This window comes from Geobacter grbiciae (genome assembly GCF_018531165.1).
Taxonomy (GTDB): domain Bacteria; phylum Desulfobacterota; class Desulfuromonadia; order Geobacterales; family Geobacteraceae; genus Geobacter; species Geobacter metallireducens.
On sequence record NZ_JAHDIW010000011.1, the window covers coordinates 1 to 57,671 of the forward strand.

At 60.2% G+C, this 57,671-nt stretch carries 52 protein-coding genes and 1 pseudogene (1 of these 53 running past the window's edge); 18 read left to right on the plus strand and 35 right to left on the minus strand.

The window, feature by feature from the left end; all coding sequences use genetic code 11:
* A partial coding sequence (locus KJB29_RS13080; RefSeq protein ID WP_246561385.1) for an Ig-like domain-containing protein occupies positions 1–583 on the plus strand: 583 nt, incomplete at its 5' end.
* Between the two features lie 140 nt (positions 584–723).
* Here KJB29_RS13080 and KJB29_RS13085 read toward each other — a convergent pair.
* The 6 genes from KJB29_RS13085 to KJB29_RS13110 all read right to left on the minus strand — a co-directional run bounded on the left by KJB29_RS13085 (position 724) and on the right by KJB29_RS13110 (position 5,546).
* The gene (locus KJB29_RS13085) at positions 724–1,509 is read right to left on the minus strand and encodes a choice-of-anchor N protein (protein WP_215734931.1); all 786 of its coding nucleotides are present in this window, start codon (positions 1,507–1,509) and stop codon (positions 724–726) included.
* Positions 1,510–1,835: 326 nt separating this feature from the next.
* The gene (locus KJB29_RS13090) at positions 1,836–2,561 is read right to left on the minus strand and encodes a DnaA/Hda family protein (RefSeq protein WP_215734932.1); all 726 of its coding nucleotides are present in this window, start codon (positions 2,559–2,561) and stop codon (positions 1,836–1,838) included.
* 10 nt (positions 2,562–2,571) lie between these two features.
* Complete coding sequence (ruvB, locus tag KJB29_RS13095; protein WP_215734933.1) at positions 2,572–3,588, minus strand: Holliday junction branch migration DNA helicase RuvB; 1,017 nt, start codon at positions 3,586–3,588, stop codon at positions 2,572–2,574.
* A gap of 45 nt (positions 3,589–3,633) precedes the next feature.
* A complete protein-coding gene (ruvA, locus tag KJB29_RS13100; protein ID WP_215734934.1) occupies positions 3,634–4,233 on the minus strand; it encodes a Holliday junction branch migration protein RuvA in 600 nt (199 codons plus the stop codon).
* Positions 4,230–4,724 (minus strand): crossover junction endodeoxyribonuclease RuvC, encoded by a 495-nt coding sequence (gene ruvC, locus KJB29_RS13105; protein ID WP_215734935.1) that lies wholly within the window; start codon positions 4,722–4,724, stop codon positions 4,230–4,232. The genes ruvA and ruvC overlap by 4 nt, the downstream gene beginning before the upstream one ends.
* Positions 4,725–4,802: 78 nt before the next feature.
* Positions 4,803–5,546 carry a YebC/PmpR family DNA-binding transcriptional regulator gene (locus KJB29_RS13110; RefSeq protein WP_215734936.1) on the minus strand — a complete coding sequence of 248 codons (744 nt, stop codon included), beginning with the start codon at positions 5,544–5,546 and terminating at the stop codon, positions 4,803–4,805.
* 151 nt (positions 5,547–5,697) lie between these two features.
* On the opposite strand from KJB29_RS13110, the gene KJB29_RS13115 reads away from it, so the two are divergent.
* The 7 genes from KJB29_RS13115 to KJB29_RS13145 all read left to right on the plus strand — a co-directional run bounded on the left by KJB29_RS13115 (position 5,698) and on the right by KJB29_RS13145 (position 13,770).
* Positions 5,698–6,096: a hypothetical protein gene (locus tag KJB29_RS13115; RefSeq protein WP_215734937.1), complete on the plus strand. Its 399-nt coding sequence runs from the start codon at positions 5,698–5,700 to the stop codon at positions 6,094–6,096.
* A gap of 361 nt (positions 6,097–6,457) precedes the next feature.
* Positions 6,458–7,225 (plus strand): IclR family transcriptional regulator, encoded by a 768-nt coding sequence (locus tag KJB29_RS13120; protein WP_215734938.1) that lies wholly within the window; start codon positions 6,458–6,460, stop codon positions 7,223–7,225.
* A 133-nt stretch (positions 7,226–7,358) separates the two neighbouring features.
* Complete coding sequence (locus KJB29_RS13125; RefSeq protein ID WP_214184962.1) at positions 7,359–7,667, plus strand: DUF485 domain-containing protein; 309 nt, start codon at positions 7,359–7,361, stop codon at positions 7,665–7,667.
* A 15-nt stretch (positions 7,668–7,682) separates the two neighbouring features.
* Positions 7,683–9,662, plus strand: coding sequence for a solute symporter family protein (locus KJB29_RS13130; protein WP_215734939.1), 1,980 nt, complete (start codon positions 7,683–7,685; stop codon positions 9,660–9,662).
* Positions 9,663–10,185: 523 nt separating this feature from the next.
* Entirely contained in the window at positions 10,186–10,494 is a 309-nt protein-coding gene (locus KJB29_RS13135) for a DUF485 domain-containing protein (protein ID WP_119332152.1), read from the plus strand.
* A gap of 15 nt (positions 10,495–10,509) precedes the next feature.
* Positions 10,510–12,474: a solute symporter family protein gene (locus KJB29_RS13140; RefSeq protein ID WP_215734940.1), complete on the plus strand. Its 1,965-nt coding sequence runs from the start codon at positions 10,510–10,512 to the stop codon at positions 12,472–12,474.
* An 84-nt stretch (positions 12,475–12,558) separates the two neighbouring features.
* Positions 12,559–13,770, plus strand: a complete 1,212-nt coding sequence (locus tag KJB29_RS13145) for a putative nucleotidyltransferase substrate binding domain-containing protein (RefSeq protein ID WP_215734941.1) — start codon at positions 12,559–12,561, stop codon at positions 13,768–13,770.
* Between the two features lie 23 nt (positions 13,771–13,793).
* Here KJB29_RS13145 and KJB29_RS13150 read toward each other — a convergent pair whose 3' ends face one another.
* From KJB29_RS13150 to KJB29_RS13170, 5 genes are read right to left on the minus strand one after another with little or no spacing between them, the layout of a single operon-like run.
* Positions 13,794–16,769: a pilus assembly protein gene (locus KJB29_RS13150; protein ID WP_215734942.1), complete on the minus strand. Its 2,976-nt coding sequence runs from the start codon at positions 16,767–16,769 to the stop codon at positions 13,794–13,796.
* Positions 16,770–16,774: 5 nt separating this feature from the next.
* The gene (locus tag KJB29_RS13155; RefSeq protein WP_215734943.1) at positions 16,775–17,266 is read right to left on the minus strand and encodes a pilus assembly PilX family protein; all 492 of its coding nucleotides are present in this window, start codon (positions 17,264–17,266) and stop codon (positions 16,775–16,777) included.
* A gap of 4 nt (positions 17,267–17,270) precedes the next feature.
* On the minus strand, positions 17,271–18,302 hold the full coding sequence (locus KJB29_RS13160) for a prepilin-type N-terminal cleavage/methylation domain-containing protein (RefSeq protein WP_215734944.1): 1,032 nt from the start codon (positions 18,300–18,302) through the stop codon (positions 17,271–17,273).
* A gap of 3 nt (positions 18,303–18,305) precedes the next feature.
* The gene (locus tag KJB29_RS13165) at positions 18,306–18,704 is read right to left on the minus strand and encodes a type IV pilus modification PilV family protein (protein WP_004514451.1); all 399 of its coding nucleotides are present in this window, start codon (positions 18,702–18,704) and stop codon (positions 18,306–18,308) included.
* A gap of 27 nt (positions 18,705–18,731) precedes the next feature.
* A complete protein-coding gene (locus tag KJB29_RS13170) occupies positions 18,732–19,442 on the minus strand; it encodes a cytochrome C (protein ID WP_215734945.1) in 711 nt (236 codons plus the stop codon).
* Positions 19,443–19,693: 251 nt separating this feature from the next.
* Here KJB29_RS13170 and KJB29_RS13175 point away from each other — a divergent pair, with 251 nt between their 5' ends.
* Positions 19,694–20,887, plus strand: coding sequence for a pyridoxal phosphate-dependent aminotransferase (locus KJB29_RS13175; RefSeq protein ID WP_215734946.1), 1,194 nt, complete (start codon positions 19,694–19,696; stop codon positions 20,885–20,887).
* A 77-nt stretch (positions 20,888–20,964) separates the two neighbouring features.
* Here KJB29_RS13175 and KJB29_RS13180 read toward each other — a convergent pair whose 3' ends face one another.
* From KJB29_RS13180 to sucC, 3 genes are all read right to left on the minus strand, one after another.
* Positions 20,965–22,575 (minus strand): PAS domain S-box protein, encoded by a 1,611-nt coding sequence (locus KJB29_RS13180; RefSeq protein ID WP_215734947.1) that lies wholly within the window; start codon positions 22,573–22,575, stop codon positions 20,965–20,967.
* Positions 22,576–22,716: 141 nt separating this feature from the next.
* Positions 22,717–23,592 (minus strand): succinate--CoA ligase subunit alpha, encoded by an 876-nt coding sequence (sucD, locus tag KJB29_RS13185; RefSeq protein ID WP_215734948.1) that lies wholly within the window; start codon positions 23,590–23,592, stop codon positions 22,717–22,719.
* A 35-nt stretch (positions 23,593–23,627) separates the two neighbouring features.
* Entirely contained in the window at positions 23,628–24,785 is a 1,158-nt protein-coding gene (gene sucC, locus KJB29_RS13190; RefSeq protein WP_215734949.1) for an ADP-forming succinate--CoA ligase subunit beta, read from the minus strand.
* Between the two features lie 180 nt (positions 24,786–24,965).
* Here sucC and KJB29_RS19575 point away from each other — a divergent pair, with 180 nt between their 5' ends.
* The 3 genes from KJB29_RS19575 to KJB29_RS13205 are packed head-to-tail and all read left to right on the plus strand — an operon-like array spanning position 24,966 to position 26,735.
* Positions 24,966–25,409 carry a tetratricopeptide repeat protein gene (locus KJB29_RS19575; protein WP_215734950.1) on the plus strand — a complete coding sequence of 148 codons (444 nt, stop codon included), beginning with the start codon at positions 24,966–24,968 and terminating at the stop codon, positions 25,407–25,409.
* 26 nt (positions 25,410–25,435) lie between these two features.
* Positions 25,436–25,834 (plus strand): secondary thiamine-phosphate synthase enzyme YjbQ, encoded by a 399-nt coding sequence (locus tag KJB29_RS13200; RefSeq protein ID WP_215735034.1) that lies wholly within the window; start codon positions 25,436–25,438, stop codon positions 25,832–25,834.
* A 7-nt stretch (positions 25,835–25,841) separates the two neighbouring features.
* On the plus strand, positions 25,842–26,735 hold the full coding sequence (locus tag KJB29_RS13205) for an alpha/beta fold hydrolase (RefSeq protein ID WP_215734951.1): 894 nt from the start codon (positions 25,842–25,844) through the stop codon (positions 26,733–26,735).
* On the opposite strand, the gene KJB29_RS13210 is transcribed toward KJB29_RS13205, so the two are convergent.
* Positions 26,662–27,048 (minus strand): PilZ domain-containing protein, encoded by a 387-nt coding sequence (locus KJB29_RS13210; RefSeq protein WP_004514442.1) that lies wholly within the window; start codon positions 27,046–27,048, stop codon positions 26,662–26,664. The two genes, KJB29_RS13205 and KJB29_RS13210, sit on opposite strands and share 74 nt — an antisense overlap.
* Positions 27,049–27,183: 135 nt before the next feature.
* On the opposite strand from KJB29_RS13210, the gene KJB29_RS13215 reads away from it, so the two are divergent.
* Positions 27,184–28,218: a ribonuclease Z gene (locus tag KJB29_RS13215; protein ID WP_215734952.1), complete on the plus strand. Its 1,035-nt coding sequence runs from the start codon at positions 27,184–27,186 to the stop codon at positions 28,216–28,218.
* 142 nt (positions 28,219–28,360) lie between these two features.
* Here KJB29_RS13215 and KJB29_RS13220 read toward each other — a convergent pair whose 3' ends face one another.
* The 9 genes and pseudogenes from KJB29_RS13220 to nudC all read right to left on the minus strand — a co-directional run.
* Positions 28,361–28,846 (minus strand): YchJ family protein, encoded by a 486-nt coding sequence (locus KJB29_RS13220; RefSeq protein WP_215734953.1) that lies wholly within the window; start codon positions 28,844–28,846, stop codon positions 28,361–28,363.
* Positions 28,847–28,979: 133 nt separating this feature from the next.
* Positions 28,980–30,062, minus strand: coding sequence for a class I SAM-dependent methyltransferase (locus tag KJB29_RS13225; RefSeq protein ID WP_215734954.1), 1,083 nt, complete (start codon positions 30,060–30,062; stop codon positions 28,980–28,982).
* A 5-nt stretch (positions 30,063–30,067) separates the two neighbouring features.
* Positions 30,068–30,949, minus strand: coding sequence for a DUF2156 domain-containing protein (locus KJB29_RS13230; RefSeq protein WP_246561388.1), 882 nt, complete (start codon positions 30,947–30,949; stop codon positions 30,068–30,070).
* 157 nt (positions 30,950–31,106) lie between these two features.
* Positions 31,107–32,918 (minus strand): hypothetical protein, encoded by a 1,812-nt coding sequence (locus KJB29_RS13235; RefSeq protein ID WP_215734955.1) that lies wholly within the window; start codon positions 32,916–32,918, stop codon positions 31,107–31,109.
* Between the two features lie 760 nt (positions 32,919–33,678).
* A complete protein-coding gene (locus KJB29_RS13240) occupies positions 33,679–34,194 on the minus strand; it encodes a hypothetical protein (protein ID WP_246561391.1) in 516 nt (171 codons plus the stop codon).
* 256 nt (positions 34,195–34,450) lie between these two features.
* Positions 34,451–36,277, minus strand: coding sequence for a hypothetical protein (locus KJB29_RS13245; RefSeq protein WP_215734956.1), 1,827 nt, complete (start codon positions 36,275–36,277; stop codon positions 34,451–34,453).
* A gap of 22 nt (positions 36,278–36,299) precedes the next feature.
* Entirely contained in the window at positions 36,300–36,452 is a 153-nt protein-coding gene (locus tag KJB29_RS13250; RefSeq protein ID WP_215734957.1) for a hypothetical protein, read from the minus strand.
* Between the two features lie 279 nt (positions 36,453–36,731).
* Entirely contained in the window at positions 36,732–37,172 is a 441-nt protein-coding gene (locus KJB29_RS13255; RefSeq protein WP_215735036.1) for a DUF4149 domain-containing protein, read from the minus strand.
* Positions 37,173–37,262: 90 nt separating this feature from the next.
* Positions 37,263–38,219: pseudogene (gene nudC, locus KJB29_RS13260) on the minus strand (NAD(+) diphosphatase); the annotation flags it as partial.
* A gap of 82 nt (positions 38,220–38,301) precedes the next feature.
* Here nudC and KJB29_RS13265 point away from each other — a divergent pair.
* Positions 38,302–40,221, plus strand: coding sequence for an MASE3 domain-containing protein (locus KJB29_RS13265; RefSeq protein ID WP_215734958.1), 1,920 nt, complete (start codon positions 38,302–38,304; stop codon positions 40,219–40,221).
* Between the two features lie 124 nt (positions 40,222–40,345).
* Here KJB29_RS13265 and KJB29_RS13270 read toward each other — a convergent pair whose 3' ends face one another.
* The gene (locus tag KJB29_RS13270) at positions 40,346–41,998 is read right to left on the minus strand and encodes a methyl-accepting chemotaxis protein (protein WP_215734959.1); all 1,653 of its coding nucleotides are present in this window, start codon (positions 41,996–41,998) and stop codon (positions 40,346–40,348) included.
* Positions 41,999–42,269: 271 nt separating this feature from the next.
* Here KJB29_RS13270 and KJB29_RS13275 point away from each other — a divergent pair, with 271 nt between their 5' ends.
* From KJB29_RS13275 to KJB29_RS13285, 3 genes are read left to right on the plus strand one after another with little or no spacing between them, the layout of a single operon-like run.
* Positions 42,270–43,295: an agmatine deiminase family protein gene (locus KJB29_RS13275; protein WP_215734960.1), complete on the plus strand. Its 1,026-nt coding sequence runs from the start codon at positions 42,270–42,272 to the stop codon at positions 43,293–43,295.
* A complete protein-coding gene (locus tag KJB29_RS13280) occupies positions 43,292–44,176 on the plus strand; it encodes a carbon-nitrogen hydrolase (protein ID WP_281412951.1) in 885 nt (294 codons plus the stop codon). Before KJB29_RS13275 ends, KJB29_RS13280 begins: the two co-directional genes overlap by 4 nt.
* Positions 44,177–44,181: 5 nt before the next feature.
* A complete protein-coding gene (locus tag KJB29_RS13285) occupies positions 44,182–44,709 on the plus strand; it encodes a DUF2721 domain-containing protein (RefSeq protein WP_215734961.1) in 528 nt (175 codons plus the stop codon).
* A 77-nt stretch (positions 44,710–44,786) separates the two neighbouring features.
* Here KJB29_RS13285 and glgA read toward each other — a convergent pair whose 3' ends face one another.
* Positions 44,787–46,295 (minus strand): glycogen synthase GlgA, encoded by a 1,509-nt coding sequence (gene glgA / locus KJB29_RS13290; protein WP_215734962.1) that lies wholly within the window; start codon positions 46,293–46,295, stop codon positions 44,787–44,789.
* 167 nt (positions 46,296–46,462) lie between these two features.
* Between glgA and KJB29_RS13295 the strand changes: the two genes are divergently transcribed.
* A complete protein-coding gene (locus KJB29_RS13295; protein WP_215734963.1) occupies positions 46,463–47,119 on the plus strand; it encodes a hypothetical protein in 657 nt (218 codons plus the stop codon).
* Positions 47,120–47,223: 104 nt separating this feature from the next.
* Here KJB29_RS13295 and KJB29_RS13300 read toward each other — a convergent pair whose 3' ends face one another.
* The 9 genes from KJB29_RS13300 to KJB29_RS13335 all read right to left on the minus strand — a co-directional run.
* The gene (locus tag KJB29_RS13300) at positions 47,224–48,273 is read right to left on the minus strand and encodes a hypothetical protein (protein WP_215734964.1); all 1,050 of its coding nucleotides are present in this window, start codon (positions 48,271–48,273) and stop codon (positions 47,224–47,226) included.
* A gap of 10 nt (positions 48,274–48,283) precedes the next feature.
* Positions 48,284–48,535, minus strand: coding sequence for a hypothetical protein (locus KJB29_RS13305; RefSeq protein WP_004514096.1), 252 nt, complete (start codon positions 48,533–48,535; stop codon positions 48,284–48,286).
* Entirely contained in the window at positions 48,516–48,638 is a 123-nt protein-coding gene (locus KJB29_RS19580) for a hypothetical protein (protein WP_004514095.1), read from the minus strand. The genes KJB29_RS13305 and KJB29_RS19580 overlap by 20 nt, the downstream gene beginning before the upstream one ends.
* A 19-nt stretch (positions 48,639–48,657) precedes the next feature.
* Entirely contained in the window at positions 48,658–48,849 is a 192-nt protein-coding gene (locus KJB29_RS13310; protein WP_004514094.1) for a hypothetical protein, read from the minus strand.
* 433 nt (positions 48,850–49,282) lie between these two features.
* The gene (locus KJB29_RS13315) at positions 49,283–50,665 is read right to left on the minus strand and encodes a sigma-54-dependent transcriptional regulator (RefSeq protein ID WP_215734965.1); all 1,383 of its coding nucleotides are present in this window, start codon (positions 50,663–50,665) and stop codon (positions 49,283–49,285) included.
* A 38-nt stretch (positions 50,666–50,703) separates the two neighbouring features.
* Positions 50,704–52,671: a cache domain-containing protein gene (locus tag KJB29_RS13320; RefSeq protein ID WP_215734966.1), complete on the minus strand. Its 1,968-nt coding sequence runs from the start codon at positions 52,669–52,671 to the stop codon at positions 50,704–50,706.
* Positions 52,672–52,823: 152 nt separating this feature from the next.
* A complete protein-coding gene (locus tag KJB29_RS13325; RefSeq protein ID WP_215734967.1) occupies positions 52,824–55,286 on the minus strand; it encodes a putative bifunctional diguanylate cyclase/phosphodiesterase in 2,463 nt (820 codons plus the stop codon).
* 223 nt (positions 55,287–55,509) lie between these two features.
* On the minus strand, positions 55,510–56,646 hold the full coding sequence (locus tag KJB29_RS13330; RefSeq protein WP_215734968.1) for a trans-sulfuration enzyme family protein: 1,137 nt from the start codon (positions 56,644–56,646) through the stop codon (positions 55,510–55,512).
* Between the two features lie 34 nt (positions 56,647–56,680).
* A protein-coding gene (locus KJB29_RS13335) for a trans-sulfuration enzyme family protein (RefSeq protein ID WP_215734969.1) crosses the window boundary here: on the minus strand, positions 56,681–57,671 show its 3' portion. The gene runs 176 nt beyond the window's last position; 991 of the gene's 1,167 nt are visible here — the last part of the coding sequence; its start codon lies beyond the right edge, outside the window; it ends in the stop codon at positions 56,681–56,683.

The following is a 57,671-nucleotide window of genomic DNA, read 5'->3' on the forward strand; positions in this document are numbered from 1 at the left end:
CCAGAGTGCGGTGCCGGTAAGCGACGCCACCGCCCCGACCGCATCGATCACCTCCCCCACGAATTCCAGCACCGTCAGAGGGAACGCGTCGGTGGCGGTGGCGGCTTCCGATAACGTCGGCGTGGCCAAGGTGGAACTCCGCATCAACGGCGCCCCCTTCGCCACGGCAACCACCGCCCCCTACGCCTTCTCGTGGGACACCACCACCACGGCGGACGGCTCCTACTCCCTCGAGGCCGTGGCCTATGACGCCGCGGGGAATATGGGGAAATCGAGCGCTGTTTCGGTCAAGGTTTCAAACACTCTCGACACCATCGCCCCGACCGTCGCCATCACCTCCCCGGCCAACGGCGCAACGGTTGGCACCAGTGCGACCATTACCATCGCCGCCAGTGACAATGTGGGAGTAAGCCGCATTGAGCTCTACATCGATGGCAAGCTGGCAACCAGCAAAACCGGCATCACCAGCCTGACCTACAGCTGGAATACGCGAAAAATTACTACCGGTGCCCACACCATACTGTCCAAGGCCTTCGATGCCACCGGCAACACCGCAACCACCTCCATTACTATCTACAAGTAGCACCGTTTCTTCCTCGATCCCGCATAAAGGGGACGGCAACTGGCCGTCCCCTTTCTCATTTGCCTCCCAGACGCACGAAGGGGAAACGGCGCCTGCCGTCTCCCCTTCGTTTCATCCATTGCTGACTGTATGCAGTGGCGTTACTTCACCCGTCTCCGACCATAGAGTGCCAGGCCGATCAAGCCAGTGCCGAGAAGCATGATCGTACCGGGCTCGGGAACGACCTCCTGTTGGCCGCCTCCGCCGTCATCCTCAGGCTTCCACGTCACGTCATGGGAGCCGGGATTGTTTTCCCAGTTGGTTACGATACTTGCATTCTGACCACCGCCCTGCTCCACTGTCTCAAGGGCCATGACATCGAAATGCACCCAGTCATAACCGGTAACAGTGATGCCGGTAAACGTCTTGATCTGGCCAGCAGCAGCACCCGTTTCAAGAGCGAAATCAGGAACGGCACCGGCAATTTTGGAGAAGTTGCCGATGTCATAGAAAAGGAAATCGGCGACACTGGCCTGGACGGGAGCATGATTATTCGGGAAGAAACTGTCTGTTAGAGAAGATGTGATAAACGTAGCGCCGGGTATCGTGAGTGTGCCGGTGTCACCATCGGGCACGGAAACAACCAGGATGGCGCCCTTCCCATTGAAAATCAAGGGCAGGCTGTCAAACGACGACCAATCAAGCCCACTGTTGAATTTCCCGCCGAGGTTCAAAACGTTGTTGTTCTGATAAACACCCGCCACAAAGAGTGTCCCGCCTGTGGTGATTGCTGTATCGGTTTCAGTGGGGTTAGTCGTGCTGGCCTGATAGTCCGCATAGGTGCCTTCACCTGGACCACCCGGCGCTCCCAGTTGTAGGACCGGTACAGCCTGCGCATATGCCGCCATACCAAGAACGAGTAGTGATGCCATAAGTAACTTTTTCATATAAACCTCCCTATACAGAAGAAGTTGGCTTCAAATAGTATTCAAGAGGAATGCAAGCAATCACCATACCACTTGCAACTTATTGTAATTATTGAAAATTACCTAAACAGGCCATCGCATGCGTAAAGAATACCGACAGGTCAACCCAGAGTAAAGACACGCTAGCCAATAATTTCGGAATGTTACAGGGATTATCCATGCGTATGGAAAACCGACATAATCCTAGCAATTGGAAATTATTCCAACAAGTTCCTTCACCATGCGTCCGTTATTAACCAGAATTTCAGAAATTTGTTACGGGAGGGACTGCATAGACAACGCCGAGTCTAAAGTATCAGCGCCTCCCGGGCCAGCCGTACGGAAACCTTCCGCTTGGCGGCCAGGGCATACCGGCTGATGGCATCCAGTGCCTCGATGAGGGAGGGAACATCACGGCGGACGTGGAGGAGGAGGTAGTCGATGACGTCGGCGGGGAGGACAATCTGGCGGTCATCGGCGAGTTTTTTCATGATGAGACGGCGGGAGTCGTCGTCGGAGATGTCGACCCGGGCCACGAGCCCCCAGAGGAGGCGGGAGATGAGGTGGTCGTCAATGGAGGGAAGTTCTTTTGGGGGGTAGAGCCCGGTGATGGCGATGGGGCGGCCGGCCTGGTAGAAGTCGTTGAAGAGTTGCCAGAGCTCGACCCGTACCGCCTGCTGGTCGGGGATGAGGTGGAGGTCGTCCACGAGGAGGGCCGGAGCGTTGCGAAACCGCTCGGCCAGCTTCGACACCGCCTCGACCGGGTATTCTCCGCCATATACCTCGTCCACGTCCTTGAAGGAGATGCAGGGAACCGATGAGAGTCCCGCCCGTGCGCTGAAGTGTGCTCCAATCGCCATGAGAAGGTGGGTCTTTCCGGACCCGGAGGGGCCGTGGAGGTAGAGGAGGTTCTCCGCCCCCTCTTCGTCCGTGAGCCGCCGGACAAAGCGGTAGGCGGTTTCGTTGCCGGAGCAGATGACAAAATTGTCGAGGGAATACTTCGGATTTACGGGGAAGTCGAAGACAAGTTGCATGGGTCGGACGCTAGAAAAGATTTCCCTGGGACGATGACGGCGGTGCGATGCGGCCGAAGTGCTCGTAGGCCGCCCTGGTCGCCACCCGTCCACGGGGGGTGCGGTTGATGAAGCCGTGCTGGATGAGGAACGGTTCGTAGACGTCCTCGATGGTGTCCCGCTCCTCGCCGATGGCGGCGGCGATGGTGTCGAGCCCCACGGGACCGCCGCCGAACTTGTCGATAATGGTGAGCATAATGGTCCGGTCCATATGGTCAAACCCCTTCTCGTCGATCTCCAGCAGCTTCAAGGATTCGTCCACCACGGTTGCGGTGATGACACCGTCGGCCCTGACCTGGGCGAAGTCCCGCACCCGGCGCAGGAGGCGGTTGGCGATGCGGGGGGTGCCGCGACTCCGGCGGGCCAGTTCCCGGGCACCCTCCGGCTCGATGCCGATGTTCAGGATGCGGGCGGAGCGAGTGACGATGGTGGTGAGCTCATCATCGGTGTAGAACTCCAGCCGGGAGATGACCCCGAAGCGATCCCGCAGGGGCGAGGAGAGGAGGCCGGCCCTCGTGGTGGCCCCAACGAGGGTGAACTTCGGGAGATCCAGCTTGATGGTCCGGGCGCTGGGTCCCTGGCCGATAATGATGTCGAGCTGGTAGTCCTCCATGGCCGGATAGAGGATCTCCTCCACCACATGGGAGAGACGGTGAATCTCGTCGATGAAAAGGACGTCGTGGGGCTCCAGGTTGGTGAGGATCGCCGCCAGGTCGCCGGGGCGCTCGATGACCGGGCCGGAGGTGGACTTGATGTTCACTCCCATTTCGCAGGCGATGATGTTGGCCAGCGTCGTCTTTCCCAGCCCAGGCGGGCCATAGAGGAGGACGTGGTCCAGGGCCTCGCTCCGCTTCCGAGCCGCATCGATGAAGACCCGCAGGTTTCCCTTGGCCTTCTCCTGGCCGATGTAGTCGTCCAGCGCCCGGGGGCGCAGGGACGATTCGATCAGGTCGTCTTCGGTCTTTTCAGGGGTTATCATTCGGTCCATATCGGGTGTCCGGCTGTAGGGAGGCAATGAATTGCTCCCCTTTGATTATTTCATCAGAATCTTCAACGCCTGCCGGAGGACCGCTTCGGTGGAGGCGCCGGATTCGATGGTCATGTCCGCCAACACCTTTCGGACCACCGCCTCCTTGTAGCCCAGGTTTACGAGGGCGGAAGCCACGTCATCGGCCACTTCGGGGGGAGCCTCGCTGGGGGCCGTCTCCTTTGTCGAGGGAGCTACGTCCATCTTCCGCACCTTCTCCTTCAGCTCCAGCACGAGGCGTTCGGCGGTCTTCTTCCCGATGCCGGGAATCGACGAGAGCCGGACCAGATTCCCCTGGAGGATGGCTCCGGCCAGCTCGTCTGGCTGGATGTTGGAGAGGATGTCCCGGGCCATCTTGGGGCCGATGCCGGAAACGGAGATGAGAACCTGGAAGAACTCCTTCTCGGCCACGGTCCTGAACCCGAAGAGGCTGAGGGCGTCTTCCTTGACGTGGGTGTAAATGGAAAGGGAAACCGGCTTCCCCTCATCGGGAAGCTCGTAGTAGGTGGAAAAGGGGATCTGGACCCGGTAGCCGACACCGTTCACGTCGATGATGATGGCGTCGGGGGACTTGTGGGCGAGCATGCCGGTGAGACGGGCTATCATCTGATGCTCCGGAGGATGTTTTTCATGCCGGCCGAGTTGGCGTGACAGACCGCCACGGCCAATGCGTCGGAGGCGTCGGCCTGGGCGATCTCGGGGAGGTTGAGGAGGGACTTGACCATCTGCTGCACCTGCTCCTTGCGGGCATGGCCGTAGCCGACAACCGCCTGTTTGACCTGCATGGCCGTGTACTCGCTGACCGTGAGCCCCGCGTTCACCCCGGCCACGATGGCGGCCCCCCGGGCCTGCCCCAGCTTCAGGGCGCTCTGGGCGTTGTGGGCGAGGAACACCTGCTCCACGGCCATGGCGTCGGGACGGTATTCCGCGATGACCCGGCAGAGTCCTTCGAATATCCTGTGGAGGCGGAGCGCGAACTCCTTGTGGCTGTCGGTGTAGATGGCGCCGTTATCCACATGGACGAGGCGGTTGCCGACCTTTTCGATGATGCCGTAGCCGGTGATGCGCGACCCGGGGTCAATGCCGAGGACTCTCATGGGTGCCTTGTCCGAAATTTAAGAAGGGCGGGTCTGAGACCCGCCCCTTGTACCACACTACCGCCAAGCTTCCCAACCCTACATCAGCTTTTCCATTTCTTCTGTCGAAATGTCGAAGTTCGCATAGACGTTCTGCACGTCGTCGTTGTCCTCGAGCCGGTCCATGAGCTTCAGCATGTTCTCGGCATTCTTGCCGTCCAGCTTCACCATGGTCTGGGGAATCATGGTTATCTCGGCGGACTCATGGGCGAACCCGGCTTTCTCAAGGGCATCACGCACCTCGATGAAGGAGGACGGGTCGGTCAACACCTCGTACTGCTCCTCCTCGTCGGCCACGTCCTCGGCGCCAGCCTCCAGGGCCACCTCGAAGAGTTTCTCGAAATCGGCATCCTTGCTGACGACGATGAGCCCCTTCTTGTCGAACATCCAGGAGACGCAGCCGGTCTCACCCATGTTGCCGTTGCACTTCGTAAAGGTGCTCCGCACATCACCCACGGTCCGGTTGCGGTTGTCGGTCATACACTCCACGAGGACCGCCACGCCGCCGGGGCCGTACCCCTCGTAGACGATCTCCTCGTAGTTGACCCCCTCAAGCTCGCCGGTCCCCTTCTTGATGGCCCGCTCGATGTTGTCCTTGGGCATGTTCTCGCCCTTTGCCTTGTCGACGGCGCTGCGCAGACGCGGGTTTCCGTTGGGATCGCCGCCACCCAGTTTGGCGGCCACGGTGATCTCCTTGATGATCTTGGTGAAGACCTTGCCCCGCTTGGCGTCGGCGGCCCCCTTCTTGTGCTTGATCGTGCTCCATTTATTATGTCCCGACATGCGACCGCTCCTTCTGCTAAACTGTGGGCCGGCGCCCGAAATCGGCAGATAGTAGCATGGGAAAATCTTGGTTGTAAAGGTTGAAAGTTTATGTAAAATGGGCAATCAGACTGCACAATGCCCCACCCACAACGACTCGCGAGGTACGCCCATGACCCGTCCCGCCACTGTTCACGGTTCCGCCTCCACCCGTACCGCCAGACTCGTTCGTCTCGTGGCGGCCTCCGCCCTCCTCACCGCCGCCTGCGCCACCATCACCCCCGCCACCGCCCCGGACCCGAACAGACTCCCTCCCGTACTCGCCCAGGACGAGATCATCCGCCCCTATACTAAACTAGGTACCGTCGAGGTGAGCCGTGAGCGTCTGGGGCACATCGACGACCTTAAGAATGAAGCGGATGAATGGGCCTACGACGCCCTGGGAACCGAAGCCGCCAAACTGGGGGCCGATGCCATCATCCTCCCCGAAGTCCAAGCGAAAAAAGGGTCGTACCTCTTCTTCCCCTCAACATCCATCAAAGCAAAGGGGATAGCGATCAGATTCAACTGACCGCCTCCCCCTCTTCCCACCCCCTTACCATCTTTTCCTATCCTTATCCCTCTCGCCCCTTAAAATCCATTCAAACCCCATTACACTCACCATAGAACCAACAGCACAACCAAACGCAACCCAACAACCCCAGGCATGGCAATAAACCACGTTCTACAAAGCAAACAAAACGACGCACTTGCGTCTATATATGGTAACTTCTTTTTTCAACATACTGAATTTACGTATTATTTTTCTAAATTTAATTTTTTTATTGAAATTGATGTTGACGCAAGTAAAACGTCGTGCTAAAAAATAATCACACGATATAACATTGTTTATAAAACAGCCTTGCACACACCATTCTTAACGGAAGGCAACGATGACCAGGGAAAAGAGTTCATACGCGGTACAAACCGTCGAAAAGGCCCTGGATATTCTCGAGACGCTCACCGAGGAAAGCCGGCACGCCACCCTTCCCTACCTTGCGGAGAGGCTCGATCTCTCCCGCAACAAGGCTTTCCGTCTTTTGGCAACCCTCGAGAGCAAGGGGCTCGTGGAGCGTGACGATGCTAGCGGCATCTACCGCCTCGGGATTTCGTCGGTGGAGTTGGCACAGAGGCTCCTCAACAGCACGAGTCTCATCCGGCATTCCCACCCGGTTATGGAGAAGCTGGCGCGCAAGCATGACGAGGCGGTCTACATCGCGGTCCTCAAGGGAGAGGAAGTCCTCTTTCTCGACATGGTCGACTGCGATCAGGCCATCAAAACCGCTCCCCTGGTCGGCAAGCGCTTCCCCTTCTTCACCAACGCGGCAGGCAAGGCCATCAAGTCGTTGGAGTCGGCGGACCTTCTGGAGAAATTCTTCAAGAAGCGGAGAAATGGCGGTGCCCCTGATCCGGCACTTCTCCAGACTGAACTGACGGCGATTCGGGAGCGCGGTTTCGCCGTCGATTTCGACGGGCTCGGCGAAGGGATCGTCACGGTCGCCGTGGCGGTACGGGATTACGCCGGCAAGGTAATCGGCGCCCTTACCATGCTCGGGCCGTCGTTCAGACTGATGGCCTCGCGGCTGGAGGAGGAGATCATCCCTTCCCTCCGGGAGGGAGCCGAGATGCTTTCCTTGAAGTTCGGCTACGCAAAGCTTTAGGACCAGAGGAGTAACGGGACCAACTATTCGACGAAAGGAGGGGAGACACGACGGATACGGAAGTTGATACAGAATCGGAGCGGGACGCCGCTCCATGGATGTGTGATTATTTTGGAGAAAGGAGTAACAAACCATGGCTGAAAGACAGTACGACTGGGGCGCCATCGCCAAGAATCCCAAGTTCGTCGAACTCCACCGCAAGAAAACCACGTTTCTCGTCGGATGGTGGGTATTCTCCACCGTCTTCTACTTCCTCCTCCCGATCGGTGCCGCATATGCACCTGGTCTCTTCAAGATCAAGATCCTGGGGCGGATCAACTTCGGCTACCTCTTCGCCCTCTCCCAGTTCTTCGTTTCCTGGGGGATCGCCATGTACTACGCCCATGTGGCCAACAAAGACTTCGACCGGCTCACCCGCGAGCTGGTGGATGAGCTCAAATAAGGAAGGAGGACTGAGATGAAAAAATTGCTTGCTGGTATAACTCTGGCCCTCTCCCTGGGCTCGTTCGCCGCCTTTGCCGAGGAGCCTGCCAAGGCCCCGGCGGCCCCTGGCGCTCCGGCCGCCGTAACCGCTCCGGCAGCCACCACCCCGGCACCGGCTGCCACTGCGCCCGCGGCGGCCACCACCGCGGCCAAGGTAGCCGTCCCGGCCCCTGAGGGCAAGAAGCTCAAGGCCAACCCGTATGTCACCATCCCGATTTTCCTCGCCATCATTGCCGTCACCATGTGCGTTGTCGTCTGGTCGGCCAAACGGACCAAGTCGGCCGCTGACTTCTACACCGCCGGCGGCGGCATCACCGGCACCCAGAACGGCTGGGCCATCGCCGGCGACTACATGTCGGCCGCTTCCTTCCTGGGGATTTCCGGCCTGATCTCCCTCTACGGCTATGACGGCTTCATGTACTCCGTCGGCTGGCTCGTGGCCTACATCACGGTGCTCCTCATCGTGGCCGAGCCGTGCCGCAACGCCGGCAAGTACACCCTGGGGGACATCCTCTCGTTTCGCACCGAGCCCAAGAAGGTCCGGGCCGTGGCTGCCCTCTCCACTGTTGCCGTCTCCACCTTCTACCTGACCGCCCAGATGGTCGGTGCCGGGAAGCTCATGCAACTCCTCATCGGCATTCCCTACAAGTTCGCCATCATCGGCGTCGGCATCCTCATGGTCGGCTACGTTGTCTTCGGCGGCATGACCGCCACCACCTGGGTCCAGATCATCAAGGCGGGTCTCCTCATGACCGGCGCCGCGCTCCTCTCCGTCCTTGTGGGTATCAAGGCCGGCATGAACCCGTTCCAGTTCTTCAACGACATCGCCACCAACCCCAACATCATCGAGCATGTCCAGAAGACGGTCCTGAAGGACCCCATCGCCGTGGCCGGCTTTGACTACGGACAGCGCTTCCTGGAGCCGGGGCTCTTCCTCAAGAACCCCCTTGACCAGATCTCCCTCGGGATGGCTCTCGTGCTCGGCACCGCCGGCATGCCCCACATCCTCATGCGCTTCTTCACCGTGCCGACCGCCCAGGCCGCCCGCAAGTCGGTTATCGTAGCCATGTTCATCATCGGCTTCTTCTACATCCTGACCACGCTCCTCGGCTTTGGCGCCGCCATCCACGTGACCCCGCAAACCATCATGGGTGTAGACAAGGGTGGCAACATGGCCGCCATGATGCTCGCTCAGAAGCTCGGTGGCGACATCTCCCCCTTCCTGGGCGATCTGCTCCTGGCCTTCCTCTGCGCCGTTGCCTTCGCCACCATCCTCGCCGTCGTCTCGGGTCTCGTTCTGGCCGCCTCCGCCGCCATCGCCCACGACATCTACGTGAACGTCATCAAGGACGGCCACGCCGACCAGCACGAGCAGGTCATGGCCGCCCGGATAACCTCCCTCTGCGTCGGCACCGCCGGCATCCTGATCGGTATCGCCGCCGAGAAGGCCAACGTCGCCCACCTGGTGGCCCTGGCCTTCGCCGTTGCCTCCTCGGGCAACCTGCCGGTCGTCGTCATGTCCCTCTTCTGGCGGAAGTTCAACACCGCCGGCGTCATCTCAGGCCTCGTGGTCGGCACCGTCGCCTCCATCGCCCTGGTCATGGTCTCCCCCAACATGACCTACCCCAAAAAGGTTGCCGCGGACGCCCAGAAAGTGGTAACCACCCTCGAGAAGAAACAGGCTGAAGGTGCCGTCCTGACCGAAAAACAGATGAAGGACCTCGACAAGGCCAAGGCCGACTACGCGAAGAACAAGGACGGTAAGTCATTGATGGGTCTCGACGCACCGCTCTTCAACCTGAAGAACCCGGGCATCGTCTCCATCCCGCTCGGCTTCATCGCCGCCATCATCGGCTGCCTCGCCTTCCCGAGCCGCCGCTCCGAGGAGATGTTCGACGAGATCTACGTCCGCCAGAACACTGGCATCGGCATGGCCAAGGCCATCGACCACTAGAATACACGACGCACAGAATCAGAGTTGCAATCGGGGGAAGGGAAACCTTCCCCCTTTTTTCGTTTCACGCCATTCTCCCAGCCCCCCGGCCCCCACACACAAAACATCAAACCGCTTGTACAGCAAAGCCCTCAATATCAAACGTTCGTTATATTTCATGCTGAGCCCCTAGACGCACCAAGACCAACACAAAATAGACAACAAGTTCATTGTTTATCCAATTTTAGTGTCCACATTTCAACATGTTACACAAAACTCCCGACCAAACAAAAAACTCCTTGCAAACAAATATACAACCGTTATATTTTAGCGCTCATTTGTGAATTAAAATATCGTTATGGCGCAGCAGCTACGTCTCTCGATGCCGCACGATAACTCATCGAATTGCATGTGCTTTTCAATAACGACGAACACTCAACGAAAGGAGGACCGGCAGATCTTGTTTTATTCAGGCTTTTGAGGGGTGGGACGCTGCCCGTCACAAGCTTCCAATGGAGTGCATTTCGAAAGGAGTAACAAAATCATGGCTGAAAAACAGTACAACTGGAGCGCCATCGCCAAGAACCCCAAGTTCGTGGAGCTCCACCGCAAGAAAACTACGTTTCTCGTTGGATGGTGGGTATTTTCCACCGTCTTCTACTTCCTCCTCCCCATCGGCGCGGCGTATGCCCCCGGCCTCTTCAAGATCAAGATCCTGGGACGGATCAACTTCGGCTACCTCTTCGCCCTCTCCCAGTTCTTCGTTTCCTGGGGAATCGCCATGTACTACGCCCATGTGGCCAACAAAGACTTCGACCGGCTCACCCGCGAGCTGGTGGATGAGCTGAAGTAAGGAGGAAGGAAGACAATGAAAAAACTGATCGCAGCTTTCACACTTGCCCTGTCCATGGGCACATTCGCCTATGCCGCCGAGCCGGCCAAGGCTCCCGTTGCTGCCGAGGCGCAGACTGTTGCCGCCCCTGCCCAGGCGACCGCCACCGCCCCCGCCGCGCCCGTGGCGGCAAAGGCCGCCGTTGCCGTGGCTCCGGCCGAGAAGAAGGAACTCAAGGCCAACCCGATGGTCACCATCCCGATCTTCCTGATGATCATCGGCGCCACCATGTGCGTTGTCGTCTGGTCGGCCAAGCAGACCAAATCGGCCGCCGACTTCTACACCGCCGGCGGCGGCATTACCGGCACCCAGAATGGCTGGGCCATCGCCGGCGACTACATGTCGGCCGCCTCCTTTCTGGGAATTTCCGGCATCATCTCCCTCTATGGCTATGACGGCTTCATGTACTCTGTCGGTTGGCTCGTGGCCTACATCACGGTGCTCCTGATCGTGGCCGAGCCGTGCCGGAACGCCGGCAAGTTCACCCTCGGGGATATCCTCTCCTTCCGTACCGAGCCCAAGTCGGTCCGGGCCGTGGCGGCCATTTCAACCGTGGCCGTCTCCACCTTCTACCTGACCGCCCAGATGGTCGGCGCAGGGAAGCTCATGCAGCTCCTCATCGGCATCCCCTACAAGACCGCCGTCATCGGCGTCGGCATCCTCATGGTGGGCTACGTGGTCTTCGGCGGCATGACCGCCACCACCTGGGTCCAGATCATCAAGGCCGGCCTCCTCATGACCGGCGCCGCGCTTCTCTCCGTTCTCGTGGGCCTCAAGTCAGGCATGAACCCGTTCCAGTTCTTCAACGACATCGCCACCAGCCCCAACGTCATCGAGCATGTCCAGAAGGTGGTCCTGAAGGACCCCGTGGCCGTGGCCGGTTTCGACTACGGGCAGCGGTTCCTTGAGCCGGGGCTCTTCCTCAAGAACCCGCTCGACCAGATCTCCCTCGGCATGGCCCTCGTGCTCGGTACCGCCGGCATGCCCCACATCCTCATGCGCTTCTTCACCGTCCCCACAGCCCAGGCTGCCCGCAAGTCCGTTATCGTGGCCATGTTCATCATCGGCCTATTCTACATCCTGACCACGCTCCTCGGCTTCGGCGCCGCCATCCACGTGACTCCGCAATCCATCATGAACGTGGATAAGGGTGGCAACATGGCCGCCATGATGCTCGCCCAGAAGATGGGGGGCGACATCCATCCGTTCCTGGGCGACCTGCTCCTGGCCTTCCTCTGCGCCGTTGCCTTCGCCACCATCCTCGCCGTCGTGTCGGGTCTCGTCCTGGCTGCCTCCGCCGCCATCGCCCACGACATCTACGTGAACGTGATCAAAGGGGGTCATGCCGACCAGCATGAGCAGGTGAAAGCCGCGCGGATCACCTCCTTCGTGGTGGGCGCCTGCGGCATCGTGATCGGCATCGCCGCCGAGAAGCAGAACGTCGCCCACCTGGTGGCCCTGGCCTTTGCCGTGGCCGCCTCGGGCAACCTGCCGGTCGTCGTCCTCTCCCTCTTCTGGAAGAAGTTCAACACCGCCGGCGTCGTGGCGGGCCTGGTGACCGGCACCGTTGTCGCCATCTCCCTGGTGATGGTCTCCCCCAACATGACCTATCCAAAGAAGGTGGCCGCCGACGCCCAGAAGGTGGTCGTGGCCATGGAGAAGAAGCAGGCCGAAGGCTCCGTCCTCACCCAGAAGGAGATGAAGGAGCTGGACAAGGCCAAGGTTGACTACGAGAAGAACAAGGACGGCACGTCGATCCTCGGCCTCGATAAGCCGCTCTTTACCCTGAAGAACCCGGGCGTGGTATCCATCCCCCTCGGCTTCATCGTGGCGATCATCGCCGCCCTTGCCTTCCCGAGCCGCCGCGCCGAGGAGATGTTCGACGAGCTGTACGTGCGCCAGAATACTGGCATCGGCATCGCCAAGGCGGTCGACCACTAGAACGGCTTTATAGTTCGGTACATTTTATGCTAGTATTGGGGAAAGCGTTGCTTTCCCCTTTTTTTATCCCGCGCGAGGATCCGCATGCATAACGACATCATCCAGACAGCCGTAGCCGAAACCATGGCCCGGATTAACGCATTCGTCCGGGTCCTGGAACAGGACGAAATCCCGCTGATCCTCAACCGCCTCAAGGACGAGATCAACCAGGAAATCGCCCTTACGGGGCAGATAGCGGGACGGCGGCGGGAGCTCATGGCCCGGGTGAAGGGGGAAACCGACTACGGTGCGCTGCGGGAAATCCACGACGAATTGAATGGGCTGGAACTGGAACGGTTTCTCAAGATCCAGTCGGTGGCCGCCCTCCACGCCTCATGCACGGAATACCGGGACGTCCTGGCGGGGCGGGCGCTGGAACTGGTGGAGCAGGAAATGGCAGCAGGCGGCAAGGGAAGCCCTCCGCGCTCCTACGCCCTCTGCAGCATGGGGAGCGACGGCCGGGAGGAGCAGACCCTCATCACCGACCAGGACTACCTGATCGTCTACGGCGACGGCGGCGGCGAGGCTGCCGACCAGTGGTTCAGGGAGTTTTCGGAGACTCTGGTGGAGCGGATGGCGGAGATGGGGTTCAAAAAATGCACCGGCGACATCATGCCGTCGAACCCCACCTGGCGGGGCTCCTACGGCCAATGGAAGAAAAAGCTCCTGGCCATCGTCCGCTACGAGTACGAGGATTACGCCAAGAACCTCATGGATCTGATCGTCCTCTCCGACGCCCGCCACGTGGCGGGGGACAAGGAGCTGGCCAACGACCTGGTGGGACTCATCCGGGGACTGGAGCAGGACTACTTCCAGGTGCTCTGGGGGATGGCCAAGGCAGCCACGGAGATGAAGCTGGCCCTCGGCTTCCTTAACCGGCTCTGGACCGAGGGTTCAGGGGAGCACAAGGGAGAGTTCAACCTGAAGCTGCTTGCCTGGGCACCGCTGGTCATGAACGTTCGGATTCTCGCCATCAACCAGGGAATACCGGCCACGAACACCGTGCGGCGCATCGAGCTGCTCCAGAAAGAGGGGAGCTTCTCGGCATCCTTCGCACAGGGGCTGGTGGACGCCTACACCATCCTGACCCGGCACCGGATCCTACTCCAAATCAAGGTTATCAAGGGGATCAACAAAAGCTCCTACTACCTGAACCCCTACACTCTCCCCGCCGACGAGCGGGAACAGATCAAACAGGCCCTCATCAAGATAGAGGATCTCCAGCGCACTATTCATACGAATTTTTCGATTATGTAACTTCTGTCACTGCGACAGCACCGCTAAATGGACAGAAGCTGCCTCCAACTCCGCAGACCGAACTGGTGGGTCCCGCTCTCATCTTTAGAAGGTTCAAGACCTGTGTCGATTTTTTGGATGATATCCAAATCATTCGTTCCTCCTGATGGTGCCACAGTCCCAGAAGAGAGAAGCATCCCCGAGGGCCTCCGAGAGCTGTCACCCACAGGGACAGTGCCGTCCGGCCTTCCTGGCACCACAAACACCGGCTTCTTCGGCTCTCCACCCGTCTCCATATTGACCTGCATGCGCCAACCTTTACCTCCCGGCTCACAGGGATCGGTGGATGGAATAAAAGTTGTGAATTTGACCTTGCCGGCATCATTGGTCCCGGTAGCTTCAGGTTCCGTGATGACCCGCTCGCCTTTTCCGGGGAGATCAAGATACCACCCATCCTTGCTGCCGACCGTAAAGCTTGAAAGGGTCCGGTACACGGCTCCCGAATACGTCACCTCCGTTATGGTCTGACCGACCAGATCAGCTCGCGTCAGATTTTTCGTCGAGTTATCATCCTTTACCCCGTAAAAGCTTTGAGTGAATGATGTGGTCTTGTCCCCCTCGTCAAGGTATTTCCCGGTGCCGAAGAAGACATACTGATACCCGAGGCGCACCACCACGTCAGGAGCGGCGGTTATCGGCTGGGTGACCCCGGCGGCAAAGATGCAGTCAGCCTTCCACTGGGCCATCTTGGCGCTGCTCACGTCAAACCGCCACATGTTCCCTTTGAGATCCCCGGCATAGAGGGTGTCGGCGAAGCCGTCCATATCCCTGTCAATGGCAGCGGGAGAGGCAAGCCCATTAGGGGAGACACCACTGAATGCCGACTTGTCGACAACGATCTCGTTGATGACCGCTCCCGTGGCGAGGTCGGCAATGATGAGCGAAGCGGCCTTGCTGCTTGTGGGTCCCTCATAGCCGTTCGCAAGGGCCGCAACCCAGCGGAATCCGCTGGTTGCCGTTTCATCCCTCAGCTTGAGGATCAGGGGGGTTCCAAACGAGTACCCCAGACCGTTCGGTGTTGCCGATGATGTGGCGGTAAGCTCCCATAACGGTATCGGATTGGCTGAATCAGTGATATCGAGGGCGAAATACCCCTTGCCGCCGTCGCGGAGACCGCAGACGGCTATGGAGCGCCACCCCGCGGTTCCGGCAGTGGTACCGTCGGCATTTTTCGTCTGGATATAGGCGTCGGCAACCGTGATCGCGCCATTGACGTAACTTGTATGCGTATAGGGATCATTTCTCAGGAGCTTCAGCTTGCTTAAGAGAATATTCGGGATGAAAGCCCATGCTTCGTCACCGGTCGCGGCGTCAAAGGCGTGGAGCATCCCGTCGTTGGCCCCCGCCAGAATGAGCGATGTTCGGGTTGCCCAGTTCCTCTTGAATGCTTTGTAGGCTGCATCGGTGTAGGCACCGTCGGGAGGGCCGTAGACGACGGGCGATGATGAGATGATGTCCCCGAGCTTGCTCGTCCGGTTGCGATACCCAGCGGGGTTTGTTGTTCCGTAGCGATCACCGCGGATATACCCGATGAGATCGCTGGCCTTTGCGGACGAAAAATTCATGAATCCCGCACCCGCCAGTTTGGTCCCGTTGGCGGTACTGTACTCAAGCCGCTTGTACGTGCCACCGTCCACGCCGGCGGTATAGATTGCCCGGGCAGATGAGCGACTATTGAGTCGAGAGCCCGCCTCCCATTCGGGAGAGTTCGGATAACCGATGATAGCACCGGTGGCGGCGTCAAGCTTGAAGGCCTCCAGATAACCGTTCCAGTCCGGTGACTTGAATCTTGCCCGATAGAGCGTGCTGTTCGAGTTCAGAAACGGGGTATTCACGGCGACGCTGCTTCCTGCCGCCATTTTGGACACAATATCGGCCAGGGCATTCTGGACGGCCGTGGCAAGACTGATTCCCGACGTCGTCGTGAAGTATTTTCCCCCTCCGTTCACCGCTGTCTGATCGAGGAGGGCGCTGTCCAGCGTCAAGCCGATGGTGTAGGTGGAGACATTCTGCACCCTGCCACTGAACGGCGATGCGTTGCCGTCATGCATGTCTTTCGCCACATCGACCAGATGGCTCGGAGCGTTTTCGTTCTCTTTGTCATAGGGGTCCTTGGGACAGCCGTAGGAAGCAAACGGCCCTTGATAACAGTTGTCGTAGGTCGGCTCCCCGTCAGTCACGATAATCGTGTAATTCTTCTGGCACCCGTTGGTAATGGGGGTCGTATAGGTTCCCGAATTATAGAGGGAATCCCCCCCCCTGAAGTATTGCCAGATTTCCGAGAGGGTCTCCCCCAAGGGGGTCCAGGTTTCTGCATTGATCCCGTCCACCGCCGCATCGACGGTTGTCGGGGTCAGGGCGCCGCAATCCTTTACCTTGCTCCCCCCCTGGCTGTTGTTCAGCTTGAACAGGCCAAACCTGACACCCGAGACATTCTTAACCACGTCGCTGATGACAGATCTGGCCGTCTGGATTCTTGTCACCCGGATCGATGCATCGGTGGCTAGGCTGCCGTACTGGGCCGCAGTCGCATGAAAAAAAAGCCAGTTCAGGTAGTTGCCATTCCAGCGGGTGTCAACATAGGGAAACGGAAGCGTGATCGAGCGGCCATTGACTGTGTACTGGTTCTGATTGTTACCATCGACGGTGTGCCCCGTGTCCCTGCTCACCAGGTAATAGGGATTTCCACTTTTACTGTAGTCAATTCTGTTAAAGTAAATTTCGCCCCCCCTGAACGAGCCGGAATACACGGTACCGGGACTGTAGTCCCGATGCTCCATGATCGTATTCATGCTGCCGGAGTTGTCCAGAAGAATCATGACGTTCGGCTGCACGCTGCCGGTCAGGAACAGAGGGTACTGGGAAATCGCCGCAAAGGCCATGGCCGCGAGAATGCCGGCAGAGCAGAGAATTGCGGCTGACAAGAGGATTTTGCGTGCATGAAAATTGCTGATTCTCATTGCAGTCACCAGTAGGCGGTCGTCACGACCTGGACCTGCCTGTGCACCAGATAGGTGCTGTTGGCCCCGTCGACCGTTATGCGGTAGTAGTGCTGGACGCTCTTCGGCCCCTTGGAGTTCATGCCGATGGTGCTACTCATGTTGTAATTCGGGGCGTCTTTCAGGTGTTCGATATAGTACCGGAAATGGATATCCTCCACTGTCTGCCAAGAGCACCACGTGGCGTCCTTGCGCGCCACGGTCCCGTCATAAAACCAGCCGGGGGAGGTGATGGTGGTTTCCGGCGGGGAATTCTGCTTTCCGAGCCATTCCAGGGCATCGCGGACCCCTGTCTCGGCTGCGTAGAAAGCCCGCTGGGATTCCTGATACGTGCGGCTTGAAATCATTTCATAGAGGGTCGCATGATTCAGTACCGTCATCAGGATGGTGAGGACCATCAGCAGTATGATCGCCACGACCAGCGCAGCCCCCCGCTCATTCAGCACCCGTCCCCCCATGCAACTAGTCCCGGAACCCAAGATTGCGCACATAGATGATCGTGCTCATGGCCATCCTGCGGTAACCTGCCGAATTTTTCACTCCGCCATTGCCATAGGAGCCCGTCAGTTGAAGAGATTGCCCAGGATAGCGGGGATCGGGCTTTTCGGTCTTGACAATGATGCTCACCTGAATCGCCCGAAGGTCCTTCGCAACAAAACCGGGATCGCCAGCATTCTTCCACGTGCCGTCCTTAAACTGATACCGTATCTGAAGGTCCTCGACGCCGGATGCTACTATTTTCGTGCGTTGATTTGCCGGAGGGTCAATAAGGCTGAGGTCTTCGACGGTCTTGATCAGGTTCTGCCGGGCATCCACTGAATATGACACACTTTTCGCCTGCATCAGCCTCAGGTTGAGAACCTTGCTTCCAACGCCGTATGCGACGTCGAGAGCTCCTCCTGGAGGATTATACCCTCCGGGGTTGTGATGGATCTTGTCGGGAGCTGTAACATTCGTCGCCTGAAAGCGCGTAGCCGGCTTCCCCGGATCGCTCGGATCGTAGACGAGAAACAGGTCTCCTTTTATGAAATCGTCATTGAGCGTGCGCGAGGGGGGGACGGAGCCAACGGCGCTGACCTTCATGATCGATGAATTTGTAGGGTGATCCACCGAAACGATATAATCATACCCCACGTCGCTCTCGGCCCCGCTGTACAAGACCTTGATCGAGTCGGGCTCAGTGCCGCCATCCAAGGCCTCGACCACCTGCCAGGAGGGAGTTTTCTCGCCGTAAACCTTTATAGTCAGGTCGCCCATATCCATAAGGCCGTAGCCGGTGTTTTTAAGCTCACGCTCCATCTCGTTCATGGCCTGCCGCGCCTGCTGCTGCATCCTGATGGTGGCCTCGCGTACACCATACTCCTTCTGCCCGGTGATGAACACAGTGGACAAGCCGGCACTGATCACCGCCAGAATAACGATGACCACAAGCACCTCGACAAGCGTGTACCCCCTCATAGACCTTGGCTGCGCTGTCAACGCCACACACGTCATTGTCTAGTACTCTTTCCGCCTGACCATGGTGAAATCCCTTGTCTTCCTGGCGCCGTTTTTGATCCACGATATCCTGGCGGTCACGATCTTCATGCTGCCGGCCGAAGATATCCGCCACTGTCGCGCCTCGAAGGCAGCGGCAGCCAGGCTCTTGTCGCCGAACGGTTCGGGATAGTTCTGAAATCCGCTTGTTTCAGGCAAATCGTCATACTTCATGGTGCCGATCCGCTCCAGCATATCCTGGCCAAGGTTTGCCGCAGTCGTCATGTCTCGACTGAAACGCCCCGACGTTGTAGAGGCCCAGAGCACCAGAAAAACCGACAGAAAGCCAACCACCAGAAGAAACATGGCAATCAGCATCTCAACGAGGGTATACCCTTTCTGGTTCAAACGGCTGGTCATAACAGTCCCACTGTTCCTTCGCAACGGCTACCGTTTTATTGACTGATATGCCGAACAGCGTTTCTCAGCCGCAGTCAGACGGTTCATTGTTTCTTCGGCAGAAATGGGAGGCGGTTCTTTAAGCAATGATTGCTCCATGCACTCCTCATAACTTCGGAAATGCTCTTGGGAGGCTGCCGCAGAAACGCTGGAAAGCATTCGCCGTTTGGCGGCAACTCGTCCTGGATGTTTTGCTGGATGGATTATGCCGACACGTGACGGCGCAGGACGGCTACCTTGCTTTTTTCTCACAACCGGAACATTTTCCTGCCGGATAGGATTATCGGTGAAGTAGACGCTCCCGTCCCGTGACGGCAGACGATAAACAACCGTGGGCGGAGGTGGCGGTTCTTCCTCCTCCTCTTCCTCCTCTTCATTTTTGCCCTCGCCGGGGCCTTTAACCGATGCCTTGGGGGCACCTTCGCCAGCGCTGTCACTCTCCTTGCCGGTCACTGGGGGTACAGCGGCAGAAGCGGCCGTATCTTTCTTCGCTGAGCCATTCTGTCCAGGCAGCATGAAACCGTTCTTGTAAAACGCCACACCGAAATCGTTCAGTTCCGGAATCCTCTGGCGATGGCATGAATCACATTTCATGCCGTATTTACGCGAAAAAGCCGACATGGCATGGACGGACCCAACAAAGGGTACACTGCCAAGCATGACCGCCATGAAACTCAGCATTATCAGGAAGGATCTCATTCTTCTCTCACAATCGGCATTGTATTGGTCCATCGGCAAAAAAAATCAGCGTATGGTCCACATGCATGAAAAGTTATGCAAGATTTTGGTTTCCAGATCTGGCACTGAATGTAAGGGACAAAACGCCAATCGCGACCTGCGAAGTATCGGAAGATTGGCACGATTCCAAGCTTAAAACAACTGCATTCTTGCCCATTGATCTAGTCCTGTGCTACAAATTCGCATATCCATTTTACAGCGAGGTTGTCACCATGCCCATCGCCACAAAAATCGCCGGCCATATCTCCAAGTCATCCTGGATCAGGAAGATGTTCGAGGAGGGAGAGCGCCTGCGCCAGGTCCACGGGGCCGAGAACGTGTACGACTTCACCCTCGGCAATCCCGACACGGAGCCCCCCCGGGAGTTCCAGGAGGAGTTCGCCCGCCTCGCCACCAATCCCATCCCCGGAATGCACCGCTACATGAACAACGCCGGCTACCAGGAAACCCGGGCCGCCGTGGCTGAGGTGCTTGCCGAGGCGTCAGGCCTGCCAGTCGGGGCGGAGCATGTGGTAATGGCCTGCGGGGCCGGCGGCGCCCTGAACGTGGTCCTGAAGACCATCCTCAATCCGGGCGAAGAGGTGATCATCCTCACACCCTACTTCGTGGAGTACAAGTTCTACATCGACAACCACGGCGGGGTGCCGAAGGAAGTCTGGACCAACAGGGAGACCTTCCAGCTGAACATCCCAGCCATCGAAGCCGCCATCACCAACAAAACCCGGGCCGTCATCATCTGCTCCCCCAACAACCCCACCGGCGTCATCTACCCGGAAGAGAGCCTGAAGCAACTGGGCGAAATGCTTGCGCGGGCAGAGCGGCGCTACGACCGGCAGATTTACGTCATCTCCGACGAACCCTACGCCCGGATCGCCTTTGACGGCAAGCATGTGCCGAACATCTTCCGGTACGTGGAGAGCTCGGTCATCGTCACCTCCCACAGCAAGGACCTGGCACTCCCCGGCGAGCGGATCGGCTACCTGGCCGTCAACCCCAGTGCCCGGGGAGTAGAGCAGTTCATGGAAGGGGCGGTCTTCAGCAACCGGGTCCTCGGTTACGTGAACGCGCCGGCCCTTATGCAGCGGCTCGTGGCGAAGCTCCAGCGGGCCTCCGTGGACATCGGCGAGTACCAGTCCAAGCGGGACCTTCTCTACGACCGCCTCACCGCCATGGGCTTCGAGATGGTGCGGCCCGACGGCGCCTTTTACCTCTTCCCCAAGTCACCGCTGACCGACGATGTGGAGTTCGTGAAGATGGCCCAGAAGCACCGGATTCTGCTGGTTCCCGGGGCCGGCTTCGGCGCCCCCGGCTTCTTCCGGATTGCCTACTGCGTCGACCGGGGAATGATCGAGCGGAGTCTTCCCGCCTGGCAACAGCTGGCCCGGGAGACGGGGCTGGGGGGATAGCGTTGGAGGGAAACTCCACGAAAAAGAGCGGTGCCTGAAGGGGCATCGCTCTTTTCGTCTCCGGCATGACCGGGGCGTCACGCCGGGGGAAGCGTGAACGAGAAGGTTGCGCCCCGGTTCGGCGCCGCATGGGCCCAGACCTCGCCGCCGTGGCGATGAATGATCCGCTGGACCGTGGCAAGGCCGATGCCGGTCCCCTCGAACTCATCGCTGCCATGGAGCCGCTGGAAGGCATTGAACAGCTTGTCGACGTAAGCCATGTCGAAGCCCGCGCCATTGTCCCGAACGAATAACACGCCCCGCCCGTCGCGCTCTTCCCTCCCGAACTCGATCTCCCCCTCCTCGATCTTTCCCGTGAACTTCCAGGCGTTGCCGAGAAGGTTCTCCATCACCACCCGCAGGAGACGCGCGTCTCCCATGGCCCTGAGCCCCTCCTGAATGGTGATCGTTACCTTCCGTTCCGGATTGCTCTTGGTGAACTCACCCATGATCTCCCTGGTCATGTCGCTCAGGTCAACTGGCTCGAACGTCATGTAGTCCCGGGTGTAACGGGAAAGCCTGAGAAGGGCGTCCACCAGCTCATCCATCCGCCTGGTGGCGCGGACGACACGATCCAGATACCCCTTCCCCGTTTCGTCGAGCCCCTCGGCGCAATCCTCAATGAGGATGCTGGAGAACCCCTCGATATGGCGCAGCGGAGCACGCAGGTCGTGGGAAACCGAGTAGCAGAAGGATTCGAGTTCACGGTTGGCCGCTTCGAGTTGGGCGGTCCGTTCCATGACCCGGAGTTCGAGTTCGGCATGGAGCCTCCGGTTTTCCTCCTCAACCCGCTTGAGAGCCGTGATATCGCGGTTGCTGGCGCGGCGGCCCCGGCTTTCCCCCTCACTGTCGTAAACGGTCTGGCACACATGGGATATCCAGCGGGTTTCGCCCCCCTTGGTGATGATGCGCAGCTCCATCGCGCTCTTTTCGTTGGAGGACAGTGCCTCCTCGTTGTGCCGCGCTATCATCTCCCGGTCGTCGGGATGAACGATTGCCGCGTTCAGGGAGGGGTCGGCGTAGAACTCAGCAGGGGCATAGCCGGTAATATCCAAGCAGGCAGGCGAAACGTATGAAAGGATACCCTCGGGCGAGAGCCAGAAATCCCAGTCGGAGGAATAGTCGGCCACGATCCGGTACCGTTCCTCGCTCTCCCGCAAGGACTCCTCAGCCCTTTTGCGCGCGGTGATGTCGGTGGCGATATGGATGATCTTGTCCACCTTTCCCCCATCGTCGAAGACAGGGGTGCACGACACGAGAAAGACACCGCCGAAGGCCTCGGCCTCCACCTCGATCGTCTCCACACCGTTCGACAGGAGCATCATCTCCATGGGGCACCCCCGTGGCGCCTCGGTGCATCCCGAATTGTGGAAGACCTCGTAACATTTCCTGCCGACAATTTCCTCTTCGCTTGTCCCCGCGGCCTTCACCACGGCCCGGTTGGCGGCAACGACCACGTGACTGGCATCGAGGATCACCGTCGGATGGGCAATCCCCTGAAAGATACCCTCCCACTCGCGGCGGGCACGGAACAGTTCCTGATGTACCAGGCTGCATTCAGCCTCACGCACCTCGAAGTCCCGGATGCGCTCGCGTAACGTTTCAATCTCCCGCTGCAGTTTGACGATCACGCCTGACTCTTCATCCATTGCTCCTCCATGCCGCTACCCCATCCTGCGAAACACCTGAAGTATTTGCCTCCAGGGAGGATACACAAAAATCCGGCAAAAAAGAAGGGCCATGCCTTCCTGGCCATGGCCCCGTCTCAATCAATAACGCAACGGAACTCCTTACTTCTTGCCCAGGGCCTCCAGCATGGCCGCCCCCATTTTCGTGGGGCTCGGGGCCACGACCACGCCGCACTCGCCCAGGGTGCGGATCTTGTCCTCCGCCTTCCCCTTCCCGCCGGTGATGATGGCGCCGGCATGGCCCATCCGCTTTCCCGGGGGGGCGGTGACCCCGGCGATGAAGGCGGCCACGGGCTTCCTCATGTTCTCCCGGATCCACTCGGCAGCGTCCTCTTCGGCGCTCCCGCCGATCTCGCCGATCATGAAGACCGCCTCGGTTTGCTTGTCCTCGTTGAAAAGCTTCAGGACATCGATGAACTGCATGCCGATGATGGGGTCGCCGCCGATGCCGACGCAGGTGGACTGGCCGAGCCCGGCCTCGGTGATCTGCTTCACCGCCTCGTAGGTGAGGGTGCCGCTGCGGGAGACAACACCGATCTTGCCGGGCTTGTGGATGTAGCCGGGCATGATCCCCACCTTGCACTCGCCCGGGGTGATGACACCGGGGCAGTTGGGCCCCACGAGACGGGTCTTGCTTCCCTGGAGAATCCGCTTCACCGGCACCATGTCGCGCACCGGTATCCCCTCGGTGATGCAGACAGCCAGGTCGACCCCCGCGTCGGCCGCCTCAAGGATGGCGTCGGCGGCCCCAGGGGGCGGAACGAAAATCATGGAGACATTGGCGCCGGTGTACCGCACCGCCTCCTCCACCGTATTGAAGACCGGAATCCCCTCGATGTGGATCCCCCCCTTGCCCGGGGTGACGCCGGCCACGATCCTGGAGCCGTAGTCCCGGCACTGCTGGGTGTGGAAGAGGCCGCTGCGGCCCGTGATTCCCTGGACGACTATCTTTGAATCCTTGTTGATGAGTATGGACATTGATGATCTCCGTGTTGTCTGTAATGTAATGGCCGTCAGCCCAGCATCTGCACGATCCGCTCCGCCCCCTCACCGAGGGAGTCGGCGGTCTGGACGTTGAGCCCCGAATCCACCAAGAGTTGCTTCCCCTCCAGCACCTTGCTCCCGTCCATCCGGACCACGATGGGAAGGGTGCAGTGGACCTCGCTTGCCGCCTCGATGATCCCTTGGGCGATGACGTCGCAGCGCATGATCCCGCCGAAGATGTTGACAAAGACCCCCTTCACGTCCGCATCCTCCAGGATGATCTTGAAGGCCTCGGCCACCTTCTCGCGGGTGGCGCCGCCCCCCACGTCCAGGAAGTTGGCCGGCTCGCCGCCGTATTCCTTCAGCACGTCGAGGGTGGCCATGGCCAGGCCGGCGCCGTTCACCATGCAGCCGATGTTGCCGGAGAGCTTGATGTAGGAGAGATCGTACTTGCCGGCATTGATCTCCAGGGTGTCCAGCTGGGAGTAATCCATCATGTCGGGGTATTCCCGATGCCGGAAGACGGCGTTGTCGTCGAAGTTGATCTTGGCGTCCATGGCCATGAGCCAGCCGGCCCGGGTCACCACCAGGGGGTTGATCTCCACCAGGGAGCAGTCCTTGTCGAGCACGACCTTGTAGAGGTTCAGCATCAACTCCACGCAGTCCTCGCAGAGGCTCCCCGTGAGCCCCAGGGCCAGGGCGATCTTGCGGGCCTGGTAGGGGCGCAGTCCCGTGTAGGGGTCGATGGTGAGGACATGGATCTTCTCGGGGGACTTCTGGGCCACTTCCTCGATGTCCACCCCCCCTTCGGCGGAAGCGATGAGGCAGTAACGGGAGGTTGCCCGGTCCAGGGTGATGGAGAGGTAGAACTCCCGGGCGATCTCCACCGCCTCCTCCACGAGGATGCGGCGGACCTTCAGCCCCTCGGGGCCGGTCTGGGGAGTCACGAGACGCTTGCCAAAGAGTTCCTTGCCGTAATCCTGGGCCTGCTCCGGGTGATGGACCAGTTTCACCCCGCCGGCCTTGCCGCGGCCACCGGCGTAGATCTGGGCCTTGATGACGCAGCGCCCCCCCATCTCCTTGGCAGCTCGTTCCACCTGGTCGGACGTGAGTGCCACCCGCCCCCGCGGAACCGGGATGCTGTACGAGCTCAGGATCTCCTTTGCCTGGTACTCATGAATGTTCATGCCCCCTCCTTTTTAGTTTAAATAAAAGTGTTTTAGGTATACCACAAAATAAAACAGTGGTTAAGAATAAAATTTAATATACCGCTTCTCCGTATAACCACCAGAAAAAGAAAAGAAAAAGTGTTTACACCTCCCGTTGAACTTTTATAATACTACCAGACACTTCATCAGGAGGAAGCCGTGGCCGGCACAAACGTCGAGGAGCTTATTGCCAGGGGCATCCGGGCCGCCAACAGCGGCAAGACATCCCTTGCCCTCGAATGCTTCGAAGAGGCGGTAGAACGCAGAAATACCCCCGCCAACTGGTCCTATCTGGCCTTCTGCCTCGCCAAGGAGCGCCGTCAGTTCGATCGGGCAATTCAGCTTTGCCAGGAGGCGATCCGCAAAGATCCCCAAAACGCGGTCCACTACCTGAACCTGGGGCGAGTGCATCTCCTGGCCGGGCGCACGAAAGACGCCATCCACGTATTCCGCCAGGGACTCCTGTACGAGGCGAACGCCCACATCGAGGCTGAACTGCGCAAGATCGGCCTTCGCAAGCCGCCGGTGGTAGGATTCCTCAGGCGGAATCATCCCATTAATAAGTATCTCGGCATAATGATGAAAAAGTTGAGGCTCAGGTGACGCCCATAACCGGGAGGGATGTGGCCATGGTCAGATATCTGGAAATCAGGAGCAAGGCTAAAGCTGAGTTCATCGACATCACCTCCCTTGTACGGGAGCAGGTGCGGGGTTCCGGCGTCACCTGCGGCGTTTGTCATATCTTCGTCCTCCACACCACCGCCGGCCTGACCATCAATGAGGGGGCAGACCCGGCCGTCCAGCGGGACATACTGACCTATCTCGACCGCCTCGTCCCCCGCGACCCGTACTTCACCCACAAGGAAGGGAACTCCGACGCCCACATCAAGTCGACCCTCACCGGGACTTCCCTGACGGTCTTCTTCAACGAGGGGAAGCTCCTGCTCGGCACCTGGCAATCCATCTACCTCTGCGAGTTCGACGGGCCGCGCCAGCGCAAGGTTGCCCTCAAGATCGTCTCCTGCTGACGCCGCCATGGGCGACAGGCTCACCTTCGTCTACGGCCCCGGCGTCGACATCAGCTATCGCGTTGTCGGCCACGGCCCGACGCCGGTCGTCTTTGTCCACGGCTTCGCGGCTGCCCTCACCACGTGGGACGACATCGCCCCCCTCTTCCCGGCAGAGCGTTTCACCCTCTATCTTATGGATCTGAAGGGGTTCGGCTTTTCCTCCAAGCCCCGCACCGGCTCCTACGCCATCGAGGAGCAGGCCGCGGTGACAACTGCATTTCTGAAGGCAAAGGGACTTTCGCGCGTCATCCTGACCGGGCATTCCCTCGGCGGCGCCATCGCCCTCCTTGTCACCCTCCAGGCCCGGGACCGGGGAGACACGGGCCTCGTAGCGCGGCTCATCCTCGTCGCCTGTTCCGCTTACCCCCAGAAGCTCCCGCGGCTCATGGGATGGCTCCGGATTCCGTTCCTGGCCCGCATCGGCATGGCCCTGATCCCGGTGCGCACCATTGTCCGCTACACCCTCGCCCGGGTCTTCCACGACACGAGGGCCATCACTCCCGAGCGAATCAGGCGTTACGAGCACTGCTTCGGCCGGCGGGGCATGGCAGGGATCCTGATCCGGAGCGCCCGGGCCATCGACCCGGACAGCTACGGCGCGATCACGGCCCGCTACCGGGAGATCGACATACCTACCCTGATTGTCTGGGGAAAGGAGGACCGGATCGTGCGGATCGGTCAGGGAAAGCGGCTCGCTGAAGAGATGCCGGATGCCCGGCTCGCGGTGATCGATGGCTGCGGCCACAACCCCCACGAGGAGCGCCCCCGCGAGACCCTTGCGGCGATTATGGAGTTTCTGGGGAACGGAGGGGAGCGGGAGGAAGCGAGTGGCCGGTCCTGGCGTGAAGCTCGTCGATGAAATGCCGGTAGGCCATCTCGCCAGCGATGAACTTCGTGATCATGACCCCCATGCCGCTCTTCTTCACGAGATGGATCATCTGGGGGGGAACCTTCTTGGTCCAGCGAACCATCCCCTCCAGGAAGACCGGCTCCTCGTCGGGGAGGGTCAGTTCGATCTGGATGCGGGTGCCCGGCGGGCAGAGGTTGGTGGTTTTGATGAAGAGACCGTGGGCCGAAACATCTTCGGTGTAGGCGAGGCGCGTGGGAGTAGTCGTGCCGAACCGCAGCGACAGCCGCTTCTTGTGCCTGGTGATGTCCCGTTTTTCCGCCATGGGCCCCTTACCTTTCAACAGCTTTCATTAACGGGCGGATAGTAGCACACCTTACCCCCCGAAATGCAAGGAAAAGTGCCGGCGTGACGGCCCATTTCAACTTTTGCAGCCACGCCGTTCCTACTGGAGGACCCAATGCCCCCCCTATTCCACCCGACCCCCGTGAACGGCCCCTTCGATGACCCCGGCGTTTACGTGGATTTCCTCTTCGAGCGCCGGGCCATCCTCTTCGACCTGGGAGACATCACTCCCCTCCCGCCCCGGAAGGTTCTCCGCATCTCGGACATCTTCGTTTCCCACACCCACGTGGACCACTTCATCGGTCTCGACCGGGTGGTGCGCCTCTGCCTGGGGCGGGAGAAGCGGCTCCGCCTCTACGGCCCCCCCGGCTTCACGGACCAGGTGGCCCACCGGCTGGCCAGCTACACCTGGAACCTGGTGGAGAGCTATCCCACCGACTTCACGGTGGAGGCCACAGAACTGGCTCCGGGCGGCGGGGTAAGGACGGTGGAATTCCACTGTCGGCGCGAATTCGTGCCGGAAAGCGAGAGCTGGGGGCACATCTCCAACAGCGTCATCCTCGACGAAGAGACCTTCCGGGTGCGGGCCGCTTTTCTGGATCACGGCACCCCCTGCCTCGCCTTTGCCCTGGAGGAAAAGCTCCACGTGAACGTCCGCAAGAACCGCCTGGAGGAGATGGGACTCCCCACGGGGGAGTGGCTTCGGGAACTGAAGAAGGCGATCCTTCGGGGGGAGCGGGACGATCTTCCCTTCAGGGTCTGGTGGCGTGAAGGGGGCCAGGTGCGGGAGAAGATCCATCCCCTGGGAGAACTGCGGGAGCGCCTGGTGGGGATAGTGCCGGGGCAACGGGTTGTCTACGTGACCGACGCAGGGCTCACCCCGGAGAACGGTTCGCGGATCGTGGAACTGGCCCGGGAAGCCGACTACCTCTTCATCGAGACGACGTTTCTCCATGCGGAGGAAGAGCGGGCCCGGCAGCGAAGCCACCTGACCGCGCGGCAGGCGGGTGAGCTGGCCCGGGAGGCGGGAGTGGCGCGGGTGGTGCCGTTTCACTTTTCGCCCAAATATAGGGGGATGGAAGAGATGCTCCGGACGGAGTTGGAGGAGGCGTTTTTTAGCGAAAAAACACCTGAAACACAGAGCAACTGAGCAACGGAGAAAAACAAGAGCGAATCACCTGCCACAAGCAACCAGCTATATTCCTGCCTGATAGCCCTTTTTTCTGCTTTTGATTTCTCCGTGTGCTCCGTTGCTCCGTGTTATTCAAAGGTTTTCAGGGGCACGGTATCCCCTACTTACCGCAGCACTTCTTGTATTTCTGGCCGCTGCCGCAGGTGCACGGATCGTTTCGCCCCACCTTGACGCTGGTGGCCGGGGCGGCCTTCACGCCGATGCCGTCGGTGAAGTACCAGGCTCCGTCCAGCTTCTTGAACTCGGCCAGCTCGTGGTGGGTCCGCCGCACATCCTTGTCGCGGTAGCGGGCGATGAACTCCACCTTCCCTTCCGTATCGTCGGCCCCGCCGGCCAGGGTCGAGACAATCTCAAGCCCCTCCCAGCGGGAGCTCTCGGCCCACTCGCGGGTCCCCTTCTCGTCGAAGTCTCCCCGGTGTTCCGGATGGGTGGTATCGTGGATGTAGCCGATCTCCACCTTCGTGTAGGCGGAGTAGCGGGAGCGCATGAGCTCCTCGGCGGTAAGGGGGGCTCGTTTCCCCGTGATGAACGGCTCGCAGCAGTCGGCGAAGGGACGGCCGGTGCCGCAGGGACAGGAATCTGACATGGGATGCTCCTTGAAACGGTGTAATTGGTGGTCCGGTTCGGACCGGGTTATTGATACCGTCACGTGTCCGTCGTGTCAACCGTTAAGGCTTTCCCTCACCCCTACCCCCTCTCCCAAAAGGAGAGGGGAAACTCTACCGAAACGCCACCAGAAAGAGGGCATCGAGGAAGGGGCGCGCCCGTTCACGCTCTTCCGGGGCAAGGGAAGCCACCGGGACAGGGGAGATGAAACGGCGCAGGAAGCGTTTTTCGACAAAGCCGAGGGGGGAGTTGGGCCGGCCAAGCCGCGGTGGTATCACGATCGGAGCCAGTCGCAAGGGTCCTACCGCCGTGCGGAGGGCCGGGTTGAGCATGAGGCGGGCATCAGGGGAAAGGCCGCACTCTCCGAGAGGCTGACGTCCCAGGTAGAGGATGAAGTTCGGTGTCTCCTCCCCTTCCCTTTCAAGGCGTCGCAGCCGCGCCACCTCCTCAGGGATAGAAGGCAGGGCCCCGTCATGGGCGAACATGAGGGGGGTGAGCCCCGTCTCCGCCACCAGCGCCATGAGTTCGTCGATGCGGTAGGTGCGGGTCCGGGGGTGGAGGAAGGCGTCAGCAATGCCGGCATCAAAGGCGGCCTCGCTGGAAGCGTCCACGTACCGCCGAAAGCGGGACCCTGCTGGCGCCCGCCTGATGAGCCGCTTCACCGTTGCCACATCTCCTATCTTCAGGAGCCGCAGGGCCGTGCGGATCGATTCAGCCTCCCGCCGGCCCCCCCGGCTGTAGACCATGAGCCGCAGAATGCCCCCCGGCGCCAGACGCCGCTCCAGGGCGCGCAGCCCTTCCAGGGGGTCCGCCAGGTGATGGATGACCCCGAAGGAGTCGATGAAGCCGTATTCCCCCGAAGCTGCTGCCGGGTCCAGGATATCCCCCCGCTCGAAGTCGACGCCGAACCGGCCGTGGACCAGGCAATGGAGCCGGGCCCGCCGTAGGTTCGCGGCCGACAGGTCAAGGGCGGTGATGGGGACGCCGGGGTTGGCCAGAGAGGTGGGGTACGGTGAAAAGCTCCCGCACCCGGCCAGGAGGATGCGCCGTGCATGGCTGCTGGGGAGCGCGCCGTTGAAACGGGCATGGAGGGTGTCCAGGTTCAGGGCATAGGTATCCCAGGGGCGAACCGAGGCAAGGAGGGGATAGCGGGGGTAGACCCACCGCTCGTAGTGGCGGCGAAGCTCGTCGTTCATGCCGGTCACACCCTGCGTGCCCGGTACTTCTTCACCAGTTCATCCGGGTGGTAGGAGAGCTTCGCCGTCCGCAGCCCCGGTTCCCCCAGGTCCTGCTCGCGGTTCGTCCAGGTGCAGTCGGTGAAGAGGAGCCGGTTGAACTCCCGGTCCACCAGTTGGGAAACCCCTTCCATGAACGGATCGTTCTTCTCGAAATGGCAGACCGCCGTGTCGCGATTGAGCCGCTCCCCCAGAGCGAAGGCCGCCACCCGGCCCTCCACGACCACCACCACACCTTCGAGGCCGAGGCGGTCCGCGAACATGAGAGCCTCCGCCCCTGCCTTCGTCTCCAGTTCCAGGGAAGGGCTGTCGATGCCGTTGCGGACCCGGCGCCACTCGTCGAGAAGTGCCAGGCAGCCGTCACGGTGGCTCGCTCCGTAGACCTCAACGCTGAAGTCATGCCGCGCCGCGAAATAGTTGATCCGGTTCTTCTTTTTGTGGAAGCGGTTGCCGGGAAGTTCCGCCAGTGCCTGCCGGAGGTGGAGATAATCAAAGGCATCCCGGTCTTCCTCCACGGCCATCCCCTCGGCGACCAGGTACCGGGACACAAAGAACACGTCGGCCCCGTAGAGGGTCATCCCTGCATCAAGGAGCACCCGAAGGGCGCCGGCCACATCTCCACCGATGGGAGGGAGGAAGTACTCCTCGCCGCCGTACCCCTTCCCGAGCACCACGGGAGAGTCCCCCACCCGGGTGAGCCGATAGTTATGGGCCTCCCGGAAGAGGTAGAGATTGGCAAAGGTAAGCTCCGAGACCCGGGGCTGAAGTTCGGCAAAAACGGCGTCAAGCCGGGGCTTGTCGGCAAGGGCAAGGGGACGCGATGCGGGGAAGGCGGGGATGTCGGTCATGGGGTCCATGGGAAAAGAGTATAGCAGAACTCTCCCACCGCGAAGAGCGGGTTTTTTGCTCGTGGGCACTTCATGAGCCACCGCCCTGGGGCTAAAAAAAGGGAGCGGTGTTGCCACCGCCCCCGGAGGTACAGCCGTATCATCACATTGGCATCAATCAGGGGCCGACCGATGTGGTCAGCATCCGCATGTACTGATCATCCACCGTCAGGTAGACGCTGGCACCCGTGGGGGTGAATGTGCCCGTTATTGTGCCGGTAATGGTTGTCTGGCCTGCCAGCAGCCTCTTGTCCATACGGGCGGATGTCGGGGATCCTGTAGCATCGAGTCCTGAGACGTTTACGTCGATCCAGTCTGCCGTTGTTCCAGACAGCATGGTCCAGGTGATGGTCTGAGCGGTGTTCAGTTGGAACTTTTGCAGGTCCGTAAAGGTTGCAGGCTGAGTGAGAGTGGCAAACGGTGCTGTTGCCAGCTCCGCATAGGTGTACGGACGTTTGCTGATCTTGATGATGTACTGCGCTTTTTGAGTATTGGTCGCATCATACAGCGTCACGGTATAGGGGATATTTGTATCAGCCGTGGAAGGGAAGGCCGCCAGTATGGCAGCATCTTTGGCCGTGGTATCCTGGGCCAGCCAAACGACATTGTTCATATTGACACCAGTCGGATCAAGAGTGAACTGACTGCCAGCCATACTGCTGGTGTTCGATTGTTGGTTGTAGAGGTAGACCCCAACCGACGGGAGTCCTGGGCCAGTGACGAGAACTTTGGCCACGCCGCTGCTGTTATAGTCATCCGCGACATAGAGCTGGAGGCCGGTGCCGTATTGTGATGTATTGCTCGGCGAACTGGACTGGTTGTGGTAGGCCGTCGCGCCAAAGTCGAAGGAAAGGATGCGGCCGTCGCCCAAAGCGTACCACGTGCCGTTGGTATTCTGGAACCGCCAGCGGATGGTCTCGGTCTGGTTGTTATTCTTCGGCTGGGTAACGACGAATTCCACCAGGGCGGCAGTAATGTTATTGTTGCTGTCGAGGGTCGTGCTGATAAACGTTGCCGGACCGGCGGTCATTCCCAACGTTCGTTGATCGGTGGTGACTTCGTTCAGGAAGTTGGCGCGGTCGCGACCTTGGTCCATGAAATTTGGGTCCAGCAGGCCGAGGAGGGTGGTGTTAGTGACAGAGGGCATGGTCTGCGCAAACTGTCCGACAAAGGTTTGGATCCCCTGGTTTATTTTCTGAATGTCCGTAAGTTGCGTCGCTGTCGGTGCTGTCAGAGTCCCGGTCATGCTCCCCATGCCACCGCTGGTCATCGTTGCGGTGGTCACTTGCGTATTATTAATGATGTTAGTGATGGTTGCGACAGTCGTGCTCGGATCAATGGAAACCTTGACGACGTCCATCATCTTGTCGAGGCCGCTCTGCCCCGGCGTAAATGATGCCCGGAGAAGGTCGGTACTTGCGCTGAGTCCCATGGCCGTCATAACAGGTGTCAGTTTATTGGTCAGTGCCTGCACCTGGGCAGTGAGAGCGGTCGTGGTGATTTTTGTGGGGTCGCCGTTACTGTAATAGTTTGCTGCCACCTCTCCGGCGATGCTGGCGACCATCAGATCGGTAAAGGGGGTGATATTGACGTTCTTTCCGATGTCGTCGGTCGTGGCAGCCGAGCAGTAGGTGACCTGGGTACTGCCGACGGTTCCGACCGCCTTCATGACGAAGGGGGGGGTCATCCCGCTCACGTCGAAGGAGTACTGACCGTTGGAGGTCGCGTCAACCGCAGCGGACTTCTCCACCCCTTTGCTGTCCTTGAGGTACACTGTACCGATAATCGGAGCGCCCGCAGCAGCAACCCCAGATATCGTCGTTGCTGCCGGTGTCGTACTCCCTCCGCTGCCTCCTCCGCAAGCCGCCAGGGCCGCGGCCACCACCGCGCCAAGCATCGTCAATTTAATCGTGTTCCATAGCTGTTTCATCAGATGGTTCCTCCGTTTGTCACAAAAATAGTCCCCTTCACATTCACGGCTGGCTCATTGTTTTCTGTCCGGACCCTCCTTTCGCGAGTTGCTATGAAGCCGATTTGATCAGGATATCCTGTTCAAGATCGTATTCATTACGGCAACAGTAGAGGCTCCTGCAAAACCATTGCAGGGCTGGTCTGTGTTGTTGCCGTTCGCTCGTAAAACTCAACATAACAACGGGTGCACCTCAACCAGAGCAATCCTTTCGCAATGGACCGGCCGCGCTTGGCTTCTCGCCCAGCAACCGAACGTTACAGAGTTCTTATCGACAACGATTGACAAAACTTTAGAAAAAAATTGTTACAAACACACACAACAGCTCCAGTTAACGCACTTGGTCACCGTACAAAACAGAAACAAAAAAACCGACCGCAATCAGGAGTTACCAAACGTTATCAAGCCGCACAAAAAACAAAACACCGTTCACTACTTAATGAATAGCGCCATACTACGCTGGCCCTGTGTGGATTCAAAACAAAAGGCCCCCCAGCGGATGCCGGATGGACCGTAAAATAAACAGAGCGGATAGAGATCGCTGCAGCAGAATAACCAACGCCACCCCGCCAACAATGACTGACAGGTTACATGCGGCGGAGCATGGAAAACTCCCTGCTCATGAGGTGATCCTTGGGGTGCTTGTTGGCAAGGGCAAGGGGGCGCGACGCCGGGAGGCCGGGAGTGTCGGCCGTGGGGTCCATGAGGTGATGAGGAAAAATCAGATCGGACCGACCCCGACCCTGATTTTGCCGTTGGAGACGCTGACCGTGCAGGCGATGCGGGAAATGGGGAGGGAAAACTGGCGCGGCGCCGGGAGGAGGCTCCAGTCGATCTGGTCACGGAGGAAAGAGCGGAACTGCTCGTTCTCCGACTCCACCGAAAGGGAGGCGACAGCGCCGTCCTGGAAGGTTACCAGAACGGTACCCCGAACCTCGTCCGGCCGCTGACGCTCTTCGGCGGGAAGGGCCTGCGAGACCATCCCCTTGAGAGCCGCCCCCGAAACTCTCCGGTAGTTCCCCAGCTGCGCGACGATGGCCTGGGCATTCATGGTGTTGCGAAACCCTTGGCTGAGAAAGGTGCCGGTCAGGGCAACGACAGGGGCGCTCGCCTGCCCGACGGTTCCAGTTGAGCCGACTGATGGATCGGTCTGACTGGCGGGAGGGACAGGCGCGGGGGGGGGCGTCAGGGGGGAGTTCCGCAGGGGCAGCAGATTCAGGGGGCGGCTGCGGTTCATCCTGGGATGGCAGAACTTCCTGCTCCTGAACTGCCGCGCTGTTATCGAGCCCCGCCTGCTCGCTGCGTATGTCCGTAACAACGTCCACAACCCAGTTGGCGGTCTGTGCCCTATGCCGCCTGGCTGTCATGGAATCATACGAGGAAACGGCGGCGAGAACCATTCCATGAATTGCCAGAGAAACTATGATGAAACGCTGAAGGGTGTCCATGGTGAAGGGGTGCGGGCGGGGATGCCGCCCGCACGTGCCGGTTCGCTACATGTTCGGTTGCCGCATCAGGGTAATGATCGCCTGCTTCAACTCGGTGGAGATCGGGGTTGTGGCATTGGTCCTGCCAGTTATTTTGTCTGCGAGCGTTGCCAAGCCATCGACAAAGTTCTTCTTGGCCCGCATTTCATAAAGCTGCTCACTCTCACCCGCTGCGGGCATCGTTTCCCTGTCCGCCTGCCGCTTCATTTCCAGGATCGCGATATCTTCCTGTATCCCCTGAAATCCATTGAAAGCGTTATTGCCGGAGGAGAACGTGTGCCGGGCACTCCAGGCGCCCCCTATTCCCTCGCACATCCCCTTCTGCATCATAACCACGCAGGTATTGGACTGGGTCCACATGCCGCCATTCATGGTACAGGTGGACTGGTCCGCGGCCATGGTGCACTCGCCCCCCCAGAACCCTTCCGCGAAAGACGGAAGCGGCGTCGAGTCCCGCGTATAGGCAAAGTCGCCGCCATTTCCGAGAATGCCTGCCAGCCACGTCACCATGACCGTCTGGGGAATGGGCCAGTTGGCGACACATCCGGTCATTCCCCAGACACCGCCGGCAGCTTCACACGTCGGTTGGTCCTGGGCGGTAAACATGGTATAGGTCCCGAAATCGCCGGGCAATGTCGCCCCATGGGGAAGTATCGTCAGGACACCCGTTTTCATTGCACTGATATCGGTAGCCTTGGAAGCAATGGCACCCTGGAAAGTACTGAATGCTGCCTGGAAGGCATCCTGGAGTTCTGTCTGGACAATGTCCACTGTCGTTCCCTTGGATGCCGCGTAGCTCTCCGGATCCGCGTAGAACCCGGCATACTGGGCGTCAAGGATCTCGAAGCTGGTCATGAGGCTCCGGCTGGCATTGAGGAAATCGGTTACCTGGCTGCCGGAGGCACCAAGGGCAGTCAGCGCCTTGGAATATTCGCCGGCAAGGTTCGATGCGGAAATCCTCATGTGGAAGGTGGTCATGGCACTTTCCATGGCGCTGGCAAAGCTGGGATTATGGGCCGTTAGGGCTGCCATGCTCTCGTCGTCATAAACAGCCACACCTGCGGCATTGTGGGCGGCAAGAACCAGGTCGGGCTTGATCCCGGCGCAGGTGGCAGCATCGATGAATATTTCACCCATCAGCCCCCCGGCCCTCTGCATTTCCTTCTGCTCGTCCGCTGTCATCATGTTGACAGCGTCATAGTACCCTTCCGTGAAGCTCCGGAGGGTTTTTTGGGTCCCATCGCTGTTGTAGATGAGGCAATCCTTGAGAGATTTCAACTGATTGGTGGTTGTGTTTCCACCTGACGGGGATGTCAAAAAACCTTCAAAACCACCGCTACCCAAAATTCCCGCCTTACCCATCTGGGCAATCATGGAGATATCATCATCATTGATATCGGGAGAGCGGAGCATGACCAAAAGGTATGACATCAGGATCGGATCATCGCTCCCTGCCAGGGCTGCCGTTTGCTTCACTACCTGCGCCTGCTTGTCGGACATCTCGTTAATGCCGAGCTTGTTGGTGGCACTTGCCGGCGGTGCCGGAGCGAATCCGTGCCGCACAACCGTTCCGTTGGCACCTTTCAGCTCGAAGAAGAGAAAATTGGCATCGTTCCTGGTCGGCATGGACGGGAGGGTGAAATCGAGCTTTCCCCCCGTCGCAACGGCAGAATTCGACGACACCGTTGAGAGCGTACCATTGGAGTTGAACTTACTGACCGTGATCGTATAGGTGCCGTCCGCTAATGGCGCTGTTGCCGCAAAGGCCGCCGGGGCAACGGCGGTCGACAGAAGGGCGGCGGCAGATGCAAAAGAGAGCAGTTTCTTTTTCATGTACCTTATCCTTTCCTGTTCCCTACTTGGCCGTCCCGGTAACTGTTCCGGTTGTTACGCCGCCGCCTCCTCCGCCGCCCCCTCCTCCACTGCTGCTACCGCCACCACCACACCCTGCGAGAAGAGCGCAGGTCATGGCAACCATGCCGATCATCACCAACCATTTCCCGTTCATCATTGTGTCCCCTTTTTCCCATGGTTTCTCGATTTCTGGCGGTGTCCGGCAATGGCCATACATAGTGACTTTTTTGGCACAAGTTCATAACAACCTAGAAAACAAAGGTCTCAACAACGCAAATCATTCAACGAAATTATCAATCAAAAACACCACTTAGCGCTATTTGGCAAAATCGGCGCCACAAGGGGCACCATTCGTTATCAACGAACAAACAAAAAGCCCCGCCCGGCAGATACCAGGGGGGCTGTGCATAAAAAGGAATATCCTGAAAACTTGTTACAACAAGACCATAAGCACCACGCCGCCGGCGATGACCGACAGATTACAGACAGCGGAGATGCCGTGGAGTTTGGAGAACTCCCGGCGCATGGGGTGATCCTTGGGGGTGGTTTCGAAGGAAGGAATCTGCTGTTTGATAAGAGCGGCCTTCGGCTCCACATGGAAGGCCTGGAACGCGGTGACTGCCAACATCACGACCAAGAGAACCGCCGCCGGCATCCAGTTCTTTCCCCGCGCGAGCAGAAGCGCCAGGAGGGCCACGGCGCCGCAGGCCAGCCCCCAGCGGAAGTAGCCGGGGAAGAGGTACCCGACGATGCGTCCCGCCGCGTCGCGGGTTTCTGTTCTGAAGATGGTGGGGGTGAGCACGAAGGTGAACAGGGCGGCGCCCCCCACCCAGAGGGCCACGGCCAGACGACAGAGTGCGGGAACAAATGACACGGCAATCCTCCTTGATCTGAATGGTATTATGAGTTTTCCCGGTCCCTGGTCCCTGGTCCCCGGTCCCCGGTCCCCGATCGCGAAGCGATCAATAATCCACCGGGCGATGCTCCGCCGGGGGGGGATCGACGCCGGCATGGCGTCAGGGCTGAACCAGCGGGCATCCTCCAACTCGGCATGGTCAACGCGTATCTCGCCCCCGGCGTACTCGGCCACGAACCCCGCCATGAGCTGGCTCGGAAAGGGCCAGCACTGGCTCCCCACGTAGCGGATGGCGCCGATCTCCAGCCCGGTTTCCTCCCGCACCTCGCGACGGGCGCACTCCTCCAGGGATTCGCCGAAGTCGAGGAATCCCGCCACGAGCCCGTAGCGCCCCGGAGCCCAGTCGGGCTTGCGGGTGAGGAGAAACTCGTCCCCCCGCTTCACGAGGACGATGGCGCAGGGGTGGATGTGTGGGAAATGCTCGACGCCGCATGGAGGGCAGCGCTTGCCCCAGGTGCCCGGCAAGCGATCCTGGGGAGCGCCGCAGCGGGCGCAGAAACGGCTGTCGCGTTCCCAATGGAGGATCTGTTGGGCCATGCCGCCGATGGTGAGAGTCGCGTCGTCGAGGCGCTCACCCGTTGCGTTGAAGGGTTCGGCCACGAACGGGGAGGGAAGCGGGTCCTGTGCCGACATCCGGGCGATCCTGAGGGGACGGCCGTACCAGCGGCCGATAGTGATTGCCTCCCGCCCGGCGGAAAGCCAGTGCGGCCGCTCACCCTCGGGAAGCGCGAGGGTTCCCCCGCGCTCTTCCACCACAAGGGAGTTTCCGCGGAGAACGGCCCAGACGCCCGGCCCGGCACCTCCCCCCGAATCGGGAGGTTCGGGAGTGAAACCGTCGGCGATGACCGTCGCGTTAAAGGGGAGATTGGCCGTGTCGGGATAGGGCATGGGAAGACCTCCGGTGAACTCGCTCAAGGATACCTGCCGGCGTGCGGCGACGCAACAACCGATAACCATTTCACCGGCCCGGCGTGAAAAAATCCCTGTTGCGCCCGACAGCGGCATATCTGTATACTCTAGCCGGATTAGCGGTTTCTTTCCGAACAGCGACGCCACCGTTTCAATAAACAACGACGGAATCCATCTTATGACCGAGAAGACAACCGTCCCGTGGCCCAGTGCCGCAATGGCGGCGGCAATCCTCGCCGGACTCTGGATCGCGAGCCGCGGCAACTATCTCCTCTTCCACACGGCGACTGAAATGTTCTCGGTGCTGGTGTCGGGGGGGATTTTCGTCATCGCCTGGAATGCCCGCCGTTTCCCCACCAGCCCCTATCTCCTGTTCATCGGCATAGCCCATATCTGCGTGGGGGGGGTCGACCTCCTCCACGCGATGGCATACAAGGGGATGGGGGTCTTCCCCGGCAGCGGCCCCAACCTTCCCACCCAGCTCTGGATCACTGCCCGCTACATCCAAAGCATCTCGCTTTTCATGGCCCCTCTCTTCATCGGACGCACATTTCGTCCCGGGGCCACGCTGGTGGCCTATCTGGCCGTGACGGCGACCTTGATTGCCGCAATTTTCGGAGGAATATTCCCCCCGTGTTTTGAGGAAGGAACCGGGCTCACCCCTTTCAAGATCGGGAGCGAGTACTTCATTTCGGTAATATTCCTGGCCGCCCTTGCCTTCCTGAGAAGGAAGCGGGAGTTCTTTGACCGGCGCATCGTGAACATTCTCTCCGCCGCCATCGTGCTCATGGCCATGGCCGAACTGGCCTTCACCATTTACGAGGACGTCTATGGCCTCAGCAACCTGGTGGGACATCTCCTCAAGGTGGCGGCGGTTTTTCTGATCTACAAGGGGACGGTGGAGACCAGCCTGACGCGTCCCTATGACCTCCTGTTCCGGGAGTTGAAGGAGAGTGAGGAAAAATTCGCCAAGGCGTTCCATACCGCCCCGACCATCATGGTTATTACCTCTCTGGCCGAGGGAAGGTACCTGGAGGTGAACGAGACCTTCGAGAATACCCTGGGGTGGCAGCGCGAGGAGGTGCTTGGCCGCGCTTCCCGGGAAATGGGCATCTGGGTCGATCAGGAACAACGGGACGAGATCATGGGGACCTTGGAGAGGGGGGAGAAGGTACTCAATCGTGACGTCACCCTCCGCAAAAAACAAGGAGAAACCATCGAAGGACTCTATTCGGCAGTGGGGATCGAGCTTGACAACAGAAAGTGCCTCCTGGGGATCGTGCGGGACGTTACCGCACGGAGGCGGGCCGAACGCGAGGTGAAACTCCTCAACGCCGAATTGACACAACGGGCCCAAATGCTGGAGGACACCAACGGCGAACTGGAAGTGACGGTGGAACAGCTGGAAGCGGTCAACCAGGAACTGGAAGCTGCCAACAAGGAGTTGGAGGCCTTCAGCTACACGGTGTCCCACGACCTGAGGAGCCCCCTCACCAACATCAACGGCGCCGCCCAGGTCATTCAGGAGCTGTTCGGCCAGGAGCTGGACCCGCAATGCGAGAGACTCGTCGATATCATCCACCGGGAGACTCTCCGCATGAACCGGCTCATCGACACGCTGCTCAGATTCGCCCACATCTCCCGGGGCGAGATCTCCCCCGAGGCGGTCGACCTGAGCGCATTGGCGAAGGAGGTGGCCGGGGAACTTCAGGCACGGCATCCCCAACGACAGGTGTCATTCGCCATTGCCGGCAACCTGACAACCCACGGCGACCCACGGCTGATGAAAATCATCCTCGACAATCTCTTCGGCAACGCCTGGAAGTACACCGGCACACAGGAAGCGGCCCACATCGAATTCGGTACGATTCTGCAGGGCGACAAACCGGTATTTTTCGTGCGCGACAACGGCGTCGGTTTCAACATGGCCGACGCCCACCGCCTCTTCTTGCCCTTCCAGCGCCTCAACACGGAAGCATCCTTCAAGGGGGAAGGGATCGGCCTTGCCACGGTGGCCCGAATTGTCCAGCGCCACGGAGGAAGGATCTGGGCGGAAGGAGAGAAGGGAAAAGGGGCCACCTTCTACTTCTCTCTCTGACAGCCCTTCCCCTGCCCCCGCCACACAAAAAGCCCGCGAGACGACTCGCGGGCTTTTTCTTGCTAGGGCCTTAACGCTGTGCCGACGACGGGGCAGCTCCCTCAGGCGGCGGAACAATGGGTCTTCAGGCAGCCAACGTGAACTGCCCCACCAGAACCTGGAGGTCCTCGGCCAGCCTGGCAAGCTGCTCCGCGGCCTGCGCCGACTCCTCTGCTCCCCGTGCCGTGTGCCCGACAACATCGGTAATCTGCCGGATATTCTCGCTGATTTCGCAAGTGGTGGCGGTCTGCTGTTCGCTGGCCGTGGCAATCTGGCTCACCTGCATGGTAACGCCGCCGATCTGCTCGAGGATCGACTGGAGCGCCTCACCGGACAAAGAAGCGTCGGTGGTCCCCTTTTCCACCTCCTGCACCCCTTCCTCCATGGATGTTACCGCCCCTTTGGTTTCTCCCTGGATGGCCTTGATCATCTGGGCGATTTCCTTGGTGGCTTTGGTGGTCCGCTCAGCCAGCGCCCGCACCTCGTCGGCGACCACGGCAAAACCGCGGCCCTGCTCGCCGGCCCGAGCCGCTTCAATGGCGGCATTCAAGGCAAGCAGGTTTGTCTGGTCGGCAATATCCTCGATGGTGCCTACGATTTCTCCGATCTGGTCGCTCCGCGCTCCGAGGCTCCCCACGGCCTGGGACGATGAGCGGACCCGGTCGGCAATCCGGTTCATGACAACGAGGGTCTCCTGAACCACCGACGAGCCTGTTTCCGCCCGCGCGTTGGCGTGGCGGGAGCTCTCGGCGGCCATGGTGCAGTTCTGGGCGATTTCCGCCGATGTGGCGGCCATCTCCTCACTGGCAGTGGCCACAGTTGCGGCTTGCTGGGCAACTTCCTCAGCACCGGTGGACATCTGGATGGCAGTGGCGTGGAGTTGCGTTGCGGCAGCAGTCACCTGGGAAGCATTCTGGGTAACATGTCCGATAATCTCGTTCATTTTCTCCGCCGTTGTGTTCACTTGGCGGGAAAGAATTCCCATTTCATCGCCGGTGTCAACTTCGGAGCGGGCGGTAAGGTCTCCGGATGCCACCCGGCTCAAGATGGCGAGCACCGTATTGAGGGGGCGGCTGATGGAGGCGGCAATGGCCCCCCCACCGGCAAGCGCCAGGAGAATGGAGACAATCATGACCACTGACATCTCCACAAGGGCACGCCGATAGGACGCCATATCTTCCGCATACATCGCTTTGCTATCCTTAACATTGGCGTCCACAAGGGAAGCGATGATTTTTGCCGGATTGCCGTAAAGCGGGGCAACACTCCCGGTTGCAAACGCCACGGCTTCGGCGCGGGAAGCGGCGTCTCCGGATGCAGCGGCCGAACGCGCCATCTCTGCGAGTTTGGCCCCACCCGCCACATAGGCATCGTACCCATTCTTGAATTCCGCAATCTGGGCCTTCTCCGCATCGGTTATGCCGGATTTCAGAAACTGGTCAAGGGACTCTTTGATCGAGGCCGCGCTTTTCTTGAACTCGCCTTCCTTCTGCTCAATCTTGCCGGCATCCGTCAGTGCCAGCATATACACCAATGCGAGCCGCATCTGCAGGAAATCACTTTTCATTTCAGAAACTTGGGCAATATGCTCAATACCGGAGCTGATATTCCCCATATGCTTGGACAAGCCTCGCATATTGACAAGACCGAATCCCCCGACCACTATGAGCGAGAGGCACACTCCGCACACCATGATCAGCAGCTTCGCCTTTACTTTGAGATTGTTCCAGAAACTCATACAGGAACCCCTTTCAGCAGTGATATTGCAGAGATGAGAAGAGCTTTAACTCACATTCAATCCTCTCCACTCCGTTCCTTATCGGACAGGATCTCCGCACCTTGAGCGTTAAATGGAAAAAAATTGCAAAACACCGGTTCTACTAATATGCAAGATGTCTCAGCGAATAACCCCATGAACCATTGGGCACATGAAATCATCCATTGTATTTTCACCCCACTTTTTATAGGATTTCTTGTCTTTACCGGCAACAGCCCCAAAGGAATGAAACATGATCACACGCCTCCCGGCCGAATGGGAAGAGCAGGACGGCGTCCTCCTCGCCTGGCCCCACGCGGAAAGCGACTGGCTCCCCTGGCTTCCCATGGTGGAACTGGTCTTTGCCCAGATAGTCAAAGAAATCGCCCGTTTCGAAACCGTGCTCATTGTCGCTGCCGAAGGGGAAAGGACTTCCGCCATTCTCTCCGCGGCAGGAGCATCGATAGAGCGGGTGCGAATAGTGGAAATTCCCACAAATGACACCTGGGCAAGGGATTTCGGCCCACTCACCGTGGAGCGTGACGGCAGTCCCGTGCTCCTTGACTTCGGATTCAACGGCTGGGGGTTGAAGTTCGCCGCAGACCGGGACAACCTCATTACCGGCCGTCTTCACCGGAACGGCGCTTTCGGAAATACCGCGCTGGAAACCGTAGGCCTCATCCTGGAAGGAGGAAGCATCGAGAGCGACGGTAAAGGGACGATCCTGACCACCGCCGAGTGTCTCCTGAACCCCAACCGCAACCCCCACCTGTCGCGGGAGCAGATCGAGATCAGCCTGAAGGAGCAGTTCGGCGCAGACCGTATCCTCTGGCTGGAAAACGGCTGGCTGGCCGGCGACGACACCGACTCCCACATCGATACCCTGGCACGGCTCGCCCCCGACGACACCATCGTCTACGTCCGGTGCGACGACGCCACCGACGAGCATTATCCGGCCCTCTTCCTCATGGAGAAAGAGTTGAAAGCGATGCGAACGAGTGAGGGAAGCCCCTACCGCCTGATTCCGCTCCCCTGGCCACGCCCTTGCCACAACGAGGATGGTGAGCGGCTTCCGGCCACCTACGCCAACTATCTGGTCATAAACGGCGCCGTCCTGGTTCCCACCTACGGCGACCCCGGCGACGATGCAGCCCTGGCGGCCATCGGCCAGGCATTTCCGGGCAGGGAGATCGTCGGCATCGACTGCCGTCCCCTCATCCTCCAGCACGGGTCACTGCACTGCGTGACCATGCAGATACCAAAAGGAGTGCTTCCATGAAGAGCTTGACCGTCGGCCTCGTGCAGCAGAGCTGCACCGCCGACAAAGACCTGAACCTGGCCAAGAGCATCGAAAACATCCGCAAGGCGAGCGCCCTGGGGGCGAAGCTGGTGGTGCTCCAGGAGCTGCACTGCGGCCCCTATTTCTGCCAGAACGAGGAGACCGGCCACTTCGACCTGGCCGAGGAGATCCCCGGCCCCACCACCGAACTCCTGGGGGGAGTGGCCAAGGAATTCGGCGTGGTGCTCGTCTCGTCCCTCTTCGAGAAGCGGGCGCCGGGGCTCTACCACAATACCGCCGTGGTCTTCGAGAAGGACGGGACCATCGCGGGTACATACCGCAAGATGCACATCCCCGATGATCCCGGCTACTACGAGAAGTTCTACTTCACCCCCGGCGATCTGGGGTTCGAGCCGATCCGGACCTCGGTCGGAAAACTGGGAGTCCTTGTCTGCTGGGACCAGTGGTACCCCGAAGCGGCCCGTCTCATGGCCCTTGCCGGGGCCGAGATACTCATCTACCCCACCGCCATCGGCTGGGACCCCCGGGACGAGGACGAGGAGAAGGTCCGCCAGAAAGAGGCTTGGATCACCATCCAACGGGCCCACGCCGTAGCCAACGGCATCCCGGTGGTGAGCGTGAACCGGGTGGGTCACGAGCCCGACCCCTCCGGCATCCTGCCGGGGAGCCAGTTCTGGGGCTCCAGCTTCGTGGCCGGCCCCCAGGGGGAGATTATCGTCCAGGCGGCCAACAGCCACGAGGAGCTTCTCATCACCGAGATCGATCTGGCCCGCAGCGAGGCGGTGCGCCGCATCTGGCCGTTCCTGCGGGACCGGCGGATCGAGGCGTACGGGGATCTCCTGAAGCGCTACCGGGACTAACCGCCATGGCACTTCAGGACAAGGAACTCCTCGAAGCCCTCGCCAGCACCAAGATTCTCACCTCCATGATCACGCCGGCGGTGCTCATCTCCGCCGCCGGCACCCTCATCTTCTCCACCTCCAACCGACTGGGGCGGATCTTCGACCGGGTGAACAGCCTCAAGGGCGAGCTGGAGGCGGTACTGGCGGGGAAACTCTCCCACGCCGATGAGCGGCTCGCCGTAATCCGCACCCAGGTGGAGATCCAGCACATCCGGGCCGGACTCATGCAGAAGGCCCTGTCGGCCCTCTACACGGCCACCGCGTTTTTCATTGCCGCGAGCCTCGCCATCGCCTTCAACGTGGCCTACGGCAGCTCTGCCACCAGCTGGATTCCCACGGCCCTGGCCCTGGCAGGAGGACTCTTCCTCTTCGCCGCCAGCGCGCTGCTCCTCTACGAGAGCCGCTACAACCTCACCTTCATCAACCGGCATATCCGGTTCATCAAATACTTGGAAGACCGCCACGAGGAGGAACGCGGCAAGCACACTTGATCCCACACGAAAACGGGGAGCGGGCATCGCGCCCACTCCCCCGTCATGTTTTCTATTCCCTACAACCTGCTGCAGGATTACCCCTTGCCGTACCGCCGGGCAAATTCCTTCTCGCCCAGGCGCTTGCGAAGGGCCTGACCGTAGAGATCCTCATATTTGGCTGCCGCATCCTCCCAGGTGAAGCGCTTGGCCATGGCATTGGCAATGAGCCGCTCCATGGCGTCCTTGCGGTGGTACCAGGTGTGGACCGCCCAGCCGACGGTGTCGAAGAGCGCCCCGGCGTCGCGGCTCCAGAACTTGAAGCCGGTGCCGGCAAGGGTCTTATCGTCGAAGTTCTCCACGCTGTCGTCGAGCCCCCCCGTGGCCCTGACGATGGGAAGGGTGCCGTAGCGGAGCGAATACATCTGGTTGAGGCCGCACGGCTCAAAGGCGCTCGGCATGAGGAAAAAGTCGGCCCCTGCCTCGATCTGGTGGGAGAGGGGGTTGTTGTACCCCACGTGGAGGTTGAACTTCTCCGGATAGGCGTTCTTGATATCGCCGAAATAGAAGTGGGTCCAGGGCTCGCCAGCCCCGAGCATGACGAACTGGACATCGAGGGCGAGGATGCGGTGGATCGCCTCGGCCAGGATGTCGACCCCCTTCTGCTTCACGAGCCGCGACACCATGCCGAAGAGGGGGACGTCGTCCCGTTCGGGAAGCCCGAAGGTCCGCTGGAGGTCCCGCTTGCAGAGTTTTTTTCCCGACCGGTCGGCGGCCGAATAGCGGGCTGCGATGTAGGGGTCCACCTCCGGGTTCCAGTCGTCGTAGTCGACCCCGTTCAGAATGCCGTAGAGGTCGGCCGCCCGCTCCCGCACCACCCCGTCGAGCCCCCAGCCGTATTCGGGGGTCTGCATCTCCCGGGCATACCCCTCGCTCACGGTATTGAGGACCGTGGCGTGGTAAAGCCCCCCCTTGAGGAGGTTTGTCTCGCCGTTGTTTTCCAGCCCCAGAAAGGTGAAGTGCTCCCAGCCGATGCCGAGGACATCCATGAGCCCCTCGTAAAAGTTCCCCTGGTGCTGCATGTTGTGGACGCTGAGGACCGTGGCCTTCCCACCAACGTAGGGATCGGCGGCATAGGTGGTATTGACGAGGACCGGGATGGCCGCCGTATGCCAGTCGTGGGCGTGGAGGAGGTCCGGCTCGAAACCGATCATCTTGGGGAGCTCCAGGGCCGCCTTGGAGAGGAAGACGAAGCGGTTGTCATTATCGAGATATCCCTCGTTGTTCACCTCGTAGAGACCGTCACGGTCATAGTATCCCTCATGCTCCAGGAAATAGACCGGGACGTCGCTTCCCGGAATCCTCCCTTCCCACACGCCGCAGTACTGGTTGCCGATGATCCCCATGGGAACCACGAGCACGCCGGGGAGCTGCCGCAGCCCATAGCGCTCCCGGTCCACCCTCCGGTAGCGGGGCATCACCACCCGCACGTCGTGCCCCATGCGGGCCAGGTGCTTCGGCAACACCCCCACCACATCGGCGAGCCCCCCCTCCTTGGCAAAGGGGACGCACTCTGAGGCGGCCATGAGGATCTTCAGTTTTTTCATCGATGGGAACTCCCTCGTTACAATAGAAATCGATAGCAAACTTGTGAATTGTACCCCGAACCGTTATCCCCAGCCAAGGCAAAACATGGTGCCGATTCATTCTGCCGTTGGTGCGGGAGGCGTTCTGTGGTATCACTCGAAAGAGAACCGAACAAGGAGAACCGATCATGACCGACATCCCCAAATCCTCGGGCGAACGCTTCATCGAACGCATCATGGGGGAGCTGGACCCCTCGTCTGAGCGCTTCCAGGTGCTGGAGACCGCCAAGCGCTTCAAATCATCGTGGGTAGAACTGGGGGACCGGCTCCTGGCCGTCAGCTCACGGGACCTCTACAAGGAATGGGGCTACGGGAGCTTCGAGGATTACTGCACCAAGGAGATCAGGATCAAGAAGGAGACGGCCCAGAAGCTGACTCTCGCGTACCGCTTCATGGAGAGGAACGAGCCGGAGCTCATGGCGCGCCGCGAAGAGCCCCGCCCCTTCCCCGACTACCGCTCCATCGACCTCCTGCGCCAGGCCCGGGAGGAGAAGGGGTTCTCCGACGAGGAGTACGCGGAGCTGCGCAAGAGCGTCGTGGAGCAGGAACGGAGCCACCCCACGGTGCTGAAGCAGTTCAAAGAGGTGGCCAAGACCCGGGAGGAACCCGTGAGCGACCCGTCGGTCCCCCTGAAAGCGGCCCTCGGCGCGGCGCGACGCCTCGACACCGCCCTGCGTGGGGTAGAGGAGCTTCCCGGCGACTACCGGGAGATGGTGGAGCGTCTCATTGCATCTCTGGAAGAAGAGCTGGAGGGGCTGCAGGTGGTCGTGGAACACCGCGCATAAGAAAGCCAAGACGGCATAAACGCGAAGAGGCGACGGGAAATCCCGCCGCCTCTTCTGTTTTTCAGGTTTTTCCCGGTCCCGATCCCCGGTCCCGGGTCCCTGCCTTAATGCTTTTGTTCCACCGCACTCTTGGCCGGACCGTTCATCCGGATGGCCGCGGAGAACTCCATCCAGAAGATCAGGTAGATGGAGATCATGAGGGAGAGGCCGATGTTCTGGTTCTCCACACCAAGCGCCTTGGCAAGAACCGGCGAAGCGAAGCCGGCGCCGAGGTTCCCGGTAAACCGCTCCAGGAAGTAGAATGCCACAAGGGTCAGGGCAGTACCGACAAACATGATGGCAAGGCCACGGCCACGCTTCATCCAGTACTTGGGAGAGAAGCCGAACATCCGCATGAAAATCACGACCCAGATGAGCCAGACCGAGTAGTCGACTGCCGCGTCGGGGAGGGCAAGCTTGCCCTTCACCAGGAAGAGCTCAAGCACGGTCACGGCGCCCAGGAGGATAAACATCCAGGAGAACTTCTCGTTGGCCTGGGTCTGCCACTGGCGGCTGTCGGGAGCCGACGTTTCCTGGGCGGAGTGGGCATGGGTTCCCAGGGCAGAGAAGAGGATCGCGAACCAGATGCCGGCATTATGGAACAGAAGCGATGCGTGGTTGCCCGCCACGTTGGCGATGCGCGACATGGGGTCGGTGGCGAAGTCGGCGGTGATCCTCATCAGGAAGAGGTTCACGACAATCGAGCAGCAGGTAATGACCGCAAGGGTGAATATCTTGCGCGGCAGCAGATACGGGTCGACCCGGTCAGGGAAGCCAAGTATGAAAGCGAACCAGATCAGGTACATGATAAGGGGGATGCCGTAGCAGATCCCGTAAACCGAGTTGCCGGCAAAATCGCCCGCCTGGGCATAGATTTCGTAGTTGTTGCTCTTGTCGGCGTCGGTGTTTACGGCCTTGACCACGTCCTTGGCCATCAGCTTCACATGGGGAAGAAGCCCCATGGCGTACCAGCCGTGGTCTCCCTGGGTGGTGTCTACGACCCAGTACTGGTCGCCCATCATCTCGTCGAGCCCCTGGAATATTCTCATGCTGAAGGCGGCGCAAAGGGCCACCACCACGAAGAGCAGGATTGCGTTCTTGATTGACATTGGCATGGCTATTCTCCTAGTTCTTATGGGTTGTCCAGAACATGGACACCGCATTCGCCGCGAACAGGCCATAAAGCCACATGGTGTTCCAGGCCGGTCCGCTCCAGTGGCTCCCGTGGCCGCCCCCCACAACCCCCGAGGCGATGAAGAGACCTATCATGGCAGTGCCGGCCACCATGGCTACCGCACGGAGGATGGCGCTGTTGCGCCAGGTGTGCCGCTCCAGTTGCTCAATCCTAGCCAGCAGTTCAAGCTCTCTTTCGCTCATCTCTCTTCTCCTTTACCAAAGAAATAACCGTTAAGGCCGCCACAATCGTCAGGGCATACAGGATATACGGTCCATCAAGGTGCAGACTCAGGTTGTACAGCATGACTTCCTCCTTTTATTGCTCAACACTTTACCGGTGTAAGTACCTCGTGGGGAAACCGTTCCGACAGTTCCTGGTACTTCATGCACTCGCGGTACCGGCAGCTGCAGAACTTGATGATCATGTTGACGTCGTGGGGTGAGATGTAACCGCACCCCACGTCGCAGATGTCATCGCTCTTGCCGTAGAAGGGGCAGACAATTCCGTCCTTCATGGGAACCTCTATCACTAAACCGTTTCGGTTTTTCTGCCGCGCATGGGAGGAGTGCCGGTTCATCTGGTCGTCACCATCCCCGGCTCCGACCCATGCTTTTCGAAGGAGTAACTGATTTTGGTAAGAGCAACCTGTATACCAAATCGGTGAAAATATTTTTACAAACCAAATATCACGTAATTACAAATACTTAAAAACAGTATTCAGTTCACTGTGAACCGAAAGCGAGGAGAGATATCTAACGGTGTTTTTGCAGGCATGCAAGGAGAGAAGTGGCGGCGAGGCGGAGAGAGGCGGCTACGGAGACCGTCAACAGAGCATAACACATTGACATTGCTGTCATTTACAACATTGCGGCCCTTCCCCTCGCAGGGGTGCGAGGGGGATTCTTCGGGGTTTTGCAAAAATGCAAAGATGAGAGAGGGAGCTGGAGCTATTCTTCGCGGCGCAGGTTGTACTTCTTCATTTTCCGGTAGATGGTGGCCATGTTCATCCCCGCCTCCCGGGCGGCGGCCTCCACGTTGCCGTGGTTTTTCCGCAACAGTCCCCGGATGTAGTCCATCTCGAAGCGGGAAAGGGCCTGGGCGTAGGCACCCTCCTCCCCTTCCGCCTCCACGGCCGGCTCGTCCTGTGGCTCGGGAAGCTCGATGAACTGGGAGAGGACCGACAGGGTGATGTAGTTGCCGTTCTCCATGGCGGTGCAGGCCTCGATCACGTTCCTGAGCTGGCGGATGTTGCCGGGCCAGGCATAGCCCACGGCCGCTTCCAGGGAGTCGGGTGACAACCCCTTGATGGCGGTGTCGAATTTCTTGTTCTGCTGGGCAATGAAATGGGCCGCCAGGAGCGGGATATCCCCCTTGCGCTCCCGCAGCGGCGGGAGATGGAGGTTCACCACGTTGAGGCGGTAGTAGAGGTCCTCCCGGAAGGCGCCGCTCTTGACCCCTTCCCGCAGGTCGGCGTTGGTGGCCGAGATGATCCGCACGTCCACCTTGGTAGGGGTGGTGTCGCCGATGCGGAGAAACTCCTGCTCCTGGAGGAAACGGAGAAGCGTCTTCTGCACGTTCATGGGGAGGTTCCCCACCTCGTCCAGAAACAGAGTCCCCCCGTCGGCCGCTTCCAGAAGCCCCTGGCGGTTTTCCTTGGCGCCGGTGAAGGCCCCCTTGCGGTAGCCGAAGAGCTCGCTTTCCAGAAGCGTCTCCGGCAGGGCACCGCAGTTGATGGCCACGAACTTCTTCTCCTTGCGGACCGAGTTGTAGTGGATAGCCTGGGCGATGAGCTCCTTGCCGGTCCCCGACTCGCCGGTGATGAGCACCGACGTGTCCCGGATGGCGATTTTCTCCACCTTCTCCAAAACCCCCTTGAGCCCGTCCGAGGCGCCGATTATGTTGTCGAAGCGGAACTTACCCACCAGCTTCTCGCGCAGCTCCCGGTTCTCTTCCAGAAGCTCGGTGTGCTTGAGGGCGTTTTTCACCCGGTAGAGGAGCTCCTCGGGCTCGAAGGGCTTGGTCAGCATGTCGTAGGCACCCCGGCGCAGGGCCTGGATCGACATCTCCACCGTGGCGTAGGCGGTGATCATGATGACCGGAATCGTCGGCTCCTTGGCCTTGATCCGCTGGAGCACCTCCAGACCATCCATCCCCGGCATCTTGATGTCCGAGACCACCAGATCCCAGTCGCCGGGCCGAAACTCCTCCACCGCCTCGAAGGAGCGAGTGTACCCCTTCACGGCGTAGCCGCTGTCGAGAAGCACGGCCTCCATCATCCGGCAGAGCCCTTCTTCGTTGTCGATGAGCATGATGCGCTTGTTTTCGGACACTCTCTACCCCTGTGGAAAAAATTCGTTCCTACCGGCCGTCACAGCTCGTCCCGGTCCACCGGCAGCTTCACAATCACGTCGGTTCCATTCCCCACCTCGCTCAGGATGCTGATCTTGCCATGGTGCATCTCGATGATCTGCTTCGTGATGGCAAGGCCGAGCCCTGTCCCCTTGGCCTTGGTGGTGAAGAAGGGCTCGAAAATCTTTTCGATGTCCTCGGCGGGAATTCCCGCCCCGTTATCGCTGAAGACGATGGTCACGTACCCCTCGCCGTCCAGGAACGATTTCACCGTCAGGGTCCCTTCCCCGGACATGGCGGCTCCGGCGTTCAGGATCAGGTTGATGGCCACCTGCCTGATCTGGTCGCCGTCGACCATGACCCGGGGCAATTCGGGGGAGAAATCCTTCACGACGGTCACGTGGTGCATGTCGGTGTGATTGGCGGCGAAATCGACAATCTGCCCCAGCAGGTCGTTCACGTCGGTCCACTCCAGGGCCGGCTTGGGGGTGCGGGCATAGGAGAGGAGATCCTGGACGATCTTCTTGCACCGCTTACTCTCCCGCTTGATCTCGTGGATATACTTGTAGTTGGGATCATCCTCGCTGGTTTTCCCCTCGATGTAGGAGGCGTAGCCGAGGATGACCCCGAGGGGGTTGTTGATCTCGTGGGCCACTCCCGAAGAGAGGACACCGAGGGACGCCATCTTCCCCTGCTGGGCGAGGCTTGCCTCCATCTCCTTGTTCTGGCGGATCATGGCGGTCATCAGGTTGAAGGCAGAGGCCATCTCGCCCAGCTCGTCCCCCGCATCCACCTCCATCTGCTCGTCGAGCCGCCCTTTCTTCACCTTGCGGATCACGTCGATCATGTGCATGATGGGCTGGGTGAAAATCTTGGCGGCCAGGAAGACCAGCCCGGTGGCTACAACACTCGTGACGATGGTCAGCAGCGTCATGGAAGCCGCGATCCGACCCCGGATCTTGTTGGCCTCCCCGTAGAACTCGTCCTCGTAGGAGCCGACCGCCACAATCCATCCCCACGGCTTGAAGTAGTCGTAGCGGACGATCTTCATCCGCGGGTTCTTTTCCCCGGGGTTGAGCCAGGGATAGCGGATCCAGCCCCGCTTCTTCTCCACCATTTCCTTGATGAACTTGTGGCCGCTGGAATCCACGGCGTTGAGGAAATTCTTCCCCTCCCCGCCGGGGTGAACGGTGAAGTTCCCCTTGTCGTCCATGCAGAAAATGTAGCCGGTATCCCCCACCTTCTTGCTCTTGATCTTATCCTTCAGCTCCTGGAACGAGCGGCGCTCAAAGGCGAGGTCTTCGTAGGTCTCCTCCAGGTAGCCCCCCGAGGCGATGATCCAGTCCCACTCCCGGAAATAACGGTAGGCAACCACCTTGTTGCGGGGATACTTGTCGCCGAGCACCGGGTTGCGCCAGGGGTAGACGATGTAGAGGACCTCCCCCGGCTTGGACTTCAGGGCGTTCTCGCACATGATCCGGATGAAGGGGCGGCCGTTCTCGTCCTTCTCCTCGTAGACGTTCTCCCCCTCCCGGGCGATGTGCACCTCCAGATCCCCCTTGGTGGACATGGCGTAGATGTAGCCGGTCGTCCCCACGTTGACCCGTTTCAGAGCCTTGCGGGCCTCTTCCTTGGCGGTTCGGAGGTCGACCTTGCCGCTCTTGTACTGGCGATGCTGGGCCTCCACCATGTTGTAGGCAAGGGTGGTGAGGGTGGCCAGTTCCAGGTTGGTGCTCCGCTGCTTGTCCTGCTTGTATACCTGGAACTGCTGGTAGTGGGAATTGAGGAGGTCGATGGTGAAACTGGCCATGTGGGCCAGGTCGTCCTTGCTGGTCTGAGTGATCCCCCGGTACGCCTGTTGGGTTGAAATGTAGCTGATGACCCCACCGACCAGAACGATCGGAACCGTCACGAGGGGGAGCACCAGCACCAGCATCTTCCAGCGCAGCTTCAGGTTGTTCATGAAGGCAAAAAAATAGCGGCGCACGGGGTCCCCTGTCCTGAAAGTTAGCGAAGTCAAAGGACATACTATGTATACGTCATAAAAAAATCCAGTATTATTTGCAGAATTGCGAAAGCGTTACGGGGAAATCTGAAACGGGAGGCGGCGAACCCCATGGGGGGAACAGCGGGGGGATTTCAGCGGACTTTCAGGTTCTCCTCGACCGCCGCGGGCAGCAGGGGATGGGCGAAGTAAAACCCCTGCACTTCGTCGCACCCCCGCTCCTTGAGCAGCTCCAGTTCATCCTCATGTTCGACCCCCTCGGCCAGGACCCGCAACCCCAGGCTGTGGGCCATGGCGATAATGGCCTCGACAATGGCCCGGTCGTCCAGGTCCTTGACGATGTCCCGGACAAAGGAGCGGTCGATCTTGAGGCGGTCGAGGGGAAAGTGCTTGAGGTAGCTGAGGGAAGAGTAGCCGGTGCCGAAATCGTCGATGGCCAGGTGGATCCCCCGGACCTTCAGGTCGATGAGGGTCATGATGGATTCCTGGGCTCCGGCCATGAGGGAGCTTTCGGTCAGTTCCAGTTCCAGGAGTTCCGGATCAAGCTCCGTTTCCTCCAGGACCCGGTCGACCATGTCGATGAACCCCGGCTGGTTGAACTGGTACCCCGACACGTTGACCGCCACCCGTACCGGCGGAAGCCCCGGCTGCTGCCACTGCCGGCACTGGAGGCAGGCGGTCCGCAGGACCCACTCGCCGAGCCGCCGAATGAGTCCGGTCTCCTCCGCCACCGGGATGAAACGATTCGGGTAGATAAGCCCGTCTTCGGGATGCTGCCAGCGCACCAGGGCCTCGAAACTGAAGACCCTTCCGCCGCGTAGCTCTATTTGTGGCTGGTACTCCAGGAAGAACTCGTCGTTGGCGAGGGCACGGTGGAGGCTCCCCTCAAGGTAGCGGCGCTCCCGGGCCTCGCGGTTCAGCTCCTCGGAGAAGAAGCTGAAGGCGTTTCGCCCCTGCTCCTTGGCCGCGTAAAGGGCCATGTCGGCGTGGGTCAGGAGGGTGTCGCCGTCATCGCCGTCACCGGGGGAGAGGGCAATGCCGATACTCGTCGAAATGAACAACTCCTTGTCGTCGATCTCGAAGGGGGTGTTGAGCAATTCGAGAATGGAATGGGCGAGGCTCCCGGCGCTCCTCTTGTCGCGGAGGCCGGTAACCAGAAACACGAACTCGTCGCCGCCGAGCCGCGCAAGAAACTCGGTGGGACGAAGATTGTCGCCAAGCCGGGCGGCAACGGCCACCAGGAGCTGATCGCCGTAGGCATGCCCCAGTGTGTCGTTGATGTCCTTGAACCGGTCCAGGTCGAGGAAGAGAAGGGCGATCATGTCGCCGTCGGTGCGGCTCCGCCGGATGGCCTGGGCGAGCTTGTCCTGAAAGAGGCTGCGGTTGGGGAGCCGGGTAAGGGGGTCGTAGAAAGCCAGCCGGCGGATCTCCTCCTCGGACCGCTTCCGCTCGCTGATGTCATGGGCGATGCAGACAATCCCCACCACCTCGCCGGTGGGGCTTCTCATGACCGCTCCGGAAACGGAAACCGGGATGGCGGCACCATCCCTGGCAAGGTAGATGAGTTCCCGTTCCGGCACCTGCCCCCGCTCGGCCATTTCACGCAGGAGTTCTCTCTCCTCCGCACCGCCGGCGACAATCCGGCCGAAGGGACTCCCCAGGAGTTCGTTCTCGCCATAGCCCAGGATGGTACAGAGGGCCGGATTGACGCTGATGATCGTCCAGTCGGTGGAGAGGATGACGAGGGCGTCGGCCATGGACTGGATCACGTTGTCGAGGAAGTTCCTCGCCGTGACGATCTCGTTCTTGGTGAATTGCAGCTCCCCTGTCATCCGATTGAAGGCGGCGGCGAGGGTGCCGATCTCGTTGCGGGCCGTCACCTCGACCCGCGTATCGAGAAGCCCCTGCCCCACCTGTTCGACGCCGTCGCGGAGAAGCGCTATGGGACGGGAAATGGAAGCGGCGACGAGGGACCCGCCGCCGATGGCGAGAACGAGGGCAACCAGCGAGGCCACGGCAATGGTGAACTGTGCTGTTCTGATCGCTTGCCGCACCTCGGCCTTGGCGGCGTCGAGTTCCTCGCTTTTGTGGGCAAAGGCCTGACTGACCGCTGCAAAGAAGGCCCCCTCCTCCCCCCGTGACCGCTCACGAATGCTGCGAAGCTCAGCCTCCGGGGCTTCCGACAGGACCAGCCGCAGATGCACCCTGCTCGTTTCGAGAAGCCTTCGCCCGGCCCGATCCACATCGGCCACCAGAGGGCGCTCTTCGGGGTCGAGGGAGGAACTCAGCGACTGCAGCCGTGCGAGGGCCTCATCAAGGGTCTCGATTCCTGACGAGGCCAATACAATCGAGTCCCCTCGCCGCGCGGCATCGCCCCTCTGTTTCACGATAAGGGTATGCTCGGCGGATGAGGAAACGATCCGAAGACCGGCAAAGCGGAGGTCCTCCAGCGTCCTGAGGAGAGGAAAAACCTCCTCGGCCACCCGGTCGAACTCTCCGCTGATTTTGGTAATGGCACGGCCGCCGAAGTATCCCACCAGCGCGGTGAGCAGGGCGAAAATGAAGCAACCCGCCGTCAACGTGGTCCGTATCCGCATGGTGTCCGACTATCCTTTCCTTGCCCGGTGCGTGTCCATGGGGACAAACAGCTCCTCCCCGAACTTCACCTATACTATTATATCGGCAAAGAATCGAAACTTTTTACTCCCAAAGGGGAAAAGTTTGCCAATGCCCCGATGGTCTGACCATGACGCAAAACGCCCCGGAACCGTCGGAGCATACCGAGGATCCCGGGGCGAGAACCGTGCTGCTTAAATGGGTTCAGCCGTTGATGAGCCGGTCCATCTCCGCGATGAGGTCGTCGGCCTCCTCCAGGCCCACCGAGAGGCGCACGAGCGTGTCGCCGATGCCGCGGGCGGCCCGCTCCTCGGGAGGCATGGCCGCATGGGACATCCTGGCCGGATAGGAGATGATGCTCTCCACCCCGCCGAGGCTCACGGCGAAGGCGGCCAGCTTCATCCCCTCCAGGAGCCGGCGGGTAACCTCCAGGGAGTCGAGGGCAAATGAGAGAACCGCGCCGGGACCCGAGCTCTGGCGGGCATGGATTGCATGGCCGGGGTGGCTCGGAAGGCCGGGGTACAGCACCCGGGTCACCCGCTTCTCTCCCGCCAACCACGAGGCGATGCGGGTCGCGCTCCGCTGGCTCTCCTCCATCCGCACCCGCAGGGTCTTGAGCCCCCGGAGCACGAGCCACGAATCCTGGGGGCCGAGGATGGCGCCGAAGGCATTCTGGATGAAGCGGATCCGCTTCCCCAACTCGGGGTCCTTCACCACGGCAAAGCCGCAGATGACGTCGCTGTGGCCGTTCAGGAACTTAGTCCCGCTGTGGAGGACGATGTCGCACCCCACCTCCAGGGGCCTCTGGAGGTAGGGAGTCATGAAGGTGTTGTCCACAAGCGTTATGGCGCCCCGCTCCCGGGCGATGCGGGCCGCGCCTTCCAGGTCGGTGATCTTGAGGAGCGGGTTCGACGGGCTCTCCAGGAAGAGCCCCTTGGTCTCGGGCCGGAACGCAGCGGCGATGGCGTCCAGATCGGTGGCATCCACGAAGGTGGAGGTGATGCCGAGGCGGCTGAAGAGTTGGGTCAGGACCCGGAACGTCCCCCCGTACACATCCTCGCAGACCACCAGGTGATCCCCCGGCGAGAAGAGAAGCAGCACCGACGAGATAGCCGCCATCCCCGAGGCGTAGGCAAACCCGCGAGTTCCTCCCTCCAGTTGGGCAATGGTCTCCTCCAGGGCCTCCCGGGTGGGATTGTCTGAACGGGCATAGTCATACTTGCCGAAGTGATCCACCGACTCCTGGCGGAAGGTGGAGGTCTGGTAGATGGGAATCGAGACCGCCCCGGTAGTCGGGTCGGTGTCATGGCCGGTATGGATGATGCGGGTGCCGAATTTCATACAATATTCCTTTCGATAAGCGATTTGAAAGCCTTTACCGGTCCCCGGTTCCCGATCCCTGGTCCCCGCCTTCAAACGCCTGGGCCAGGTCGTCGATCAGGTCGTCCGAGTCCTCGATCCCCACGGAGAGGCGCAAGAGCACATCGTTGATCCCAAGCCGCTGCCGCAGTTCGGGCGGAATATCGGCATGGGTCTGGACCTGGGGGAAGGTGATGAGGGTTTCCACCCCGCCGAGGCTCTCGGCGAAGGATATCACTTCCGTCTTCAGAAGCAAACGCTCCACGAGCGCATGCTCGTCCACCTCGAAGGCAATCATGGCGCCGAAGCCCCGTGCCTGGCGGGCAAGGAGTTCATGGCCCGGATGGTCGGCGAGGCCGGGGTAGTAGACCTTCCGCACCCGCGGATGATTCGACAGCCACCGGGCGACCCGCCCTGCGTTCTCCTGCTGCCGGTCGAGGCGCACCGAAAGGGTCTTCATCCCCCGGATGGTGAGCCAGGAATCCTGGGGGCCCAGGACCGCACCCACCGAGTTCTGGAGGAAGTAGACCCGCTCGGCCAGCTGCGGGTCCTTCACCGCCACGAGGCCGGAGACCGTGTCGTTGTGGCCGGCCAGGTACTTGGTGGCGCTGTAGACGGTGATGTCGGCCCCATGGTCGAAGGGACGCAGGAGATAGGGGGTGAGGAAGGTATTGTCCACGATGTGGAGAAGCCCCCGCTCCCGGCAGAGGGCCGAGAGGGCCGCGATGTCGGCTACCTTGAGGAGCGGGTTGGTGAGGGACTCCACGAAGAGGGCCTTCGTCTCTGGGCGGATGGCGGCACGCACTGCCTTGATGTCGCTCGTGTCCACGTAGGTGAAGGAGAGCTCGTACTGGGTGAAGATCTGGTCGAAGAGACGACAGGTACCGCCGTAGAGATCCTCGGTCACCACCAAGTGGTCCCCCTTCTTGAAGAGGAGGAGGAGATTGGCGATGGCGGCCATCCCCGAGGCGTAGGCGAAGCCCCGGGCGCCTCCCTCCAGGCGGGCG

Coding starts and splice junctions, on each gene's coding strand:
- KJB29_RS13085 (WP_215734931.1), bottom strand. CDS start 1,509: ATGAAAAAGTTACTTATGGCATCACTACTCGTTCTTGGTATGGCGGCA.
- KJB29_RS13225 (WP_215734954.1), bottom strand. CDS start 30,062: ATGAACGACGAGCTTCGCCGCCACTACGAGCGGTGGGTCTACCCCCGC.
- KJB29_RS13265 (WP_215734958.1), top strand. CDS start 38,302: ATGACCGAGAAGACAACCGTCCCGTGGCCCAGTGCCGCAATGGCGGCG.
- KJB29_RS13150 (WP_215734942.1), bottom strand. CDS start 16,769: ATGAGAATCAGCAATTTTCATGCACGCAAAATCCTCTTGTCAGCCGCA.
- KJB29_RS13270 (WP_215734959.1), bottom strand. CDS start 41,998: ATGAGTTTCTGGAACAATCTCAAAGTAAAGGCGAAGCTGCTGATCATG.
- KJB29_RS13230 (WP_246561388.1), bottom strand. CDS start 30,949: ATGACCGACATCCCCGCCTTCCCCGCATCGCGTCCCCTTGCCCTTGCC.
- ruvC (WP_215734935.1), bottom strand. CDS start 4,724: ATGAGAGTCCTCGGCATTGACCCCGGGTCGCGCATCACCGGCTACGGC.
- KJB29_RS13330 (WP_215734968.1), bottom strand. CDS start 56,646: ATGAAATTCGGCACCCGCATCATCCATACCGGCCATGACACCGACCCG.
- KJB29_RS13115 (WP_215734937.1), top strand. CDS start 5,698: ATGACCCGTCCCGCCACTGTTCACGGTTCCGCCTCCACCCGTACCGCC.
- KJB29_RS13310 (WP_004514094.1), bottom strand. CDS start 48,849: ATGAAGGACGGAATTGTCTGCCCCTTCTACGGCAAGAGCGATGACATC.
- KJB29_RS13175 (WP_215734946.1), top strand. CDS start 19,694: ATGCCCATCGCCACAAAAATCGCCGGCCATATCTCCAAGTCATCCTGG.
- KJB29_RS13205 (WP_215734951.1), top strand. CDS start 25,842: ATGGGCGACAGGCTCACCTTCGTCTACGGCCCCGGCGTCGACATCAGC.
- KJB29_RS13325 (WP_215734967.1), bottom strand. CDS start 55,286: ATGCGGATACGGACCACGTTGACGGCGGGTTGCTTCATTTTCGCCCTG.
- KJB29_RS13220 (WP_215734953.1), bottom strand. CDS start 28,846: ATGTCAGATTCCTGTCCCTGCGGCACCGGCCGTCCCTTCGCCGACTGC.
- ruvA (WP_215734934.1), bottom strand. CDS start 4,233: ATGATAGCCCGTCTCACCGGCATGCTCGCCCACAAGTCCCCCGACGCC.
- glgA (WP_215734962.1), bottom strand. CDS start 46,295: ATGAAAAAACTGAAGATCCTCATGGCCGCCTCAGAGTGCGTCCCCTTT.
- KJB29_RS13165 (WP_004514451.1), bottom strand. CDS start 18,704: ATGACCAGCCGTTTGAACCAGAAAGGGTATACCCTCGTTGAGATGCTG.
- KJB29_RS13130 (WP_215734939.1), top strand. CDS start 7,683: ATGAAAAAATTGCTTGCTGGTATAACTCTGGCCCTCTCCCTGGGCTCG.
- sucC (WP_215734949.1), bottom strand. CDS start 24,785: ATGAACATTCATGAGTACCAGGCAAAGGAGATCCTGAGCTCGTACAGC.
- KJB29_RS13295 (WP_215734963.1), top strand. CDS start 46,463: ATGACCGACATCCCCAAATCCTCGGGCGAACGCTTCATCGAACGCATC.
- KJB29_RS13110 (WP_215734936.1), bottom strand. CDS start 5,546: ATGTCGGGACATAATAAATGGAGCACGATCAAGCACAAGAAGGGGGCC.
- ruvB (WP_215734933.1), bottom strand. CDS start 3,588: ATGGACCGAATGATAACCCCTGAAAAGACCGAAGACGACCTGATCGAA.
- KJB29_RS13235 (WP_215734955.1), bottom strand. CDS start 32,918: ATGAAACAGCTATGGAACACGATTAAATTGACGATGCTTGGCGCGGTG.
- KJB29_RS13210 (WP_004514442.1), bottom strand. CDS start 27,048: ATGGCGGAAAAACGGGACATCACCAGGCACAAGAAGCGGCTGTCGCTG.
- KJB29_RS13250 (WP_215734957.1), bottom strand. CDS start 36,452: ATGAACGGGAAATGGTTGGTGATGATCGGCATGGTTGCCATGACCTGC.
- KJB29_RS13160 (WP_215734944.1), bottom strand. CDS start 18,302: ATGACGTGTGTGGCGTTGACAGCGCAGCCAAGGTCTATGAGGGGGTAC.
- sucD (WP_215734948.1), bottom strand. CDS start 23,592: ATGTCCATACTCATCAACAAGGATTCAAAGATAGTCGTCCAGGGAATC.
- KJB29_RS19580 (WP_004514095.1), bottom strand. CDS start 48,638: ATGCTGTACAACCTGAGTCTGCACCTTGATGGACCGTATATCCTGTAT.
- KJB29_RS13155 (WP_215734943.1), bottom strand. CDS start 17,266: ATGGGGGGACGGGTGCTGAATGAGCGGGGGGCTGCGCTGGTCGTGGCG.
- KJB29_RS13180 (WP_215734947.1), bottom strand. CDS start 22,575: ATGGATGAAGAGTCAGGCGTGATCGTCAAACTGCAGCGGGAGATTGAA.
- KJB29_RS13305 (WP_004514096.1), bottom strand. CDS start 48,535: ATGAGCGAAAGAGAGCTTGAACTGCTGGCTAGGATTGAGCAACTGGAG.
- KJB29_RS13170 (WP_215734945.1), bottom strand. CDS start 19,442: ATGAGATCCTTCCTGATAATGCTGAGTTTCATGGCGGTCATGCTTGGC.
- KJB29_RS13280 (WP_281412951.1), top strand. CDS start 43,292: ATGAAGAGCTTGACCGTCGGCCTCGTGCAGCAGAGCTGCACCGCCGAC.
- KJB29_RS13090 (WP_215734932.1), bottom strand. CDS start 2,561: ATGCAACTTGTCTTCGACTTCCCCGTAAATCCGAAGTATTCCCTCGAC.
- KJB29_RS13135 (WP_119332152.1), top strand. CDS start 10,186: ATGGCTGAAAAACAGTACAACTGGAGCGCCATCGCCAAGAACCCCAAG.
- KJB29_RS13245 (WP_215734956.1), bottom strand. CDS start 36,277: ATGAAAAAGAAACTGCTCTCTTTTGCATCTGCCGCCGCCCTTCTGTCG.
- KJB29_RS13140 (WP_215734940.1), top strand. CDS start 10,510: ATGAAAAAACTGATCGCAGCTTTCACACTTGCCCTGTCCATGGGCACA.
- KJB29_RS13120 (WP_215734938.1), top strand. CDS start 6,458: ATGACCAGGGAAAAGAGTTCATACGCGGTACAAACCGTCGAAAAGGCC.
- KJB29_RS13275 (WP_215734960.1), top strand. CDS start 42,270: ATGATCACACGCCTCCCGGCCGAATGGGAAGAGCAGGACGGCGTCCTC.
- KJB29_RS13200 (WP_215735034.1), top strand. CDS start 25,436: ATGGTCAGATATCTGGAAATCAGGAGCAAGGCTAAAGCTGAGTTCATC.
- KJB29_RS13300 (WP_215734964.1), bottom strand. CDS start 48,273: ATGCCAATGTCAATCAAGAACGCAATCCTGCTCTTCGTGGTGGTGGCC.
- KJB29_RS13285 (WP_215734961.1), top strand. CDS start 44,182: ATGGCACTTCAGGACAAGGAACTCCTCGAAGCCCTCGCCAGCACCAAG.
- KJB29_RS13240 (WP_246561391.1), bottom strand. CDS start 34,194: ATGAACCGCAGCCGCCCCCTGAATCTGCTGCCCCTGCGGAACTCCCCC.
- KJB29_RS13125 (WP_214184962.1), top strand. CDS start 7,359: ATGGCTGAAAGACAGTACGACTGGGGCGCCATCGCCAAGAATCCCAAG.
- KJB29_RS13145 (WP_215734941.1), top strand. CDS start 12,559: ATGCATAACGACATCATCCAGACAGCCGTAGCCGAAACCATGGCCCGG.
- KJB29_RS13215 (WP_215734952.1), top strand. CDS start 27,184: ATGCCCCCCCTATTCCACCCGACCCCCGTGAACGGCCCCTTCGATGAC.